The 57,671-nt window shown below is 43.9% G+C and carries 57 protein-coding genes, 1 tRNA gene and 1 riboswitch (1 of these 59 running past the window's edge); of the genes, 46 read left to right on the forward strand and 12 right to left on the reverse strand.

Annotated elements, in window-relative coordinates:
• The first annotated feature begins 229 nt into the window (after positions 1-229).
• The 9 genes from dnaA (at position 230) to Q0P34_RS00975 (ending at position 14,129) form a co-directional block, all read left to right on the forward strand.
• The gene (gene dnaA / locus Q0P34_RS00935) at positions 230-1,567 is read left to right on the forward strand and encodes a chromosomal replication initiator protein DnaA (protein WP_294951580.1); all 1,338 of its coding nucleotides are present in this window, start codon (positions 230-232) and stop codon (positions 1,565-1,567) included.
• Positions 1,568-1,870: 303 nt separating this feature from the next.
• Entirely contained in the window at positions 1,871-2,983 is a 1,113-nt protein-coding gene (gene dnaN / locus Q0P34_RS00940) for a DNA polymerase III subunit beta (protein WP_294951582.1), read from the forward strand.
• Complete coding sequence (locus Q0P34_RS00945; protein WP_178666822.1) at positions 2,973-3,221, forward strand: RNA-binding S4 domain-containing protein; 249 nt, start codon at positions 2,973-2,975, stop codon at positions 3,219-3,221. The genes dnaN and Q0P34_RS00945 overlap by 11 nt, the downstream gene beginning before the upstream one ends.
• Complete coding sequence (gene recF / locus Q0P34_RS00950) at positions 3,211-4,302, forward strand: DNA replication/repair protein RecF (protein ID WP_294951585.1); 1,092 nt, start codon at positions 3,211-3,213, stop codon at positions 4,300-4,302. The genes Q0P34_RS00945 and recF overlap by 11 nt, the downstream gene beginning before the upstream one ends.
• A gap of 2 nt (positions 4,303-4,304) precedes the next feature.
• Entirely contained in the window at positions 4,305-4,538 is a 234-nt protein-coding gene (remB, locus tag Q0P34_RS00955) for an extracellular matrix regulator RemB (protein ID WP_294951587.1), read from the forward strand.
• Positions 4,539-4,553: 15 nt separating this feature from the next.
• A complete protein-coding gene (gene gyrB / locus Q0P34_RS00960; protein WP_294951589.1) occupies positions 4,554-6,548 on the forward strand; it encodes a DNA topoisomerase (ATP-hydrolyzing) subunit B in 1,995 nt (664 codons plus the stop codon).
• Between the two features lie 26 nt (positions 6,549-6,574).
• Positions 6,575-9,097: a DNA gyrase subunit A gene (gyrA, locus tag Q0P34_RS00965; RefSeq protein WP_294951592.1), complete on the forward strand. Its 2,523-nt coding sequence runs from the start codon at positions 6,575-6,577 to the stop codon at positions 9,095-9,097.
• Positions 9,098-9,132: 35 nt separating this feature from the next.
• Positions 9,133-10,830 (forward strand): LCP family protein, encoded by a 1,698-nt coding sequence (locus tag Q0P34_RS00970; protein WP_294951594.1) that lies wholly within the window; start codon positions 9,133-9,135, stop codon positions 10,828-10,830.
• A 233-nt stretch (positions 10,831-11,063) separates the two neighbouring features.
• Positions 11,064-14,129: a phosphatidylinositol-specific phospholipase C domain-containing protein gene (locus Q0P34_RS00975; protein WP_294951597.1), complete on the forward strand. Its 3,066-nt coding sequence runs from the start codon at positions 11,064-11,066 to the stop codon at positions 14,127-14,129.
• A 149-nt stretch (positions 14,130-14,278) separates the two neighbouring features.
• Here Q0P34_RS00975 and Q0P34_RS00980 read toward each other — a convergent pair whose 3' ends face one another.
• The gene (locus Q0P34_RS00980; protein ID WP_294951599.1) at positions 14,279-14,911 is read right to left on the reverse strand and encodes a histidine phosphatase family protein; all 633 of its coding nucleotides are present in this window, start codon (positions 14,909-14,911) and stop codon (positions 14,279-14,281) included.
• Between the two features lie 179 nt (positions 14,912-15,090).
• Here Q0P34_RS00980 and Q0P34_RS00985 point away from each other — a divergent pair, with 179 nt between their 5' ends.
• Complete coding sequence (locus Q0P34_RS00985; RefSeq protein ID WP_294951601.1) at positions 15,091-15,714, forward strand: helix-turn-helix transcriptional regulator; 624 nt, start codon at positions 15,091-15,093, stop codon at positions 15,712-15,714.
• A gap of 55 nt (positions 15,715-15,769) precedes the next feature.
• On the opposite strand, the gene Q0P34_RS00990 is transcribed toward Q0P34_RS00985, so the two are convergent.
• Complete coding sequence (locus Q0P34_RS00990; RefSeq protein ID WP_294951603.1) at positions 15,770-16,474, reverse strand: 5'-methylthioadenosine/adenosylhomocysteine nucleosidase; 705 nt, start codon at positions 16,472-16,474, stop codon at positions 15,770-15,772.
• Complete coding sequence (locus tag Q0P34_RS00995) at positions 16,468-17,322, reverse strand: VanZ family protein (RefSeq protein ID WP_294951605.1); 855 nt, start codon at positions 17,320-17,322, stop codon at positions 16,468-16,470. Before Q0P34_RS00995 ends, Q0P34_RS00990 begins: the two co-directional genes overlap by 7 nt.
• A 220-nt stretch (positions 17,323-17,542) precedes the next feature.
• Between Q0P34_RS00995 and rpmH the strand changes: the two genes are divergently transcribed.
• The 16 genes from rpmH to Q0P34_RS01075 all read left to right on the forward strand — a co-directional run bounded on the left by rpmH (position 17,543) and on the right by Q0P34_RS01075 (position 32,476).
• Positions 17,543-17,677: a 50S ribosomal protein L34 gene (gene rpmH / locus Q0P34_RS01000; protein WP_078768629.1), complete on the forward strand. Its 135-nt coding sequence runs from the start codon at positions 17,543-17,545 to the stop codon at positions 17,675-17,677.
• A 34-nt stretch (positions 17,678-17,711) separates the two neighbouring features.
• Positions 17,712-18,047, forward strand: a complete 336-nt coding sequence (gene rnpA / locus Q0P34_RS01005; protein WP_294951607.1) for a ribonuclease P protein component — start codon at positions 17,712-17,714, stop codon at positions 18,045-18,047.
• Positions 18,048-18,057: 10 nt separating this feature from the next.
• A complete protein-coding gene (gene yidD, locus Q0P34_RS01010) occupies positions 18,058-18,306 on the forward strand; it encodes a membrane protein insertion efficiency factor YidD (protein WP_366783469.1) in 249 nt (82 codons plus the stop codon).
• Positions 18,303-19,298 (forward strand): YidC/Oxa1 family membrane protein insertase, encoded by a 996-nt coding sequence (locus Q0P34_RS01015; protein WP_294951611.1) that lies wholly within the window; start codon positions 18,303-18,305, stop codon positions 19,296-19,298. The genes yidD and Q0P34_RS01015 overlap by 4 nt, the downstream gene beginning before the upstream one ends.
• A gap of 15 nt (positions 19,299-19,313) precedes the next feature.
• Positions 19,314-20,240, forward strand: a complete 927-nt coding sequence (gene jag / locus Q0P34_RS01020; RefSeq protein WP_294951613.1) for an RNA-binding cell elongation regulator Jag/EloR — start codon at positions 19,314-19,316, stop codon at positions 20,238-20,240.
• An 84-nt stretch (positions 20,241-20,324) separates the two neighbouring features.
• Positions 20,325-21,686 carry a tRNA uridine-5-carboxymethylaminomethyl(34) synthesis GTPase MnmE gene (mnmE, locus tag Q0P34_RS01025; RefSeq protein WP_294951615.1) on the forward strand — a complete coding sequence of 454 codons (1,362 nt, stop codon included), beginning with the start codon at positions 20,325-20,327 and terminating at the stop codon, positions 21,684-21,686.
• Positions 21,687-21,698: 12 nt separating this feature from the next.
• Positions 21,699-23,573 (forward strand): tRNA uridine-5-carboxymethylaminomethyl(34) synthesis enzyme MnmG, encoded by a 1,875-nt coding sequence (gene mnmG / locus Q0P34_RS01030; protein WP_294951617.1) that lies wholly within the window; start codon positions 21,699-21,701, stop codon positions 23,571-23,573.
• The gene (gene rsmG / locus Q0P34_RS01035) at positions 23,563-24,267 is read left to right on the forward strand and encodes a 16S rRNA (guanine(527)-N(7))-methyltransferase RsmG (RefSeq protein ID WP_294951618.1); all 705 of its coding nucleotides are present in this window, start codon (positions 23,563-23,565) and stop codon (positions 24,265-24,267) included. The genes mnmG and rsmG overlap by 11 nt, the downstream gene beginning before the upstream one ends.
• Before the next feature lie 100 nt (positions 24,268-24,367).
• Positions 24,368-25,186, forward strand: a complete 819-nt coding sequence (locus Q0P34_RS01040; protein ID WP_294951620.1) for a ParB/RepB/Spo0J family partition protein — start codon at positions 24,368-24,370, stop codon at positions 25,184-25,186.
• Positions 25,187-25,390: 204 nt separating this feature from the next.
• A complete protein-coding gene (locus Q0P34_RS01045) occupies positions 25,391-26,152 on the forward strand; it encodes an AAA family ATPase (RefSeq protein ID WP_294951622.1) in 762 nt (253 codons plus the stop codon).
• A 6-nt stretch (positions 26,153-26,158) separates the two neighbouring features.
• A complete protein-coding gene (locus tag Q0P34_RS01050) occupies positions 26,159-27,457 on the forward strand; it encodes a hypothetical protein (protein WP_294951624.1) in 1,299 nt (432 codons plus the stop codon).
• Positions 27,458-27,466: 9 nt separating this feature from the next.
• Positions 27,467-28,309, forward strand: a complete 843-nt coding sequence (locus tag Q0P34_RS01055) for a ParB/RepB/Spo0J family partition protein (RefSeq protein ID WP_294951626.1) — start codon at positions 27,467-27,469, stop codon at positions 28,307-28,309.
• A gap of 39 nt (positions 28,310-28,348) precedes the next feature.
• Positions 28,349-29,635: a serine--tRNA ligase gene (gene serS / locus Q0P34_RS01060; RefSeq protein ID WP_294951628.1), complete on the forward strand. Its 1,287-nt coding sequence runs from the start codon at positions 28,349-28,351 to the stop codon at positions 29,633-29,635.
• A 65-nt stretch (positions 29,636-29,700) separates the two neighbouring features.
• Positions 29,701-29,776, forward strand: a tRNA-Gly gene (locus tag Q0P34_RS01065).
• A 394-nt stretch (positions 29,777-30,170) separates the two neighbouring features.
• Positions 30,171-30,728: a LemA family protein gene (locus Q0P34_RS01070; protein ID WP_294951630.1), complete on the forward strand. Its 558-nt coding sequence runs from the start codon at positions 30,171-30,173 to the stop codon at positions 30,726-30,728.
• On the forward strand, positions 30,728-32,476 hold the full coding sequence (locus Q0P34_RS01075; RefSeq protein WP_294951632.1) for a DUF2207 domain-containing protein: 1,749 nt from the start codon (positions 30,728-30,730) through the stop codon (positions 32,474-32,476). Before Q0P34_RS01070 ends, Q0P34_RS01075 begins: the two co-directional genes overlap by 1 nt.
• 20 nt (positions 32,477-32,496) lie before the next feature.
• Here Q0P34_RS01075 and Q0P34_RS01080 read toward each other — a convergent pair whose 3' ends face one another.
• Positions 32,497-33,312 carry a Cof-type HAD-IIB family hydrolase gene (locus tag Q0P34_RS01080; protein WP_294951634.1) on the reverse strand — a complete coding sequence of 272 codons (816 nt, stop codon included), beginning with the start codon at positions 33,310-33,312 and terminating at the stop codon, positions 32,497-32,499.
• 465 nt (positions 33,313-33,777) lie between these two features.
• Here Q0P34_RS01080 and Q0P34_RS01085 point away from each other — a divergent pair, with 465 nt between their 5' ends.
• From Q0P34_RS01085 to Q0P34_RS01115, 7 genes are all read left to right on the forward strand, one after another.
• Complete coding sequence (locus Q0P34_RS01085) at positions 33,778-34,356, forward strand: xanthine phosphoribosyltransferase (RefSeq protein ID WP_294951932.1); 579 nt, start codon at positions 33,778-33,780, stop codon at positions 34,354-34,356.
• Positions 34,357-34,414: 58 nt separating this feature from the next.
• On the forward strand, positions 34,415-35,674 hold the full coding sequence (locus Q0P34_RS01090) for a BMP family ABC transporter substrate-binding protein (protein ID WP_294951636.1): 1,260 nt from the start codon (positions 34,415-34,417) through the stop codon (positions 35,672-35,674).
• Between the two features lie 105 nt (positions 35,675-35,779).
• Positions 35,780-37,315 carry an ABC transporter ATP-binding protein gene (locus tag Q0P34_RS01095; RefSeq protein ID WP_294951638.1) on the forward strand — a complete coding sequence of 512 codons (1,536 nt, stop codon included), beginning with the start codon at positions 35,780-35,782 and terminating at the stop codon, positions 37,313-37,315.
• Positions 37,315-38,424, forward strand: a complete 1,110-nt coding sequence (locus Q0P34_RS01100; protein WP_294951640.1) for an ABC transporter permease — start codon at positions 37,315-37,317, stop codon at positions 38,422-38,424. The genes Q0P34_RS01095 and Q0P34_RS01100 overlap by 1 nt, the downstream gene beginning before the upstream one ends.
• A gap of 1 nt (position 38,425) precedes the next feature.
• On the forward strand, positions 38,426-39,406 hold the full coding sequence (locus tag Q0P34_RS01105) for an ABC transporter permease (protein ID WP_294951642.1): 981 nt from the start codon (positions 38,426-38,428) through the stop codon (positions 39,404-39,406).
• A gap of 4 nt (positions 39,407-39,410) precedes the next feature.
• A complete protein-coding gene (gene hpt, locus Q0P34_RS01110; RefSeq protein WP_294951644.1) occupies positions 39,411-39,959 on the forward strand; it encodes a hypoxanthine phosphoribosyltransferase in 549 nt (182 codons plus the stop codon).
• Between the two features lie 171 nt (positions 39,960-40,130).
• A complete protein-coding gene (locus Q0P34_RS01115; RefSeq protein ID WP_294951646.1) occupies positions 40,131-41,054 on the forward strand; it encodes a CAP domain-containing protein in 924 nt (307 codons plus the stop codon).
• 58 nt (positions 41,055-41,112) lie between these two features.
• On the opposite strand, the gene trxA is transcribed toward Q0P34_RS01115, so the two are convergent.
• The 5 genes from trxA to Q0P34_RS01140 form a co-directional block, all read right to left on the reverse strand.
• Entirely contained in the window at positions 41,113-41,418 is a 306-nt protein-coding gene (gene trxA, locus Q0P34_RS01120) for a thioredoxin (RefSeq protein WP_366783438.1), read from the reverse strand.
• Between the two features lie 10 nt (positions 41,419-41,428).
• Positions 41,429-41,668, reverse strand: coding sequence for a hypothetical protein (locus tag Q0P34_RS01125; protein ID WP_294951649.1), 240 nt, complete (start codon positions 41,666-41,668; stop codon positions 41,429-41,431).
• A 95-nt stretch (positions 41,669-41,763) separates the two neighbouring features.
• Positions 41,764-42,717, reverse strand: coding sequence for an L-lactate dehydrogenase (locus Q0P34_RS01130; RefSeq protein WP_294951651.1), 954 nt, complete (start codon positions 42,715-42,717; stop codon positions 41,764-41,766).
• Between the two features lie 14 nt (positions 42,718-42,731).
• Complete coding sequence (gene sleB, locus Q0P34_RS01135) at positions 42,732-43,427, reverse strand: spore cortex-lytic enzyme (protein ID WP_294951654.1); 696 nt, start codon at positions 43,425-43,427, stop codon at positions 42,732-42,734.
• A gap of 22 nt (positions 43,428-43,449) precedes the next feature.
• Positions 43,450-43,725, reverse strand: coding sequence for a hypothetical protein (locus Q0P34_RS01140; RefSeq protein WP_294951656.1), 276 nt, complete (start codon positions 43,723-43,725; stop codon positions 43,450-43,452).
• Between the two features lie 405 nt (positions 43,726-44,130).
• Between Q0P34_RS01140 and Q0P34_RS01145 the strand changes: the two genes are divergently transcribed.
• The 4 genes from Q0P34_RS01145 (at position 44,131) to Q0P34_RS01160 (ending at position 48,141) form a co-directional block, all read left to right on the forward strand.
• The gene (locus Q0P34_RS01145) at positions 44,131-44,949 is read left to right on the forward strand and encodes a DNA glycosylase (protein ID WP_294951659.1); all 819 of its coding nucleotides are present in this window, start codon (positions 44,131-44,133) and stop codon (positions 44,947-44,949) included.
• An 8-nt stretch (positions 44,950-44,957) separates the two neighbouring features.
• On the forward strand, positions 44,958-45,680 hold the full coding sequence (locus tag Q0P34_RS01150; RefSeq protein WP_294951661.1) for a 16S rRNA (uracil(1498)-N(3))-methyltransferase: 723 nt from the start codon (positions 44,958-44,960) through the stop codon (positions 45,678-45,680).
• 46 nt (positions 45,681-45,726) lie between these two features.
• A riboswitch (FMN riboswitch) is annotated at positions 45,727-45,847 on the forward strand.
• A gap of 120 nt (positions 45,848-45,967) precedes the next feature.
• Positions 45,968-46,573, forward strand: coding sequence for an ECF transporter S component (locus Q0P34_RS01155; RefSeq protein ID WP_294951663.1), 606 nt, complete (start codon positions 45,968-45,970; stop codon positions 46,571-46,573).
• A 113-nt stretch (positions 46,574-46,686) separates the two neighbouring features.
• Entirely contained in the window at positions 46,687-48,141 is a 1,455-nt protein-coding gene (locus Q0P34_RS01160; protein ID WP_294951665.1) for a DUF1846 domain-containing protein, read from the forward strand.
• Between the two features lie 98 nt (positions 48,142-48,239).
• Here Q0P34_RS01160 and Q0P34_RS01165 read toward each other — a convergent pair whose 3' ends face one another.
• Positions 48,240-49,130: a phosphatidylinositol-specific phospholipase C domain-containing protein gene (locus Q0P34_RS01165; protein WP_294951667.1), complete on the reverse strand. Its 891-nt coding sequence runs from the start codon at positions 49,128-49,130 to the stop codon at positions 48,240-48,242.
• A 100-nt stretch (positions 49,131-49,230) separates the two neighbouring features.
• On the opposite strand from Q0P34_RS01165, the gene Q0P34_RS01170 reads away from it, so the two are divergent.
• From Q0P34_RS01170 to rpsR, 9 genes are all read left to right on the forward strand, one after another.
• Positions 49,231-49,671, forward strand: a complete 441-nt coding sequence (locus Q0P34_RS01170; protein WP_294951669.1) for a hypothetical protein — start codon at positions 49,231-49,233, stop codon at positions 49,669-49,671.
• The gene (locus tag Q0P34_RS01175) at positions 49,668-50,618 is read left to right on the forward strand and encodes a CehA/McbA family metallohydrolase (protein ID WP_294951670.1); all 951 of its coding nucleotides are present in this window, start codon (positions 49,668-49,670) and stop codon (positions 50,616-50,618) included. Before Q0P34_RS01170 ends, Q0P34_RS01175 begins: the two co-directional genes overlap by 4 nt.
• Before the next feature lie 190 nt (positions 50,619-50,808).
• Positions 50,809-51,828, forward strand: coding sequence for an ABC transporter substrate-binding protein (locus Q0P34_RS01180; RefSeq protein WP_294951672.1), 1,020 nt, complete (start codon positions 50,809-50,811; stop codon positions 51,826-51,828).
• 117 nt (positions 51,829-51,945) lie between these two features.
• Positions 51,946-52,842 (forward strand): ABC transporter permease, encoded by an 897-nt coding sequence (locus Q0P34_RS01185; RefSeq protein WP_294951674.1) that lies wholly within the window; start codon positions 51,946-51,948, stop codon positions 52,840-52,842.
• A 1-nt stretch (position 52,843) separates the two neighbouring features.
• Positions 52,844-53,650, forward strand: coding sequence for an ABC transporter ATP-binding protein (locus Q0P34_RS01190; RefSeq protein ID WP_294951676.1), 807 nt, complete (start codon positions 52,844-52,846; stop codon positions 53,648-53,650).
• Between the two features lie 71 nt (positions 53,651-53,721).
• Positions 53,722-53,898, forward strand: coding sequence for a DUF4250 domain-containing protein (locus tag Q0P34_RS01195; protein ID WP_294951678.1), 177 nt, complete (start codon positions 53,722-53,724; stop codon positions 53,896-53,898).
• A gap of 119 nt (positions 53,899-54,017) precedes the next feature.
• Positions 54,018-54,308 carry a 30S ribosomal protein S6 gene (gene rpsF / locus Q0P34_RS01200; RefSeq protein WP_178668031.1) on the forward strand — a complete coding sequence of 97 codons (291 nt, stop codon included), beginning with the start codon at positions 54,018-54,020 and terminating at the stop codon, positions 54,306-54,308.
• Between the two features lie 14 nt (positions 54,309-54,322).
• Positions 54,323-54,760, forward strand: coding sequence for a single-stranded DNA-binding protein (locus Q0P34_RS01205; protein ID WP_294951681.1), 438 nt, complete (start codon positions 54,323-54,325; stop codon positions 54,758-54,760).
• Positions 54,761-54,783: 23 nt separating this feature from the next.
• Positions 54,784-55,020 (forward strand): 30S ribosomal protein S18, encoded by a 237-nt coding sequence (gene rpsR, locus Q0P34_RS01210; protein ID WP_178668027.1) that lies wholly within the window; start codon positions 54,784-54,786, stop codon positions 55,018-55,020.
• Positions 55,021-55,076: 56 nt separating this feature from the next.
• Here rpsR and Q0P34_RS01215 read toward each other — a convergent pair whose 3' ends face one another.
• Positions 55,077-55,469 carry an RrF2 family transcriptional regulator gene (locus Q0P34_RS01215; protein ID WP_294951684.1) on the reverse strand — a complete coding sequence of 131 codons (393 nt, stop codon included), beginning with the start codon at positions 55,467-55,469 and terminating at the stop codon, positions 55,077-55,079.
• A 15-nt stretch (positions 55,470-55,484) separates the two neighbouring features.
• Positions 55,485-57,671, reverse strand: partial view of a homocysteine S-methyltransferase family protein gene (locus tag Q0P34_RS01220; protein ID WP_294951686.1) — the 3' portion only. 105 nt of this gene lie beyond the right edge of the window; the window shows 2,187 of its 2,292 coding nt (coding positions 106-2,292); its start codon lies off the right edge, out of view; its stop codon occupies positions 55,485-55,487.

Genomic DNA, 57,671 nt, shown 5'->3' on the forward strand with positions numbered 1-57,671 from the left:
CACGTAAGGAGTCGTCGGCAGCGTCAGATGTGTATAAGAGACAGTTATTATTTATTTTTATAATAATATTGACTTATAGGTTATCTTCTACTATAATAGATTATGTATAGTGCCGTAATTTTGTTTTAACGCACCCAAACAGGATTATTTTAACAACGGCTGTATACCATCATTAATAAAAATAAAAACATTATACAATACATTTATAACACTAATAGGAGCAAAATTTATGGAATCATATCAGGAATTATGGCAAAGTGTTCTCCTATATTGCAAGGAACAAACCAACGAAACAGCATACACGCTTTGGTTTGAGCCTATCGAAATGACATCGTTTAACGGAAGCGAAGCAACCCTAAAATTTAATACGGAATTCAAAAAGAATACCGTTGTCGGCAGATACGGCAGATTAATTAACCAAGCCTTCATTGAGGTTTGCGGATTTGAGGTTGATTTGAACTTTGTTTGTCCCGAGGATGAAATGAGTCAAAAGCAAAAAACGGAAAACAATCTTGCCGATTTTAAGAATGAAACATTTACCTTTGATAACTTTATTGTCGGCCCGAGCAACAGATTTGCATACGCTGCGGCAAAGGCAATCGCTGCCGACCCTGCCGGTCAGATAAGCAACGGAGAAGTATTTTATAATTACAACCCTTTATTTATTTACGGTGCAAGCGGTCTGGGCAAAACTCACCTCTTAAACGCAATCTGCTACGAGGTTGAACGAAATTATCCGGAAATGAAAATAAAATATGTTAAGGCTGAAAACTTTGCAAACGAATTTATTGAAAGCCTTAGCAAAAAAACAGTTGACGAATTTCACAACAATTACAGAAATAACATTGATTTGTTTTTGGTGGATGACATTCAGTTCATTGCAGGTAAAACACAAACCGAGGAGGAATTTTTCCACACCTTTAACAGCCTTGTTGATAACGGAAAGCAGATTGTGCTGACCTCCGACCGTCCTCCAAAGGAAATTAAATCTCTCACCGAGCGCTTATGCTCTCGCTTTGAAAGCGGTCTTTTGGCTGATGTGCAGTCTCCCGAGTTTGAAACAAGATGTGCAATCATAAAAAGAAAGGCACAGCTTCTTGATTTCAAAATTGAGGATGACAATGTTGTTGAATACATTGCACAAAACATCAAAACAAACATCCGTCAGCTTGAGGGCATTACAAAAAGGCTGAAGGCAATATGCAAATACAGCGAACAAAAGCCTACCATTGCCCTTGCACAAAGTGCTATCAAGGCGGTACAAAATGATGTAAGACCAATCGGTGACATCATCAAAACCATTGTTGACGAGGTAAGCCGTACAACAGGAATATCCGTTGAGGACATTTACAGCAAAAAGCAAACCTCCGATGTCAGCATTGCACGAAAGATGTGCTTTTACATAATTCGTGAGGTTACCGATATGAGCTTTAAGGCTATCGGTGAAAAGTTCGGCAAGGACCATTCTACCGTTATGTATAACGTAGAAAAGTTTGAAGAAAAGATGAAAAAGGATTCATCTCTTTCTTATCAGGTCAGTGACATAATCAATAACGTTAAGGAATAAATATTCCACAAAATTTTCCTTTTCCACAGATAAAGTTTTAACATCCTATGTGGAAAGACAAAATTTTACACATATTCAACATTTTTTGAACAATGGCAATGTTAAATATTTTTGGATGAAAAATGTGTATTTTCAAGACCTTTGAGAGTTTTACACATTTTGCACCGCCTCTAATACTATTACTATAAGAATGATATATTGTGATAGAAATTTTTTGCATCGAAGCAAAATCGTGTGCCGACAGGCAAAAATTTTTAACAATACTCAAAACGTAAATTTTATAGCTGTAAAAGGAGCATAAATATGAAATTTATATGCAACACAAGGGAATTATCAACTGCCTGCAACAATGTTATCAGAGCGGTCAGCACAAAGGTTACCATTCCTACAATTGAAGGTATTCTCATTGAATGCGGCAGCAATACACTCAGCCTTACCGGCTACGACTTTGAATTCGGTATCAACACAATTATGAATGTTGATGTTATTGAGCCGGGTGCAATAGTTATTAATGCCAAGGTGCTTTGTGATATTATCAGAAAGCTTAATAATGATGAGGTTACCATTGAAACCAACGGAACATCTGTTTCTATTATCAGCGGAGCGGCACAGTACAATATTACAGGTATTGATGCCGATGATTATCCCGAGCTTCCGTCGGTTAATAACGGTAAAAGGATAGAACTTGAGCAAAGCATTATTTATTCTATGATCAATCAAACCGTATTTGCCGTTGCAGATACAGAATCGTCAAAGCCTGTTTATACAGGATTAAAATTTGTTATTGAAAACGGAATGCTTACTATGGTTGGTGTTGACGGCTACCGTCTTGCTATCAGAAAGGAAAGCATTGGCTACGACGGCGAGGATATTGAATTTGTTGTTCCAAAGAAAACAATTAAGGAAATAATTAAGCTGTTTAATTTGGAGGACGACAAAAAAATCAGTATGCTTATCAGCAAGCGACACATTGTATTTGAAATAGATAATTACAGCATAATCAGCAGATTGCTTGACGGTGAATTTATTGATTATCAGGCGGCTATTCCAAAGGTATCGTCAACAACAATTCTTATCAATACAAATGATGCTATTGATTGCATTGAAAGAACATTGCCTGTTATTGAAAATAATCAAAAAAACCCTATCAGATGCCTGTTTGACGGTGACCAAATGAGAGTCAGCACCGTATCAAGCCTCGGTAGAGTTGTTGACTATACACACGCAAACACCTCCGGTGACAGAGTGGAAATAGGCTTTAATTCAAAATTTATGCTTGACGCTCTTCACGCAAGCGATACAGATGAGGTTAAAATTGAGCTTGGCGGTCCTGTAAGCCCTGCAGTAATTAAGCCTATTAATTCAGACAGCTTTATTTTTCTTGTATTGCCAATGAGGTTAAAAAATGAAAATTAAGGTTAAGGCAGCTCCTCATGAAAAGCAGGAGGTAAAAATCAATACGGATTTTATTCAGCTGCAGTCCTTTTTGAAATTTAAGGGTATAGCAGAAACGGGCGGTCAGGCAAAGGAATTTATACAGGACGGTATCATCAGAGTAAACGGTGAGGTTTGTACTGCTCGCGGAAAAAAAATAAGAAACGGTGATGTGGTTACTGCATTTGCCGTAGATTATACAATCGTAAATGAAGATTAAATCAATTCAAATAGAAAATTACAGAAATATATCGGCTCTTTCAACGGATTTTGACGATGTCAATATCATATGGGGAGAAAATGCACAGGGCAAAACAAATCTGCTTGAAGCAATATATTTGTTCAGCGGAGCAAAAAGCTTTAGGGGTGCGAGGGATAAGGAATTAATATCCTTTAACAAAAGCAATGCAAGGTTGAAAATTGATTTTGAAGCACAGGGCAGAGAGCAGTTTGCTCAAATTGATATAGGCAACAAAAGGACAGTTTGGCTAAACGGCATAAAAAAACGCAGTGCAACGGAGCTTGGCGGTGTGATAAAAACAATTATTTTCAGCCCCGACCATCTTAATATGATTAAAGAAGGTCCGGCAGAAAGGCGAAAATTTGTTGACGGTGCACTGTGCCAAATAAAATCAAGCTATCGCAATCTGCTAAAGGATTACAATAGAAGCCTTGAACAACGAAATGCCTTGCTTAAAAAAGCAGACGAGGCAACGGATATTGAGCCTATGCTTGAGGTTTGGAATATCAATTTGGCAAGCACAGGTGCAAAGATTATATTTCAGCGAATGAACTATCTTAAAGCACTTAAGCCTTATCTTGAGGAAATATTCAGCGGAATAAGCAACGGGCGTGAAAGCATAGAGATTGCATATATCGGCAGCGATACATATGATTTTAATATTGACGATATAGAGCATAAGCTGTATGAAAGGCTTAAATCTCACACAAGGGTTGATGTGCTTAATCACACAACAACAAAGGGTCCGCACCGTGATGATATAGAAATTCTTATCAACGGCAAATCGGTAAAGACCTACGGCAGTCAGGGGCAACAAAGAAGCAGTGTCATTGCGCTGAAGCTTGCAGAGGCAAGCCTGCTAAAAGAAATGACGGGCGAAAATCCTATTGCGTTGCTTGATGATGTTATGAGTGAGCTTGACGAAAAACGGCAGGATTACATCCTAAATCACATTAAGGATTTGCAGGTTTTTATCACCTGCTGTGACAAGGAAACAGTGCTGAGACTCAAAAATGGCAAAAACCTGCATATGCAAAACGGTGCTTTGCCGGAGGAATAATTATGTACCTGCATATAGGCGAGGATGTTCTTGTTAAGGACAGCGAGATTATCGGTATTTTTGATATGGATACATCAACGGTTAACAAGGCAACAAGAGATTATCTTAAAAAAGCTCAAGCCGACAGGCGAGTAATTTATGTAAACTATGACCTGCCTAAATGCTTTGTTGTAACAGACAAAAGTGTTTATGTAAGTCCGATAAACACCGGCACACTTAACAAGCGTGCCAAGTAAAAAAGAGGTTATTAAATGGCTGAGGAAATAAAAACAACTAATCTTGAAGAAGAGGATATGAATACGGTTGTAACCGAGGAATACAATGCCGATGACATTCAGGTATTGGAGGGTCTTGAGGCTGTAAGAAAGCGTCCGGGAATGTATATCGGTTCAACAGGACCGAGAGGCTTGCACCACCTTGTTTATGAGATTGTGGACAATTCCATTGACGAGGCACTTGCAGGCTTTTGTACCCATATTGAAACCGAGATTTTGCCGGACAACATTATTACCGTTCGTGATAACGGTCGTGGTATTCCGACAGGTATTAACGAAAAAATGGGCTTGCCTGCCGTAACGGTTGTACTTACCGTATTGCACGCAGGCGGTAAATTCGGCGGCTCCGGATACAAGGTATCGGGCGGCTTGCACGGTGTTGGCTCATCTGTTGTAAACGCACTTTCTGAATGGCTTGAGGTTGAGGTAACCCAAAACGGCCACATCTATTCGCAACGCTTTGAAAGGGGTGTGCCGGTAAACGACCTGCACATTATCGGTGACAGTGACGGTCACGGTACATTCATCAGGTTTAAGGCAGATTCCGAGATTTTTCAGGAGACAACAAAGTACGATTTTGAGGTGCTTCAAAGACGTCTTCGTGAGCAGGCGTTCCTTAACGCAGGTCTTTCTATCAGCCTTACCGATAAAAGAGAGCTCATCGACAAGCCACAGGACGACAAATACGGTGACGATGAGCACACCGAGGTTTACTGCTACGAGGGCGGTATTCGTTCATTTGTAGAGTGGATTAACGAAAGCAGAGGACTTAATCCTATTCAGGACGAGGTTATCCACATTTCCACCACCAAAGAGGACAGAAGTGCGGAAATTGCACTTTGCTATACCGACAGCTACGCAGAAACAAAGCTTTCATTTGCAAATAACATTAACACTGTTGACGGCGGTACACACGAAACAGGCTTCAAAACCGCACTTACAAGAGTGTTTAATGACTACGGCAAGAAATACGGAATACTTAAGGACAGCGACAAAAAATTCTCCGGTGAGGACGTTCGTGAGGGTATCACCGTTGTTATTTCCGTAAAGCTTACTGAGGCACAGTTTGAGGGACAGACAAAGGGCAAGCTCGGTAACACGGACATTACCGGACTTGTATCAAGCCTGACCTATGACAAGCTGATGACATATTTTGAGGAGCATCCGCAGGTTGCAAAAACCCTGCTCAACAAATCGCTTGAGGCTTCCCGTGCAAGAGAGGCCGCAAGAAAGGCAAGAGAAAACGCAAGGCGTAAATCTCCTCTTGAAAGCAATTCACTTCCGGGTAAGCTTTCGGACTGTACATCAAAGGACCCTGAAAAATGCGAAATCTACATTGTCGAGGGTGACTCTGCGGGAGGCTCTGCAAAGCTTGGCCGTGACCCACAGTATATGGCAATTCTTCCGCTTTGGGGCAAGATGCTTAATGTGGAAAAGGCAAGGCTTGACAAGGTGTACGGCAACGAAAAGCTTGTACCGGTTATCACAGCGCTCGGCACAGGTATCGGCGAGGATTTTGACATAACAAAGCTTCGCTACCACAAAATTGTACTGATGGCAGATGCCGATGTCGACGGTGCACATATCACAACTCTTTTGCTGACCTTCTTCTTTAGATATATGCCACAGCTCATTGAAGATGGGCACATCTATTTGGCACAGCCACCTCTCTTTAAGGTAACAAAGAACAAGAAGAGCGAATACGCATATACGGACGAGCAACGTGACGCGCTTATTGAACAAATGGGCGGAGACTGCGATGTTCAGCGATACAAGGGTCTTGGTGAGATGGACCCTGAACAGCTGTGGGAAACCACTATGGACCCCGAGTTCAGAACAATGAAGAGAATTACAATTGACGACGCTCAAATTGCAAGCGAAAACTTCTCTATCCTTATGGGTGAAGAGGTTGAGCCAAGACGACAATTCATTGAGCAAAACGCAAAATTCGTAAAGAATTTGGATATATAAAGAAGTTAGGATAAGGAGATATTAAAATGGCTAAAAATGAAGTAGTGCGTGACAATATTGATTATTCTAACCAAAAGATAATTGATGTTGAAATCAGCAAGGAAATACGCAGTGCCTTTTTGGATTACTCCATGAGTGTTATCGTGGCACGTGCCCTGCCTGATGTAAGGGACGGCTTAAAGCCTGTTCACAGAAGAATACTTTATGCAATGTACAACACAGGGCTTTATCCTGACAAGGCTTACCGTAAGTGTGCCACCACCGTCGGTGAAGTGCTCGGTCACTACCATCCGCACGGTGACGCATCCGTTTATGACGCCATGGTAAGAATGGCGCAGGATTTTTCGCTGCGTCATCCGTTAGTTGACGGCCACGGCAACTTCGGTAGTATTGACGGCGACCCTGCCGCTGCCTACCGTTACACCGAGGCAAGAATGAGCAAAATCTCGATGAAGATGCTTGAGGACATCAAAAAGGACACTGTTAATTGGCTGCCGAACTTTGATGACACCGAGGTTGAGCCTGAGGTTTTGCCGACAAAATTCCCGTGCCTGCTTATCAACGGCTCATCGGGTATTGCCGTTGGTATGGCAACAAACGTTCCGCCGCATAATATGGGCGAGGTTGCAGAGGGTGTTTGCTGTCTTATTGACAACCCGGATGCAGAGCTTGACGAAATTATGCAGCACATCAAGGGCCCCGACTTCCCTACCTACGGTATTATTATGGGTGCAAAGGGCATCAAGGAAGCATATGCAACGGGCAGAGGTAAAATAGTTATCCGTGCAAGAGCCGAGATAAAGGAAACAAAGAACGACAGATTTAAGATTGTTGTTACCGAGCTCCCTTACGGTGTAAACAAAAGAAGGCTTATTGAAAAGATTGCCGATTTGTGCAAGGAAAAGAGAATTGAAGGCATTGCCGATATTCAGGACTATACCGACAGACACGGTATGCACATTGAAATTACCGTTAAAAGAGATGCAAATGCCCAGGTAGTACTAAACAATCTTTACAAAATGACAGATATGCAAACAACCTTTGGTGTGATTTTGCTTGCACTTGACAACGGCGTGCCTAAAATCCTTACACTAAAGCAGATTTTGCAAAAATACATTGCGTTCCAAGAGGAAATAATCACAAGAAGAACAAGATTTTACCTCAAAAAAGCAGAGGAGCGCGCTCATATTTTGGAGGGACTTGCAAAGGCGCTTGACATTGTTGACGATGTTATTGCAACAATTCGTGCCTGCCGTGGCGGACAGGCCGAGGCAAAGCAGGCTATTATGGACAAGTTTGGCTTTGACGAGCCACAGGCAAGCGCTATTGTGGCATACCGTCTCGGTCAGTTGGCAGGTCTTGAAATTGAAAAGATTATGAACGAGTTGGACGAGCTCCACGAAAAAATCAAGGACTACAACGACATTCTTCAAAACGAGTACAGGGTGCTTGACATCATCAAAACGGAAATCCGCGAGGTTGCCGACAAGTACGGCGACGAAAGAAGAACGGAAATTTCCGCATTTACGGGTGATGTTGACGATGAGGACCTCATTCCTGTTGAGGACTGCATACTCACCCTTACCGAAAGAGGCTACATCAAGCGCCAGACCGTTGACACCTACAAGGCTCAAAACCGCGGAGGCAAGGGCATTATGGGTATGTCAAGGCGCGAGGAGGATGTTGCAAAGAATATGTTTACCTGCTCTACCCACGATGCAATTCTTATCTTTACAAATATGGGCAGAGTGTTTAAGCTAAAGGGCTACCAAATCCCCGAGGCCTCAAGAACAAGCAAGGGTATGAACGTTATCAACCTGCTTCCTATCGAGCAGGAGGAACGCGTAACCGCTATGGTTAAGGTGCCAAAGGACAGCGAGCGCGAATATCTGTGTATGGTAACACGCAACGGTGTTATCAAGCGTACTGCACTTAACCAATACGACCATATCAGAAAAACCGGTATTATTGCCATCAATCTTGACGAGGGCGACGAGCTGTGCTGGGTTGAAATTACTGACGGCGAGCGCAATCTTATCGTTGCCACTCACGACGGTATGGCAATCTGCTTTAAGGAGGAGGATGCCCGACTTATAGGCAGAACAGCAAGAGGCGTTAGGGCAATTCAGCTTGCCGAGGGCGACTACGTTGTAGGCTTTGCGGTTGCTGTGCCCGATATGACTCTGCTTACCGTATCTGAAACCGGCTACGGCAGAAGGTCTGAATTTGAAGGTTACAGAGTTCAGGGAAGAGCCGGCAAGGGACTTATTAACTACCACACCGAAAAATACGGCAAGGTAGCAATGATTGCTCCCGTTTTGGATGAAAATGATGTTATTATGATAACCTCGGACGGTGTTGTTATCCGCACCCATGCAGACCAAATTTCGCTTATCAAGCGAGGCGGAAAGGGTGTTAAGGTTATGACCGTTAAGGAGGGCGAAAAGGTTGCAACCATCGGCATCGTAGAGCGCGCAGCTGACGAGGAGGAAATTACTGCTCCCGAGCCTGCCGACGATGTTCAGGAGGAAGAAGCAACCGAGGAATAACAGCAATATCTTTGTGATATAAGAGGAGCAAGTTTATGGAAAAAGGATACAATATTGACGACATTCTTTCCGAAGTAAAGAAGCGACGGGAGGAAGCCGAGGCGCAAATTAAATCCGACAGCGACGAAAAGGAGATAGTTGGTTCATTGGTAAACGATGAGCCGACTGTTGAGCCTACGACGGAGCCTATAGAGGAGCCTGTTGAAGAGCCTGTTGAGTCTGCTGACAATACCGTTGATGAGGACGAGTTTGTTGATGCATCAACCATTGAGGAATATACCGAGGAGCCGGAGCAGGCAGACGAGCCGACACCGGAGCAGGCAGACGAGCCTGCACCCGAGGAGGACACCGCAAACGAAGAGGAGCTTGTTGATGCACAGGCACTTGTTGAGCAGGAGGAGCCTGCAGAGGAGCCGCTTGTGATTTCAATGGATTCAGACAGCGAAAGAGCCGACAGGAAGGAAAAGCGGAAAGAAAAAAAGAAAAAGAAAAAGAAAAAGAAGAACACCGCAATAAGAGTTATATGTATTTTGCTCATTATTATTTTGAGTGCGTGTCTTGTTGTTTTTCTCTATGTCAACAATGCTCTTAATCAGGTTACGGACGATGACAATCCTCAAAGCACCACCGAGTCGGAAATGGCTATGGACAGGCTGATTGAGAATTTTCAGCCTATTGAGGAGACTGATGCAGCACAGATTTCTTCGCTTCAGGATATGATTAAGCAGTGGTACAGAAACGGTACTCCTGCATCTTCATCAAGGGTGCTTAACATTTTGCTCGTTGGTGAGGATACGCGAGGAAAAGATGTTCTTGAAAGCGGAACAAGAGCAGACTCGGCAATTATTGCATCACTTAACGCAGACACAAAGCAGATTAAGCTCACATCAATTTTGCGTGATGCCTATGCTTATTGGGAAACCACTCCCGGTGACGAGAGCACAGGTAAGTTTGACAAAATCAATGCGGCTATGTCTACCGGTGACATCCACACATATATCAACGCGGTTGAAAATCTGTACAAAATTAAGATTGACAACTATGTTATTGTAAACTTTACAAGCTTTGAAAAGATTATTGACACCCTCGGCGGTGTTGAGCTGGAGCTTACAAGAGCAGAGATTAACGAAATCAACAACCACCCAAAGAGATACGGCAAAGTTTACATTGAAAAAACCTTTGACGGTAACAAGGGTACGCTGAAGCTGACCGGAAAGCAGGCCCTTGCTTATTGCAGAATACGCAAGATTGACTCTGATAATATGAGAGCAAACCGTCAAAAAATTTGCCTTAGCAAGGTGTTCAGCGATATGAAGGACGCATCAAGTGTTCAGCTCCTTAAAATCCTTAATGATATGGTACCTTATGTACGCACCGATATGTCAAAGAACAACATTGTTAAAACAGCAAAGTATGCTCTCAAGGAGGGCTGGATTAACTTTGACATAAAAAGCTCAAATGTACCCGAATACAGAAATGATGAAAGCGGAGCAGGCGGTATCTTTTACGGTGCTTGGTGTTGGAAGGCAGATTATCCTATGGACGCATATATGCTGCAAATGGATATTTACGGCAAAAGCAGTATAACCCTTGCAAGAACGAGAGTTGACTACATTAATTGCCGTGAGCGCGGATTTTATTCGGAGCTTGGCTATCCAACCACCGAAACGATACTCAACGAGCATTACGGCGAGGTAACCACACGTCCTGCCGAGGAAACTACAATAGAATAAGAAAAACCGATTAGGCTCCCCTTGTTGCAAGGGGAGCTGTCGCATTTTATATGCGACTGAGGGGATAAGATTACAAACAGAATTTTGTTGTTTATCCCCTCCGAGTGCTACGCACCCACCTCCCCTTACCATAAGGGGAGGCTTGGGGAGGCTTTTTGTTTATACATATTGACTGTATTTTTGATTTGTATTATAATATTATTGGATAAATATACGGAATTGGAGGAAACATTATGAAAAAAAGATTATCCGCCTTGCTCGCGGTTATTATGAGCATCTGTCTTTTAATAGGTCCGCTTGAGGCGCTTGCATACCCAACAGATTCTGCTGTTATGGGCACAAGCATAACAGGTGCAAACTGGATGTCCTCGATTGACGACAGCACCTACCTTTCCGATCTTTCCATTCCCGGCACTCACGACAGCGGTGCAAGAATAACAGATTCTATTGCTACAACGTGGGCAAAATGCCAAAATCTTACCATAACGGCTCAGCTCAATGCCGGTGTAAGATACCTTGATATGCGTTTGGCGTACGATACGGCGTGCAAAGGCGACATCAGGGTAGTTCACGGCAGTATAGATTGCTGGAACGGCAACGGAGGAAAGCTTACCCTTTACGAGGTTATTAATGAATGCTATGCCTTTTTGGCTGCCAACCCAACCGAAACCGTTATTATGAGCGTTAAGCAGGATGCCGGCGACAACGCGTCTGCGCTTGCAAATGCAATATGGGCATTGATTAACGAAAACAGGTCAAAATGGTATGTCGGCTCGGCTACCCCGAGGATGCAAAATGTGCGTTCACAGATTGTGCTTGCAAGCAGACTCGGTGAGATGGGTGCAGGCCTTAACTTAAATTGGGGCGACCAGGGCAGCGACGGTACAAGTGTAGAGATAAATTCAAGCCTTGAGGTACAGGACAGGTACAATATGGGCACATCTCCAAAGTGGAGCAACGCAGTTAAGCCTATGCTTGACAAGGAAAAGCCAAGCGGAAAGTGGTTCCTCAACTTCCTTTCAACAACAGGCGCGGGCACAAGCGGTGTTGTTGCATGCTCAAACAATATGAGTGATGCGTTTTATCTTTACGAGATGAAAAACAACAAGTGCTACGGTATTGTTATATTTGATATGATAGTAGACACCCTTGCAAAAAGGGTGTACCAATGCAACGACCGAGTGACGAAAACGCAGGTTAACGAATCCGCAGGCCAGTATTATTACAGGGTTAATATTAACACAACTGTTCGAAACCAAAGCTTTATCAATGCTTCGTTGAGGCTTTATTACCGAACCAACAGGGGAAAGGGCAGTGAAGGCTCCGTGCTTTTGTTTGACGGAGGCACAGGTCCGGCAAACGGTATGCGTTGTGTAAACTATCTTGGCAACTATGACTTTTCGGGTATAGTGAACGGCTTCCCCACCCAGCTGGTATTCTCGTACCAATATCCGTCGGGGCAGCGGTACGCGGCAACGTTTAAGCTGCAGGTGTCCACAAGCACCAAAAAGGAGATGAAGCAGCTCGGCACGTGGAGCTTTGACAAGAGTACCGATACGGACAGCACGAACGTATACAATGTTGCAGCCTCCGATTATCCTACCCCGTCCGACATAAAATTTAACAACGGCAGTACGGTTGCCTTAACCGTCCCCAAAAAAGGTCAGGCAGATGTTACAAAAACAATCAGCGCAGGGGTATACGACCAATACGGCACCCTGTGGGACAGCAACGTTACCGACTTTTCGTTAAGCGGAAATTATCAGGGTATTACCCTTTCGGGAAACACCATAACGGTAAATTACACCGCCGGTAACCTTGTGCCGAACAACGGCACCACACTTGACCAATACGTTAAAGCTAAATATGTTAAGGATGATGTAACGGTAGAGGTTAATTACGGATTGTTGCTAAAAGTGACGATACCTAAAATCCAGTACGAATTCCTTGATTACGACGACACCGTGCTTGAGGTTAACCGGGCATATGCAGGAAGGATGCCTGCATATTATAACGGCTTCCCCGAGCGTGCGCCCGACAGCGAAAATCATTATTTCTTCGATTCGTGGACAAATGCAACGGGCCTGTCGATAGACAACTATGTTTACAAGGCAAAATACACAGCCATTGCCCACACCTTTAAGGACACGGTGGTTGCAGGCACTCCTAACGAGCAAGGCTACACAAAGCATTACTGCAATTGCGGATATTACGAGACTTACGACAAAACAGGCTACGGCTCCGATATGAGCGCACTTACGGCTGCACTTAACAAGGCGATTGCCTACAACAGCGACGATTATTCGGGCGAAAGCCTTGATGCCTTAAAGGAGGCATGCAGAAAGTATGCCAACATTCAGCAGGGCGAGCTTCCGCAAACCTCCATTGACAAGGCCGTTACCGAAATACTTACAAAAATGAATCAGCTTGTGCCGTACTTCACCTTTGATGTGGAGGCAAACAACGGCACATATACGGTAAGCCACAACGACACAACCGGCAAGGACGGACACCTGCTCCAAGGCACAACCGTAACGCTTACCGCCACTCCAAATTCCGGCTACTACTTTGACGGCTGGTTCGACAAAAATTCAAGGCGTGTTATTTCAAGCCAGAAAACTTGCACGGTTGTAATTACGGCAAACACAGACCTTGAAGCAAGGTTTATTATCCTTGATTCTGCAACACTCACATTCTATAACGATTCAGAGCAGGAGCAGGCAAGAATTAATTTGAGTGCTGCCGAATGGTCAAAAATTACGGATTTGACTCCGTACATTCCGCCTGTTCCGGCAAAGCTTGGCTACACAAACGGCAGGTGGGCACTTGACCAAAATGCCGCATTGTCAGAGCTTCGCTTTGGTTTTGCAGGACGCGTTAACATTTATCCGCAGTACGACGCGATAGACAGCGTATATCCCGACGCACCTACACCTACCGACACCGCACCGGCTATTGAGCTTAACTACATATATAACGAGGCAAGCACAACAGGCTCGTTCATACTCGGCGTCGGTTTGCCGAGCGGATGCACGGTTAAGGGCGCAGGCGTTGCGTTTAAGCACGGCGCAGCGAGCACGTTTAACCCGGTTGAATATCCGCTTGAGCTTAACAATAAGTCGATGGTATCAACGTTTAACACCGTAACTCAATCGGGCTTGTATGTTGTGCATATGAGCAACCTTACGGGTGCAATGAACTACGCGGCGATAGGATATTTGAGTTATCTTGACGCAGACGGAAATTTGATAACGATTACAACGGATCAGGTAAACATTGTAAATACGCAGCAGGTATAACAGGTATAAAGAAAAGAGGTTTAGATTGATTTCTAAACCTCTTTTTCTTATCCCCTCAGTCACCTGCGGTGACAGCTCCCCTTTATTGCATAAAAGGGGCGCCAATTATATTTTCTTTTGGCGTGTTTCAGCCTACTTTATCGACAGTCTTAGCATTCCATATCCTGCATTGACTGTGGGGCTGTGTCGATTACCTCAAGCTTATTGCCCTGCATCCACACGGACGGAGTTATACGTAGCTTGAAGCCGTAGCCTGCATCCATTTGCCAATGAGCCATTGGCGCCTCCGGCAAGCCGTAGCAGGACAGGATTGTCATAAGCACTCCTGCGTGCGCCACAATGGCAACGGTCTCGGTGCCGGTGCCGATACAGCCTTGCACAATTTGCTCAAACGCCTTGCACACACGTTGCACAAATTCTGCATTGCTTTCGCCGTAGGGAGGACGTGAGTTCATATCGCCGTGAAGCCAATTTTTGAAATCCTCATTGTCCTTCAGGTCCTCGGCTGTGCACTCCTCGAATTCACCGAAATTGTATTCGATAAGGTTATCTATTACAATTTTGTTATTTTTGGGAAACATAATGTCAGCCGACTCCATCGCCCTTTTTAACGGGGAAACAAAGACGGTATCCACCTGTGGATACGGGTGCTCTCTTTTGATTGATTTTAGTTGTTCTATACCAAATGTGGACAAAGGATAATCGGTATGCCCTATATACTGTGCGTTAAGATTTCCTTTGGTCAGTCCGTGCCTAAACAAATACACTGTGTATGATTTCATATGCAATCAACCTCCTAAAAGACTAAATTTTACAGAATTATTACAAAATTACAACAAAAACAATTTGTATATTTACAAACCGTATAATTAATGATAATATTATCTTGAATTACAAATAGTATAGTATACAAAAAGAGAAACGACGAAAAATTTTATCATTAGGTTTCAAAGGGGATTTTATGAAAAACGAGACAGAAAAGCTGTCCAAATTTTCACAAATGCTCTCTAAAATGAGAAAGGAAAGAGGCATAAGCCAAAAGAAAGCCGCAACAGATTTGGGCATTTCGCAGGCATTGCTTTCTCATTACGAAAAGGGCATCAGAGAATGTGGGCTTGATTTTGTGATTAAGTGCAGTAAATACTACGGAGTGACCACAGACTATCTGCTTGGCGTAAGCGAAAGCAGGAACGGTTTGAACGACGGAGTGCTATCTGCTCTTGATGACAACGAGGGCGGAATATCCGTAAAAACGATGTCGCTTGCAACAAAGTATTTGCTTGATGTTGCAACCTCCGGCTCAAACGGTATTCAAAACAAGTACATATACGATTACTTTATGCTTTGTGTTTACCGCGGTGCACTCACTCTTGCCAAGGCAGGAGATTTGCCAAAGGAGCTTTTCAGAATAGATTATTCCGTAGCAAGAGATTTGGCATCTGCCGCTATCGCTATGCAGGACGCAAAATTTGTTCTTATCGAGGATAGGTCTCGCACAGGACTTGACGATAATCAGTTTGCTCCGCTAAAGACTCTTATAAACGCGGCAGAGGATTATATTTTGTCAAACTTTGTAATTGAATAATTATTTGTAATTGAATAATTAACTGAAAGACAGTACCGAGCGGTGCTGTTCTTTTTTATAGTTCAAGCTGGGTTTTAAGTGTTTTTATAAATTCAAGAATAATGGATGTGCTGATTTTTGCCGCAACCATCTTAAAGGTTGGATAGTCGATTTGTGCACTGCTGTCGCCGCCGTCGCTGATGGAGCGAAGCACGGCAAACGGAACCTTGTTTGCCATACAGGTGTGGCCGATGGCACCGCCCTCCATTTCGCCGCAGATTGCACCGAATTCATCCTTTAACATCTGCTTAAGCTCGTTGCTTGCAATGAAGGTGTCGCCCGAGGCAACTGTGCCGCGATGTATTTTTTCGCCGCAGGTGATGGCACACTGCGAAAGTGCCTCTGATATTTTGCTGTCGGTAGGCACCTTGATTACATTGAGCCCGTTGATGAACCCTCTCGGCTCGCCAAGGGCTGTTATGTCGATGTCGTACTCGCAAACATCAGACGCTATAACGACATTTTTTATTACAACCTCCTGCCTGAGCGAGCAGCCGACGCCTACATTTATTATTGCCTCCGGCTTAAAGCGGTCAATCATAATTTGCGTGCAGACAGCCGCGTTTACCTTGCCGGGTGAGCACTGTGCAACAACAACCATAACATTTTCTATATTACCGCAGGTAAAGGTTATTCCCGCAATTTCGGTTTCCACCGCATCGGCAACCCTTGCCTTGATGCCTGCTATTTCTACATCCATTGCTCCGATGATTCCTAACATAATTCGTTCTCCTTAATTTTTTCTATTATCAGCTTGTAAATTAACGCTCCCAGCACAACGCCGAAGGTGTTTAGCAAAACATCATCAATATCGGCATCTCCGCAGTGAAAAAGGTACTGATACACCTCCATAAGCACACTTGTTAAAACGGGAATTACAATTCCAAAAAGATACCTTCTTTTTTTGCATAGCTCCGTAATCATCCAGCTCATCGCCGTAAAGAAGAAAACGTTGCCCGCATCCCTCATCAAAAGCGGAGCCTGACGGGTGGTTAAAAATGCCTTGAGCTCACCCTCAAACGGAACAAGGTTTAACGGCTTGCAGCAGGACGCGTCGTATTTGCGCAGGAAGATGTATATGTAAAAAAAGTCCACAGCAAAAAGAAAGCAAAAGCCGGTGAAGAATGCCTTGAGCGACTCGGCGTAGTTATTGTTCATAATGTGCCTGCGTTGATTTATGTTTGCAATTACGGTAATCACGAGCAGTACGGTAAAAAAGGTTTCAAGCCCGTAGACAATGTGGTAAATGGTTGTTCCCTTTTCTATATCCCACATAAGATGAAATGTCGCCGAGTCGAGCAAAAGCAGTACGCCGTATACCACCATAATCGTTGCGGTGCGGTCGGCAATCTCAAGCAGTGAGCGATTGTACAGATAATGCACAACAACGCTAGCGGCAGGAATGACAAATGCAAGCAAAAGCTTGAGCCATCTGCACTCAAAATCTATAAAGAATACGCCGTGGTTTGCCATATCGACAAAGCAGCAGGAGGTGAAAAAAAGAGCAAGAGTAAGCAACATATCGCAAAACTTTTTTGCACGCAGATTAGCCTTTTTAGTTGTATGCACCTTGGTCACCCCCAACATATAGTGCCATTATATAATATATTTAGAATAAATACAAGTTTTTGTTGACAAATTGACATCATTTATAATATAATATCAAAGCTAATAGTATGTGTGGTAGTTTTGCCACATATTAAAAACGGCAATTTGCCTGTGCTATACCGCACAGAGATTATAAAAGATTAAGACAAGTTTAGTCTTTACGAAAGGTAGTGAAAAAAGTATGAAGAGAACATTTCAACCAAAGAAGAGACATGCACAGAAGGTACACGGCTTTAGAAAGAGAATGTCAACAAAGAACGGCAGAAAGGTACTTGCTCGCAGACGTGCAAAGGGCAGAAAGTCACTTTCTTACTAATCAAAGCATTTTTGCAAGGTAAAGGAACGGTTTTGTGAAAGGTCAAACCTTAAAGGAAAACAAGGATTTTCGCAGATTGTATTACAGAGGCAAAAGCGAGGCTTCGCCTGTGCTTGTTACCTATGCTATGAAAAATCGCAGAGGCGGTTGCTTTTACGGTATCACCACAAGCAAAAAAATCGGCGGTGCGGTTGAGCGCAACCGTGCAAGACGGGTTATACGTGCGGCGTACAGAAGCCTTGAGCCGAAAATTAACGGCAGCTGGGATTTTGTTTTTGTTGCAAGAACAAGGACAACCATTGTCAAATCGCAGGCAGTGGAAAAGGCTATGCTTGAGCATATGCAGGCGTTGGGTGCAATAGATGAATAAGTTATCCTCAATCATCAAAAAGGCAATGATATTTTTGATAAAAACATATCAGCTTACCCTGTCGCCCCGTTTTTCGAACGGAGCATGCAGATACACGCCGACCTGCTCGCAATATGCAATCGAGGCACTTCAGGTGCACGGTGTTGTTAAGGGCAGTCTGCTTGCAATACGCAGAATTATGCGGTGCAATCCGTTTTTTAAGGGTGGGTACGATCCCGTTCCGCTAAAGAAAACAAAACAAAAGGAAAAAAATAAGTGATAACAAACATTACTATGGCTGCTGTATCAAACGGCATGGGTTTATTCAAGCCTCTGTATTGGCTGTTTGGCAGATGCATGGAGGGCTTGCTTTACGTATTTAACGACAAATACTTTATCGCTCTCGTTGTGTTTACCGTTCTTACCCGTTTGGTATTGTTCCCACTAAACCTCAAGCAGCAAAAAACCATGGCAAAGACCTCCCGTCTTCAGCCGAAAATTCAGAAAATTCAAAAAAAATATGCTAACTCAAACGACCCGAGAGATCGTCAGAAGCAGCAGGAGGAAATGCAGGAGCTGTACAACCGTGAGGGGCATAACCCTATGAATATGGGTTGCGGCCCGATGATTTTCCAGATGGTATTCCTTATGGGTATTATCGGTATCATCTACTATCCTATTCAATACATTATAGGTGTAGACATCAGCTCGCATACCGAGGAAATATACGAGGCACTTAACAAGGTGCACGAGCTTAAGGGACAGTACTTCCAAATCGAGATTCTTCAAAACTTTGATTTGTACAGAGAAACTCTCGGTGCAAAATTCCCCGAATTGTTCACCGAGGCAAAGCTCAATGCCATTGCGGATTACAAGTCAAATATGTATCTGTTCGGTTTGGATATGACTCAAATCCCAAGCTTTAAGGATTGGAAAAATCCTGTAATTATTATTCCGCTTCTTTGCTTGGCAACCTCATTTGCGTCGACATTGCTGTCACAGAAAATCCAAAAGAAGCAGAACCCTGCAGCAGCAGCACAGGGCCAGCAAATGATGATTATGATGCTGATGATGCCTTTCTTCTCATTTTACATTTCATTTAAGGTATCGGCAGCAGTAGGCTTTTATTGGATTATCTCTAACGTTGTTGCAACCGTTCAACAGCTCGTTATGGCAAAATTCTTCCCGCCAAAGCGCAACGTGGCACGCCAAATGATAGAGGCTACCATTGAACGTAGGTCAAGAGAGGAAAGCATCAAAAACTCAAAATAAATCGGAGATTCATATATGATTATTGAAAGAATCGGTACCGGCAAAACACTTGAAGAGGCTATGGCTGCCGCAAAGGCTCTGCTTAACGCACCTATTGATGCGGATGTTAAAACAGAGGTCATTCAAAACGGCTCAAAGGGCTTCCTCGGCTTTGGCAGAAAGGACTATGAAATCAAAGCTTCATACGACGACGGCACAAAGCCCGAGCCTGCAAAGCAAAGCAAGCCAGCCAAAAAGCCGGCACAAAACAAGCAGACTGCACCAAAAAAGCAACCTGCACCAAAAAAGCAGGAGGCTCCTGCAAAGGCTGCTGCCCCACAGGCAGAGCAACCAAAAAAGGAATATCCCGAAAGTGTAGACCTTGAATATGCAAAGAGCTATTTTAAGACTATTCTTGACGGAATGAAGATTGTTGACCCAAAGATTGAGGCAACCTATTCAGAGGGTGTTGTAACAATCGACCTTGATTGTGAGGATTACGGCATTGTAATCGGTCACAGAGGCGAAACACTCGACAGTATTCAGTATTTGCTTTCTCTTATCATTAAGAAGAGCTCTATGGATTACGTCAGAGTAGTTATCAACGTTGGTAATTACAGAGAAAAAAGACAGGAAACATTAAGAAATCTTGCACAAAAGAACGCACAGAGAGTTCTTCGCACAGGCAGAAGATATACCTTTGAGCCTATGAACCCGTATGAAAGAAGAATTATTCATACAGCCGTGCAGGAAATTGAGGGCGTTGAGTCGCGTTCGATTGGCTTCAATCAGGACAGACGAGTTGTCCTTGAGCCGACAGGCGGAGCAAAGAGAGGCGGCGGCAATTACCGTCGCGGCGGCAGTAAGCAATCTGCTGTTACCAAGGCTCCCGAAAACCGTGAACCAAAGGCAGACAGAGCAGATTTGCCAAAGTTCGGCAAGATAGAGGTTAATAAGGATTAACTAAATACTAAGCAGGTGAAAGATGCAGCAGTACCGTGTAACAGGTATGTTGCATCTTTTTGCATAAAAACAAGGAGGGCGGATATGTCAACTATTGCAGCAATAGCAACCGGCAACGCGGCAGGCGGAATCGGTGTAATAAGAATAAGCGGAGACAGCGCCGTTGCGGTTGCCGACAGGGTTTTTAAGGCAATGGACGGCACATCGCTGTGTGATGTGGGCGGATACCGTGCAAAATACGGCAATGTTGTTGTCGGCGGTGCTCCGAGTGATAACGCGGTTGCACTTGTGTTCAGGTCACCTAAATCCTACACCGGCGAGGATGTTGTGGAAATAAGCGTGCACGGCGGGCTTCTTGTTGTGCAAAAAACTCTTGAGGCCGTGCTTGACGCAGGGGCAGTACCTGCCGAGCCGGGCGAGTTTACCAAGCGAGCATTCCTTAACGGCAAAATGGATTTGACGCAGGCGGAATCGGTGGCAAGCCTTATTTCCGCACAGGGCGAGGCAGGAATGAAAGCCTCCTTCAATGCCCTGCAGGGTGCGTTGAGCATAAAAATTAATAATGTTTTGCAAAGCCTTATGGATATGTCTGCTCTTATGTCTGCGTGGGTTGATTATCCCGATGAGGAAATCCCCGAGCTTGAAGAGGGCGACCTGCTTGCAACGTTAAAAAAATGCAGGGCAGAGCTTGATGCCTTGCTTGATAATTACGACAACGGTCAGGCAATCATAGACGGCGTGGACACCGCAATTGTCGGTATGCCCAACGTAGGCAAAAGCAGCCTTATGAATATGCTTGTCGGCAAGGACAAAAGCATTGTTACTCATATCGAGGGCACAACAAGGGATATTGTGGAGGAAAGTGTGCGCCTGGGCAACCTCGTTCTTCATCTTCGTGACACGGCAGGTCTGCGTGACAGCGATGATGTTGTTGAAAGCATAGGAATTGACAAGGCGTACAGGGCGCTTGACGATGCACAGCTTGTGCTTGCGGTGTTTGACAATTCAAAGCCCTTGCAAAAGCAGGACAGAGAAATTTTGCAAAGGGTAAAAAACAAGCCTGCGATTGCGGTCATCAACAAGGTAGACCTTGAAAAAGCCATAGATTACAGCGAGGTGGAATCTGTATTTGCAAAAACGGTTTACATCTGCGCAAGGGACGGCGAGGGCATTGCAGAGCTAACGTCCGCAGTTGAGGAGCTGATAGGTGTAAAGGATTTTGACACCGGGGCACCTATGCTTGCGAATTTGAGGCAAAGGCAAAACTGCCAAAACGCAAGCCAAAGCATTGACGAGGCAATCAGCTCGGTGGAAATGGGGATAACCTACGACGCGGTTAACGTTATGATAGATTCTGCCGTTGACGAGCTTCTTTCGTTGACGGGCAAAAAAGCAACAACAGAGGTTGTAAACAATATATTCAGTAAGTTTTGTGTTGGAAAATAATTGTGAGGAATTATGGAATATTTTGGCGGAAAATATGATGTAATAGTTATAGGTGCGGGGCACGCAGGCATAGAGGCGGCTCTTGCAGCTGCACGACTTGGTGTGAGTACTGCGGTGTTCACCATAAATCTTGATTGGGTTGGCAATATGCCGTGCAATCCGTCAATCGGCGGTACAAGCAAGGGGCACCTTGTAAGAGAAATTGACGCCCTCGGCGGAGAAATGGGCAAGGCGGCGGACAAGTATTCGCTGCAAAGCAGGATGCTTAATCTCGGTAAGGGGCCTGCCGTTCATTCGCTTCGTGCACAAATTGACAGGCGTGAGTATTCTGCCGGTATGAAGCACACCCTTGAATTAACTCAAAACCTTGATATTCGTCAGGGCGAAATAGTTGACCTCTATAAAAGCGGTGACGAGTGGTTTGTTAAAACAAGGCTGGAGGCTTTGTTTTGTGCAAAGGCAGTTGTTCTTGCAACAGGTACTTTTTTGGGTGGCAGAGTATACATCGGTGATGTCACCTACGAAAGCGGGCCGGACGGTATGTTCCCTGCCAATGCCTTGAGCGAGGCGTTGTACAAATTAAACATTCCGCTTCGCAGGTTCAAGACGGGTACACCGAGCCGTGTTAACAGACGAAGCATAGATTTTACAGAGCTTGAGGTTCAGCACGGTGACGAGCGAACAGTTCCTTTTTCGTTTGACACAAAGGAAAATCCGCAAAACAAGGTGGTTTGCCATATCACCTACACCAACGAGCGAACAAAGCAGATTATTCTTGACAATTTGCACCGTTCGCCTATGTACAGCGGAAAAATAGAAGGCAAGGGGCCAAGGTACTGTCCAAGCTTTGAGGATAAAATTGTACGCTTCGGTGACAAGGAAAGACACCAGCTTTTTATTGAGCCGTGCGGTGAAAACACCGAGGAGATGTATCTTCAGGGGCTCAGCTCTTCCCTGCCCGAGGATGTTCAGCTTGATTTTATCCATACCATCAAGGGCCTTGAAAATGCACAGGTTATGCGCCCTGCGTATGCAATAGAATATGACTGCGTTGACCCAACCGCGCTAAAGGCAACGCTTGAATTCAACGAACTTGACGGACTTTACGGTGCAGGTCAGTTCAACGGCTCAAGCGGTTACGAGGAGGCGGCGGCACAGGGGCTTGTTGCAGGCATCAACGCCGCATTGAAGATAAAGGGCGAGGAGCCTCTTATACTTGACCGAGGCGGTTCGTACATCGGCACCCTTATTGATGACCTTGTAACAAAGGGTTGCTCCGACCCATACAGAATGATGACGAGCCGAAGCGAATACAGACTTGTTCTGCGCCAGGACAATGCCGACATTCGCCTAACCCCTATCGGTCACAAAATCGGCTTGATAAGTGACGAGCGCTTTGCAAGGTTTAACAAGAAGCAGGAGCTTATAAAAAAGGAGCTTGATAGAGTCAGGTCGCTTTCCGTTCCTATCAGTGACGAGCTTCAGCAGATTTTGATTGACAAGGGCACTGCTCCTATGAAAACGGGATGCAAGATGATTGAGCTTCTTCGCCGTCCGCAAATCACCTATGATGATTTGAAGGTTGTTGATAAAAACAGACCTGACCTTCCGTATGAAATTTTTGAGCAGGTGGAAATCAGCATAAAATATGAGGGCTACATCAAAAAGCAGGAGGCGCAGATTAAGGAAATGCGAAGGATTGAAGCAAAGCAAATCCCTGCCGACATTGATTATTCAAGCCTTAAAGGTCTTCGCCTTGAGGCTGTTGAAAAGCTTGCAAAAATCAGACCGCAGAACTTGGGACAGGCAAGCCGTATCAGCGGTGTTAACCCTGCCGACATTACTGCACTGAATATTATTTTGGAGAGTATGAGCAATGATAGATAAAGAAAGATTACATTCCCTTGCTCTGCAAAGCGGAATAGAGCTTGACCAAACCGCACTTGACAGATTTGACACCTACGCCGAGCTTCTTGTGGAGTGGAACGGCAAAATGAATTTGACTGCTATTACCGAGCCGGAAGAAATTGAGGTTAAGCATTTTTTGGATTGCCTTATGCTCCCAAAGTATTTTGATTTGGGCAATACAAAAACGGTAATTGACGTCGGAGCAGGAGCAGGCTTTCCAAGTGTGCCGTTACTCATCTATAATCCCGATTTATGTCTAACAATGATTGATGCAATTAACAAAAGATTAACATTCTTGGATACAGCCATTCACGCAATCGGACTTGAAGCAAACCTCGTTCACGCAAGAGCAGAGGACTCAGGACAAGACAAAAATTACCGCGAAATGTTTGATTTGGCAACGGCAAGGGCGGTTGCGCCTATGAACGTGCTTGCAGAATACTGCCTCCCCTTTGTAAAGGTGGGCAGATATTTTGTGGCATTAAAGGGCAGTAATGACGATACCGAGCAGGCAAAAGACGCTATCGCAACCCTTGGCGGCGAGGTTGTCAGCAATGTTTCGTATAAACTTAACGGAACAGAGCCGAGGTCAATAGTGGTTGTAAAAAAGATTTCGCAAACTCCGACACAGTTCCCCCGCAAAGCCAAAAAAATTTCCGCAAAGCCTTTGTAATAAAGGGATTTATGTCGAATAGCAAGGATTTCTCCCGACGAGAAATCCTTTTCTTTTTGCTATGTTTATGATAATATAAATGTAACGAAAGGACAGGCGTATGAACAACATATCATATATTGCAACGGAAAAGCTGTTGCCAAATCCAAACCAACCAAGACATCAGTTTCAGTCTGAGGAAATGCTTGCGCTTGCAAATTCAATAAAGGAAAACGGTATTCTTCAGCCACTCCTTATTCGCAGAATGAACAACTCCGATTACTGCGAGATTATTGCAGGCGAACGAAGGCTGCGTGCCGCAATACTTGCAGGCATTGACACGGTCCCCTGCATAGAAATGGATATTGACCGAGAGAAAAGTGCAGTTTATTCGATATTAGAGAATGTGCAGCGAGAGGATTTGTCTTTTTTCGAGGAGGCTGCGGCTATCGGTCAGCTTATGTCTGTGTTTGGAATGACACAGCAGGATATATCCAAGGCGCTCGGCAAAAGCCAATCGGCGTTGTCTAACAAGGTAAGATTGCTTAAACTGCCGGTAGATGTAAGGTACTTTATAGAAAAGGAGGGCCTGACCGAAAGACACGCACGCGCACTCCTTAATATAGAAAACGAAAAGGACATATGGACGGTGCTTAATGTAATTAAGGACAGGCACCTGAATGTTGCTCAAACAGAAAGCTACATTGCCACCTTTTATGCAAAGCCTAAAAAGCAAAAACGCACACAGCATCCTATATATAAGGATTTCAGAATATTTGTAAACACGGTTAACAAGGCGATAAAGACAATGCAGGAATCGGGCATTGATGCCGTGTCGGACAAAACAGAAACCGAAGATTACATTGAGTATCGCATAAAGATACCAAAGGCAACTGTTGGCGAACCAAAATTGAAGGTGCTCCAACAAAAACAGGCTTAAAATGGGTAAAACCATTTTAACATATTCTCCTCTTTTCATCACAGCGAAGCAGACGGGTTAACGCCCGTCTGCTTTGCTTTTGTTTCACGTGAAACAATGAGCTCCACATATTGATGTTCCACGTGAAACATACACCATATATTCACCTTGATATAGTACGGTAATAGTTGTATAATATAAACAGTACAATAATGAGGTGAATTTATGGGCAAAACAGTTGCAATATTTAATCAAAAGGGTGGCGTTGGCAAAACAACCACCTGCGTTAATATGGCGGCTGCTCTTGGGCAAAAGGGCAAGAAAACCCTGCTTATTGATATTGACCCACAGGGCAACAGCACATCAGGCGTAGGCATAGACAAAAGCCAGGTGCAGTTCAGCACATATGATGTTCTGATTGGCGAGCAAACAGCTCGTTCAATTATGATAGAAACAGAGTTCAAAAACCTTTTTATCCTCCCTGCCAATATGAACCTTGCAGGCGCAGAGGTTGAAATTGCCGAGCTTGAAAACAGAAACAGTTGCCTAAAGCGTGCCATTGCAACGCTTGTAATGGAATTTGATTATATTATTATTGATTGCCCGCCGTCACTCGGTATGCTTTCGATTAATGCTTTGGTAGCCGCCGATACTCTTATTGTTCCTTTGCAATGCGAGTATTACGCACTTGAGGGCTTGAGTCAGCTTGTGTCAACCGTTAGAACAATCAAGCAACACTATAACGAGCACCTTGAATTAGAGGGCGTACTGTTTACTATGTATGACAGTAGGTTAAAGCTAAACCAAATGGTAATTGACGAGGTTACACAGTATTTTCCGGGCAAGCCGTACAAAACAATGATACCGCGCTCGGTAAAAATAGCAGAGGCGCCAAGCTTTGGCAAGCCTGTAATTTACTACGAAAAATACTCAAAGCCGTCATTTGCATACAAAAAATTCGTAGAGGAATTTTTGAAGAATCAGTAATTATTTATGGAATTAAACAAATCGCAGAAAACAACTGCCGTATTGCTCAAAATATTTGCCACACTAATGCTACTGCTAAATTTGGCAAATCTGCTTATCGGTACAAAATCTTATTTCGGCATCGGCACAACATTTATCTATATGCTCCCGTCGTTGACGGCGTCGCTTGCCGTGCTTGTGCTGTTGATAACACCGTGCAACTCAAAAAGGCTGCTATCTATGCCGTTTATGGTACTCGGCTTTGCGGATTTGATAAAGCTTTGCTATCTGCTTATGATCAGAGCCGATTTGAACGCAGGTGTGTACATAGCATTTGTGCTGAAAACGGCAATGCTTTTTGTTGCAGGCTTTGTATCGCAGGGGTGTCTGAAAGCCAAGGGCAAAAATTGGTGGCTTATGCTTTTGCCGTCGGCACTTGCACTTATCCAAACGGTGTGCTTTAAGATGCAGTACCGTCTGCCGAGCTATATGGGTAGAGGTGAGTCAACTCATTTTGACAGAGTTATGGATACGGGCGAATGGTGTGTTGCACTGGCTATTGCATTGCTTGTAATGTCTCAAATGGGTTTTGCCTTGCTTGATGTTCAACATAAACACTCTGCACCGACACAAGCACGGTTGGTTGTATCGTCGCTGATGTTCGGCATATCGTTTTTGGCACAGATATATGTCTGTGTGGAAATGATTACGGAAAATTGGTTTTACGACGGTCGCCCTGTTGGAATGCTTGATTTTTTCGATTACTTTGTCGGTATGACGTGGTTGATGATAGCCGTAGCAATCACTGAGCTTGTACTGTTTATCCGGTATGTAACAAAGGCAAAAAGGCATGAGCTGTATTTGTCTGATATGACCGATTTTTCTATCTACGCAGGTGTTCATCATATTATTATCGGTCTTGCTGTGATAGAATGTCTCGGCGCTTGCGGAGAGGGATTGTTTGAAATGCTTTTGGGCTTGGCGACCTACGGCATTTCGGCTCCGATAGTTTTTGTACTGTGCATAGCGGTATTTCTTGTTGGCAATATTTCTCCGTCAAAAAAGCAGTACCTTACGGCTGTGGCAATAATATTTGCCGTACTGTTTACGGGTATGGGTGTTGTTATGGCGTTCAGTGATTTTACATATTACGCAATGGACGGCGGTCTTTTGACACAAAGAATAGCAAACGCTTTTTGTGAAACAGGCGGATTGTTTGTATATTCAAAAATTTTGAACATAATCATTATAATCAAGTACGCTTCGATGGGTGTTGGCTGTGCATTGCTTACAGGATGTGCAAGGCCGAACGAGGCGAAGCAATAGGAGGAAAATATGGCGAAAATGTCAGGACTCGGCAAGGGGCTCGGTGCTCTTATGCTGGAAAATAACACAGACAGTATGGTGTCTACAAGCACCTTAAGCATTAACGAAATTGTTCCAAACAAGGAGCAACCGCGTAAAACATTTGACGAAACTGCACTTGCGGAGCTTGCGGATTCTATCCGTCAGCACGGCGTGCTTCAGCCCTTGCTGGTACGCCCTCTTGCAAACGGCGGATACCAGCTTGTTGCAGGTGAACGCAGGTGGAGGGCAAGCCGTATGGCAGAGCTCAAGGAGGTTCCCGTAATAATCAAGGAGCTTTCCGACACCGAGGCTATGGAAATAGCCATCATTGAAAACCTGCAAAGAGAGGACCTTAACCCTATTGAAGAGGCGGAGGGCTTGCAGGCACTTATTGACAAATGCGGATACACTCAGGAGGAGGTTGCCGTTTCTGTCGGAAAGTCAAGACCTGCGATTACAAATTCTTTGCGACTTCTTAAACTGCCCCAAGAGGTAAGAGATATGGCAAAGGACGGCGTTATTTCCGCCGGTCACGCAAGGGCATTGCTTGCATTTGACAATCAGCCTATGATGATTGAATGTGCAAAGCAGATTGTACCTAAAAAGCTGACGGTAAGAGATGTGGAAAAAATGGCAAAGCGCCCTGCAAGGGCAAGCGAGCCTAAGCGCACCCAAAGACGCGACAGCTTTTACGACGAGGTTGAGCTTTCGCTCAGCGAGGCACTCGGCACAAAGGTAAAGGTATACAACGGCAGAAGCAAGGGCACACTTGAAATAGAATTTTATACCCTTGATGACCTAAAAAATATTGCAAATGCGATTGCAAAGTAATATAATACATATTTGAAAATAATTTGTAGGAGAACGACTATGTTAGATATTAAATTTGTCCGTGAAAATCCGGAGCTTGTTAAGGAAAACATCAAAAAGAAATTTCAGGAGCATAAGCTTAACCTTGTGGACGAGGTTATTGCTCTTGATGAGGAGCGCCGTACCGTTATTTCAAGAGCGGACGAGCTCAGAGCAAACAGAAACAAGATTTCAAAGGAAATCGGTGCTTTGATGGCACAGGGCAAAAAGGAAGAGGGTATGGCTCTTAAAGAGCAGGTTACCGCACAGGCAAAGGAGCTTGAGGAGCTTGCTGCAAGAGAAACCGAGCTTAACAACGAGGTTACTCAAAGAATGATGATGATTCCAAACATTATTGACGAGTCTGTGCCTATCGGTAAGGACGACAGCGAAAATGTTGAGGTTAAAAGATACGGCGAGCCTGTTGTTCCTGATTACGAAATCCCTTATCATACCGATATTATGGAAACCTTTGACGGTATTGATATGGAGGCTGCCGGCAGAGTTGCAGGTAACGGCTTTTACTACCTTATGGGTGACATTGCAAGGCTTCATTCGGCAGTTATCAGCTACGCGCGTGACTTTATGATTGACCGTGGCTTCACATACTGCATTCCACCGTATATGATTCGCTCAAACGTTGTTACAGGTGTTATGAGCTTTGAGGAAATGGATGCAATGATGTACAAGATTGAGGGCGAGGATCTGTACCTTATAGGAACATCGGAGCACTCTATGATAGGCAAGTTTATCGACACAATTACACCGGAGGAAAAGCTTCCTCTCACACTCACATCATATTCCCCTTGCTTCCGTAAGGAAAAGGGTGCTCACGGCATTGAGGAGCGCGGTGTGTACAGAATTCATCAGTTTGAAAAGCAGGAAATGGTTGTTGTTTGCAAGCCTGAGGAGTCTATGTACTGGTTTGACCAGCTGTGGCAGAACACAGTTGATTTGTTCCGTTCGCTTGACATTCCCGTTCGTACACTTGAGTGCTGCTCGGGCGACCTTGCAGACCTTAAGGTAAAGTCTGTTGATGTTGAGGCTTGGTCACCGAGACAGCAGAAATACTTTGAGGTTGGCTCATGCTCAAATCTTACAGACGCGCAGGCAAGACGCCTAAAGATAAGAGTTAAGGGCGAAAACGGCAATTATCTTGCTCACACCCTTAACAACACAGTTGTTGCACCGCCGAGAATGTTGATTGCATTTTTGGAAAACAACCTTAACGCAGACGGCTCTGTTTCTATCCCTGAGGCATTGCGTATGTATATGGGCGGCAAGGACAAAATTGTTCCCACAAGATAATTATAAGAAAAATTAAAAAAGCCTTGACAAATGACCTGATTGCAGATATAATATGTTTTGCAATCGCGGATTTAGCTCATCCGGTAGAGCGTCACCTTGCCAAGGTGAAGGTAGCGAGTTCGAGTCTCGTAATCCGCTCCAGAAATAAAGGACCTGTCATCTGACAGGTCCTTTATATTGTCGATAAAGTGGGCTGAACCACGCCAAAAGAGGATATAAATGGCTCCCCTTATTGTAAGGGGAGCTGTTGAGCGAAGCGAAACTGAGGGGATAAAAAGCAGATTGAACATCGAGTTCAATCTGCTTTTGGCGTTTTTCGCCTTTTGCTCGGTCGAGGTACCCTCGTACATCTTCCCTCGCAAAATGCGAAATTCAGCTCCATTTCTCAACAATCTACCAGCTTGCCGAAATTTATAATTTGACTTTTTCGACACGCTGAAAAAACCTGTCGTTTGACAGGTTTTTTGTTTTTCTTGAAAAATATATACTGTTGTGATATATTGAAATTGAACTAATATTTTAAGGGGGAGTTCATATGAAATATGCAATTATTGCCTTGGTGGTGCTTGTGGTGCTTATTGCAGTTTACATTGCATCAACCTACAACTCATTTGTAAAGGGTAAGAATTCGGTTGAGGAGGCATTCTCCACTATGGATGTTTACCTTAAGAAAAGATGGGATTTGATTCCGAATATTGTATCGTCTGTTAAGGCATATGCAAAGCACGAGGCTCAAACACTTGAAAATGTTATCGCCGCACGAAACGGCGGTTATGCAAGCATGAATCCGCAGGAGAAGATTAAGGCAAATTCGGAATTGAACGAGGCAATCAAAAGCATCAACATTGTTGCCGAGCAGTATCCGCAGCTTAAGGCAAACGAAAACTTTATTGAGCTTAATTCACAGCTTAAAAAGACCGAGGAGGATATTGCAAACGCCCGCAAGTTTTACAATGCGGTTGTAAAATCCTTTAACAACAAGGTGGAGATGTTTCCGTCGAGCATTGTTGCGTCAATGTTCCACTTTGAAAAGAAGGAAATGTTTGTTGTTGACGACGAGAGCGAAAGAAAGGCTGTAAAGGTAGAGTTTTAATGAAAACACACTTTAAGCATGCAATAATTTGTATGATTATGGCTGTAATTGTCCTTATGCCTGTTACCTCCTTTGCCGAGGAGCAGGAGGTGTTCGACGACAGCTATTACTACAATTACGGCTATGAAAATTATGATTACGAAATATCTGCCTACGATATAGGTATTGTTGTTAATGAAGATAACTCGCTTGATGTTACCGAAAAAATTACTGCCTGCTTTAATGTTCCTAAGCACGGCATATTCAGATATATTCCGTATGTAAACACAGTTAAGCAGAGCGACGGCAGTATACAGAAAATCAAGTCAAGGGTAAGCGGTGTTGATGTCAGCGATAATTATGAAACATACACCGAAAACAACAATTATGTTATCAAAATCGGTGACGCAGACACAACGATTACGGGCGAAAAGCAGTACACAATATCCTACACCTTTGATATGGGCAAGGACGCAAATGACGGCTTTGACGCTTTGTATTATAACATTATCGGCACCGGCTGGGATACAAGAATAAGCAACGTAAGCTTTACGATAACAATGCCGAATACCGATTTTAACACTGACAAGCTTTCGTTTTACATAGGAGAATACGGTAGCAACGACAGTAACGGCGTTGCCTACACGGTTAACGAAAACGTTATTAGCGGTACCGTTGACAGAGCGATTAATCCAAACGAGGCGTTAACCGTCACCCTGTTTCTTGACGAGGGATATTTCACCTTTAACTATGCCCTGCATTATACGGCATTAGCCCTGCTTGTGCTGATTCCGCTTATTGCTTTGGCTATTGTGTTTATTCTTTGGAAAAAATACGGCAAGGACAAAAAGATAGTTGATGTTGTCGAGTTTTATCCGCCTGAAAATATGAACAGTGCCGAGGTTGCACTCTGGAGCAAGGGCAATGCAAGTCAAAATGACGTTATCGGATTGTTGATTGAGCTTGCCAACGAGGGCTACATCAATATTGAGGAAATAGAAAAACGGGGCATAAAAAAATCCTTTGAATGTAGAATTTCAAAGGCAAAGGATACATATACAGGTGACGACAGGCTTAAAGGTATGTTCTTTGACGGCTTGTTCAAAAACGGCACAAGAAATACGGTTATGCTGTCCGACCTGGAGGAAAGCTTTTACAAGACAGTCAATTCTATTCGGCAAACGCTTAATATGGAAACGTCAAAGGTGTTTAACAACAAATCTCTGCTAATGAGGCTTGTCGGCTGGATAGCGGTTGTTGTCGGTGTTGCGGTTGATTTCCTTATTTTTAGGTCTGTGTTTGTGGGCAATGAAAGATTTGTTTTCTTCGGTATCGGCTTAATCATTTCACTGATTGCGTTTTGCTTTGCGTTCTTCATCAGGCAAAGAACAGATGAGGGACACGATATAAAGCAAAAGATAAACGGCTTTAAGATTTTTCTTGAATCGGCAGAAAAGGAAAGGCTTGAGGCGTTGGTTGAGGAAAACCCAACATATTTTTATGACATTTTGCCGTATGCCTATGTTTTAGGTGTGTCGGACAATTGGATAAAGAATTTTGAGGGCATTGCCGTTGAAAAGCCGAGCTGGTATTACGGCAACGACTTTAACACAATGACAATGCTGTATTTTATGAACCGCACAATGACGGATATATCAAGGGCAATGGTGTCTGTTCCGTCCGATAATGCCTCGGGCGGAGGCTTTGGCGGTGGAGGCGGCGGCTTCTCCGGCGGTGGCTTTGGCGGCGGAGGCGGCGGAAGCTGGTAGCCTCAAAAATTTCATAGCAGCTATTTTATTATCATTTCTATGCCGTGGGCGATTCCGTCCTCGGCATTTGATTTTGTAATATACTTTGCGTGAGCCTTGCACTCCTGTGTTGCGTTGCCCATTGCAAATCCGTACTTGCAAAAATCAAGCATTTCGCAATCATTACCTGCGTCGCCGAATGCCATACATTCATCCGCGGTAATTCCAAGCACCCTGCACATTCCCTCAAGTGCGGTACCCTTGTTTACATTTTTTCGTGTAAACTCCATGCTTGTCGGCAGAGATGACGCAAGATATATTTCGTCAAAGCCCGACAGGTAATTCCAACAGTTTTCGTAATCCTGTCTGTCATCAAAATAAACGGTGAGCTTTTCAATATCCTTTTTGTTAAGGGCTTGCTTTAGGCTTTCAACCCCTGTCATCTGCCCCATAAGAGTGTCAACAAATTTTTGAGGCAAGGCATCCTTTGGAAAAAATTCACCCTTGTCGGTTTGGTAGTAGCTGACGCCGTCAACATAAACCTCAAGAAATGCAGGCATTTTGTCAAGGGTACAGAGCACCTCCCTGCAAAAGCTCCAAGGCATAAAGGATTTGTATATTGTTTTTTTGCTTCGTCTGTCGTACACTCCTGCACCGTTTGAATAAATGATGTAATCTATCTCGGGCACCTGCTCGCACACATCGCCGATAATTGCCAGGGTTCTGCCGGTTGCAATGCTGATTTTGGCACCTCGGTCGTGAGCGAGCCTTAATGCTTCCTTTGTTTTTTGTGTAACGGTCATATGGTCGGCAGACATAAGAGTTCCGTCCAAATCAAGAGCAATAAGCTTCACCATTTTCTGTTAAATCTCCTTTGTACAATTCATTATATCATACACCAAATATTGCAGATTATCAACCATTGCCTTAGCCTAACAGTATCCGAACCTAATAGCCTAAAGTAAGGTAATTATGGTATCTGTCGCCATTTTTTGCCTTGATATACGGCAGTATAACTTCGTCAAAGAAATGACGACAGCTACACAAACTAACTCACTTTAGGTGCGTAGCAGTTTATATTAAACAAATTTTTAATTAGACAAGGCATATTTTTAATTGCATACTTGCGTATTCAATTAAAAATTAACGCAGTATAATCGTAAATTTGTTAATATAAACCTAATTTTGTTCGAATACTGTTAGGCTATTTGCAAAAAAGTTAAAAAAGTTAAAAAAGTGTATCAAACATAAAAAAATGTTGAATTTTGCAAAGATATAATATATTATATAAGCGTGACAAAACTATGTTAGGTGGTACAGCTATGGATTTGCTAAAGAAGAAAATTCTTGAAGAAGGACAGGTTTATGCCGGAAACATCCTTAAAGTAGACTGCTTTCTTAACCACCAGATCGACTGCGGCTTTTTGGCTGAGGTAGGTAAGGAATTTCATAGACTGTATAAAGATGAGGGCATCAATAAGGTTCTGACAATCGAGGCATCAGGTATTGCTATCGGTACTATGGTTGCGCAGGAATTTGGGTGTCCTTTAGTTTTTGCAAAGAAAAACAAAACAAAAAACATTGCAGGCGATGTTTATACCGCACAGGTTGAGTCCTTTACTCACGGCACCACCTATAACATTATGGTCAGCAAAAAATTTCTTAACCCCGGTGACAAGGTGCTTATTGTTGACGACTTTCTTGCCATAGGCAACGCGCTTAAGGGGCTGATAAGTCTTGTTAAGGAAAGCGGTGCAGAGCTTGTGGGCTGCGGCACGGTTATCGAAAAGGGCTATCAGCACGGCGGCGACGAGCTTCGTGCCGAGGGCATAAGGGTAGAAAGCCTTGCTATTATTGAATCTATGGACGCCGACAAGGGCGAGGTAGTTTTCAGAAATTAGGTTATTAGACGGAAACGTCTGTAATATAAATCATTTTTATAAAACGGAGGAAACACAAATGAAAATCACAAAAAGAGTTTTGGCTGTTATCCTTGCCGCTTTGTTTGCAGTAGCTGCATTTGCAGGCTGCTCAGCAGCAACTGACGGCGAGGGCGAGAGCAATGCAAACGCAAAGACTGTTAAGTTTGGTTTGATTACTCTTCACGATGAAAACTCAACCTACGACAAGAACTTTATTTCTGCTGCTGTTGAGGCTGCAGAGGCTTGCGGTGTTGAGCTTGTTCAGAAGAACAACATTGAAGAAGGTCAGGCTGCTTACGAGGCTGCTGCAGAGCTTGTTGACGAGGGCTGCAATCTTATCCTTGCAGACAGCTTCGGTCACGAGGATTATCTCATCCAGGCTGCAAAGGACTTCCCTGAGGTACAGTTCCTTCACGCAACAGGTACAAAGGCTCACACAGAAGGTCTTTCAAACTTCCACAATGCATTTGCCGCAATCTACGAGGGCAGATTCCTTGCAGGTGTTGCTGCAGGTGAAAAGCTCAACGAGATGATCGAGGCAAAGAAGATTACTGCTGACAAGGCAAAGATGGGCTATGTAGGTGCTTACACTTACGCAGAGGTTATCTCTGGCTACACATCATTCTACTTGGGTGCAAAGAGCGTTTGCCCAACAGTAACAATGGAGGTTTCATTCACAGGCTCTTGGTATGATGAAACTGCAGAAAAGGAAGCTGCTCAAAAGCTTATCAACAACGGCTGCGTACTTATTTCACAGCACGCTGACTCAATGGGTGCTCCTACTGCATGCGAAAAGGCAGGCGTACCAAACGTTTCATACAACGGTTCAACAGAATCTGCTTGTCCTGAAACATTCATCGTTTCATCAAGAATCAACTGGGCTCCTTACTATGAGCATTGCATCAAGGCTCTTCAAGAGGGCAAGGAAATTGAAACTGATTTCGTTGGTACAGTAGCTGACAATTCAGTTTGCCTTACAGATTTCGGTGCAAAGGCTCCTGCTGCAAAGACTGCAGAATCAGTTGAGGCTGCAAAGAAGGGCTTGGCTGACGGTTCAATCCACGTATTTGATACATCAACATTTACTGTTACAGTAACAGCTGACAAGAACGTAAATGCAAAGGTTGACGCTGACGGTCACCTCACAAGCTATATGGCAGATGTAAATTCAGATGCTAACTATGAGGCAGATACAGAGGTTGTATCAGACGGCTATTTCCACGAGTCAGAGTACCGTTCAGCTCCATACTTCGATCTTCAGATTGACGGTATCGAATTGCTTGACGTTGCATTCTAATAATCCTTAATTCATAACACTACCCGTGGCGGAGGCGACTCCGTCACGGTATAGTTATTTTATGATGAGCATATTTTTAATTCTTTTATGATAAACGAGGTCGCCATGGAAAACAAATTAGCTTTAGAATTAAAGGGCGTTACCAAGAGCTTTGGCAAGGTTGTTGCCAACAATAATGTTTCTCTTGATGTTCGCCACGGAGAAATTTTGGCTATCCTGGGTGAAAACGGTTCCGGCAAAACCACACTTATGAATATGGTGTCCGGTATCTATTTCCCTGACGAGGGGCAAATCTTTGTTGAGGGAGAAGAGGTTGTTATCAAATCTCCAAAGGATGCTTTTAAGTATAAGATAGGTATGATACATCAGCACTTTAAGCTTGTTGATGTTTTTACTGCTACCGAAAACATAATTCTCGGTGTAGAGGATGAAAAAAGATATAACATTAAAGAGGCGAAAAAGCGCGTTAAGGCCATTACGGACAAATACGGCTTTAGCATTGATTTAGACAAAAAAATATACAATATGTCTGTGTCCGAAAAGCAGACGGTAGAAATTATTAAGGTATTGTACAGAGGTGCGGATATTCTTATTCTTGACGAGCCAACCGCTGTGCTTACCCCACAGGAAACGGAAAAATTATTTGATGTTCTTCGCAATATGCGCAAGGACGGTAAATCAATTATCATAATAACCCACAAGCTTCACGAGGTTTTGGAAATATCCGACAGGGTTGCAATTCTTCGCAAGGGTGAGCATATAAAAACGGTTGAAACAAAGCAAGCAACCGAGCAATCGCTCACCGAGGCCATGATGGGTGAAAAGGTAGACTTAAATATCATAAGAGAAGAACCTAAAAACGTTAAGGAAAGACTTGATGTAGAAAACCTGACCGTTATCAAAAGAGACGGCACAAAGGCACTTGACAATGTTTGCTTTAAGGCATACGGAGGAGAAATCCTCGGCATTGCCGGTATCAGCGGCTGCGGTCAAAAGGAGCTGCTTGAATCCATTGCAGGGCTTCAGCAGACCACCAAAAAATCAAGCATTCTTTATAAGCCGGACGACCTTGGACCGCAACAGCTTGTAGGCAAGTCACCGCGAGAAATCCGCAAGCTCGGCATTGCCCTTTCGTTTGTACCTGAGGACAGACTCGGTATGGGACTTGTCGGCAATATGGATATTGTAGACAATATGATGCTGCGTTCCTACAAGGGAGGCAAAACCGCATTCCTCAGCAGAAAAGAGCCAAAGATGCTGGCAGACGATATTATTGAAAAGCTTGAGGTGTCCACCCCGAGCGCGTCAACCCCGGTTAGACGACTGTCAGGCGGTAACGTGCAAAAGGTGCTTGTCGGCAGAGAGATTGCCTTGGGTCCAAAGGTGCTTATGGTGGCGTATCCCGTAAGAGGACTTGATATTAATTCATCGTACACCATTTACGGCTTGCTTTCGGAGCAAAAGGAAAAGGGCACGGCAGTTATTTTTGTAGGTGAGGATTTGGACGTTCTCATCGAGCTGTGCGACAGAATTATGGTTATTAATTCAGGCTGTATTACAGGTATTGTGGACGGCAAGACCGCTACAAAGGAAGAAATCGGCCTGCTTATGACAAAGAGTGTTGAAAGGGAGGAAGAATAATGGCAAAGAAAAATTCCGTTAAAGAACCTCTGTTTCACGTTGTAAAAAGAGATTCTGTTTCAAAAACAAAATCTTGGGCAATCCGTATCATTGCCATTGTGCTTGCCCTTGTTTTTTCGGGCATACTCACAATGCTTCTTACGGGCGAAAACCCAATCAGTGTATACATCACAATGTTTGAGGGTGCGTTTGGCAGCAGCCGAAAGGTGTGGAAGCTTTTTCAAAATCTTGCAATGCTGCTTTGCGTATCGCTTGCATTAACTCCTGCGTTTAAGATGCGATTTTGGAACATCGGCGGCGAGGGCCAGGTGCTTATCGGCGGACTTGCAACAACAGCCTGTATGGTATTGCTCGGCGGCAAAATTCCAAATGCGTTGCTCATTTTGGTGATGATAATTGCATCTGTGCTTGCAGGTGCGCTGTGGGCATTAATTCCCGCAGTGTTCAAGGCAAGGTTCAACACAAACGAAACCCTGTTTACACTTATGATGAACTATGTTGCAATTCAGCTTGTATCGTATTTTTGTATGCTTTGGGAAAATCCTAAGGGCGCAGGCAAAATAGGCATTATCAACCGTGACACAGAGGCAGGTTGGCTCCCTGTTATCGCAGATAAGAGCTACCTGCTTAACATTCTTGTTGTGCTTGCAATTACGGTAGGAATGTACATTTACCTTAAATATTCAAAGCACGGATACGAAATCTCCGTAGTAGGTGAGTCCGAAAACACGGCAAGATACATTGGAATTAACGTAAAGAAGGTTATTTTAAGAACAATGTTTCTGTCGGGTGCAATCTGCGGTATTGCAGGCTTGCTGCTTGTAGGAGGCACAGACCATACAATCTCTACCACCACCGCGGACGGCAGAGGCTTTACCGCCATTATGGTATCGTGGCTTGCCAAGTTTAATCCTATATATATGATACTCACGTCATTCCTTTTGGTGTTCCTTGAAGCAGGCGCAGACCAAATCTCTATGATTTTCGGCCTCAACCAAAGCTTTTCGGAAATCATTACGGGTATAATTTTGTTCTTCATTATCGGCAGTGAGTTCTTCATTAATTACAAGCTTCAGTTCCGTAATTCATCAAAAAAGGAGGCAAAGTAATATGTTTTCTTTTCTTCACAGAGCCATAATGCAAGGCATTCCGCTTTTGTTTGGCTCAACCGGTGAAATTATTACAGAAAAATCAGGCAACCTGAATCTTGGTATTCCGGGTATTATGTATATCGGCGGTATGAGCGGTGTAATAGGCGCGTTCTTTTATGAAAACAGCCTTACGGATAAAGGTGACGCAAATGCTTTTCTTGCAATTTTTATTCCGCTTATTTCCTGCGTGCTCGGCTCGCTTCTCGCCGGAATGATTTATTCGTTCCTGACAGTTACACTAAAGGCAAACCAAAATGTTACAGGTCTTGCACTTACAACCTTTGGTACAGGCTTCGGCAACTTTTTCGGTGGCTCGCTTATCAAGCTTACAGGCGCAGATGTTCCTTCTGTTGCATTGTCAACAACATCTGCATATTTCAGCAAAACAATGCCTTGGGCAGAAACAACAGGCTGGTTCGGCAAGCTGTTTTTGAGCTACGGCTTCTTGGCTTATCTGTCAATCATTATTGCGCTTGTATGTGCGTTTGTTCTTAACAAAACAAGAGCAGGCCTGCATTTGCGTGCAGTAGGTGAAAACCCTGCAACAGCAGACGCCGCAGGCATTAATGTAGAAAAAACAAAGTACATTGCTACGGGCATAGGCTCAATCATTGCAGGCTTGGGCGGATTGTATTACGTTATGGACTACGCAAACGGCGTATGGTCAAACGACGGCTTCGGTGATAGAGGCTGGCTTGCAATCGCACTTGTTATCTTTGCAATTTGGAAGCCGAACCTCAGCATATTCGGTTCAATCGTATTCGGTGGGCTTTACATTGTTTATCTTTACGTTCCGAGTGCATTGCGCACACAGGAGCTGTTCAAGATGATTCCTTATGTTGTTACAATTATTGTGCTTATCGCAGTAAGTGTAAGAAAGAAAAAGGAGGACCAGGGTCCTGCTGCTTTGGGTCTGTCCTACTTTAGAGAGGAACGGTAACAGTATGGCAAATTTGGACAATAATATAGAAAAGGTGCTTGTTACACAGGAGGAGCTTGACGCTATCAACCGCCGCCTCGGCAAGCAGATTACCAAGGATTTTGAAGGTAAAAATTTGCTTGTTGTGGGTATTCTTAAGGGCTCGCTGTATTTTATGGCAGACCTTACAAGATGTATTGATTTGCCGCTTAAGGTGGATTTTCTTGCAGTATCAAGCTACGGCGGAGGCACTCGCTCATCGGGTGCAGTAAAGATTATTAAGGATATTGATATTGACCTTCAGGGCTATGATGTTTTGCTTGTTGAGGATATTCTTGACTCCGGCAGAACTCTTGAGTATGTTAAAAATATGCTCAGCGCAAGAGGTGCAAACAGTATCTCAATAGTCACCCTTCTTGACAAGCCCGATCGCAGAGTTGTGGATATTCATCCGGATTATGTCGGCTGTGATGTGCCCGACGAATTTGTTGTCGGCTACGGTCTTGACTATGATCAGGATTACAGGAATATCCCGTACATAGGCTCGCTCAAAAGAAGCATATATGAAAAATAATTTATGGCTCCTCTTGATTAAAGGGGAGCCAAGCTGTTTATCGGAGTGTTCGAATTGCTCCCTTGTATAAACGGACAACCTGTTTTTTGTGCATTGTGCAGATTTGTGCCTTTAATTATAGACATTAATCATTTTGTATGATAGTATAATATTAAGAAACGAGGTGTTACTATGAAAAGGATAATTTCATTGTTATTGTCGATTGTAATGCTGACAGGAGTTTTGAGCGTTGCGGGAATGTCTGCAAGCGCAGGCAGCACCGTTTCTGTGCAGTATTGTCAAACTCAAGCACGTAAAATGCTTGGTATGATTAATAATTTCAGGGCATCAAACACATGGTGCTGGGATGAGGGCAACACTAAAAAGGTAAGCTATCCAAAGAGAAATACGCTTGTTTACGATTACGACCTTGAAAAAACAGCTATGCTTCGCGCGGCAGAGATTTCTGTTAAATTCGACCATACTCGTCCAAACGGCACATCACCGTTTACCGCATATTCCTATTACAAACCCGGTGCCGTCGGTGAAAACATTGCGGTGACAGAAGGCATGGGAAATGATCCTCTACCCGTATTTGAGCTTTGGCGCGAGGATAACGAAAAGTACGAGGGTCAGGGCCACAGAAGAAATATGCTTGGCAGCAGCTTTACCGCTGTGGGTATTGCCTGTGCTTATATTAACGGTAAATATTACTGGGTGCAGGAATTCAGAGATGTGGTAGTTGACTCAGCTCAAACCCCTGCGGTTAACGGCGTGGTAAATGTTGTTGCCGACGGTACAGGCAAAATTGAAACAAGCAAAGCCAAGGCTCCTACTGTTAAGACTCCTAAAATCACTTATATTAAATCTACCGCAAAGGGCAAGCTGAAGTTTAAGTGGAATTCTCAGGCAAATGTCAGCAAGTACCAAATTCAGTACAGCTACAGCAAGAGCTTCAAAAAAGCAAAAACCAAAACCCTTTCGTACAAAACAGGTGCCGTCACCATAAAAAAGCTTAAATCAAAGAAAAAGGTTTATGTTCGTGTTAGGGCAAAAAATAAGGCCACCGGAAAATATACCAAATGGTCAAAGGTGAAATACGTTAAAATTAAATAACACAATAATATAAAAATTCGCTGTTGCCTTTGTGTGCGACAGCGAATTTTCTTTTCGTTTATTTTACAAGGTTGATTACAGAGTCCTTGTCGATATAGCCGATAGATTGGTTAACAAGCTCGCCGTTTTCAAAAACAAGCAGGCAGGGAATGGACATAATTCCGTACTCAAGCGCAAGCTCTCTTGCCTCGTCACAGTTGACCTTGCAAAACTTTACGTCATCTATCTCCTCGCTTACCTCTTCAATTACAGGCCCGAGCATCATACAAGGTCCGCACCATTCTGCCCAAAAGTCAACCAAAACCTTTCCGTCAAAGCTGAGCACCTCTTTGTCAAAGTCTTCCGTTGTAACATTAAAAACCATAATTATTCTCCTATCTGTTTTGATTTATTATTGATGACAGCATGGAAAAAAGCTCCTTGTCCTCTTCTGCAACCCTAAAATTAGTGCGGATTTTTTCTCCGCTTACAGTTGTTACGGAAATTTCAAGCACGGCACCGGTGTCTATTCTTGCACCCGCGTCGTTAAAGAACATAGCAAGCTTGGGATGCCTTGAATTGAATCCCTCTACCTTTTCCTTTAGCTGTAAAAGTGCCATTGGGTTAAATGCCATAATCTCATCTCCTATTACATATACTGTAATGCAAAAGTCGAATTATGTCAATATAGATAGAAAAATAATTGATAGGATTTATTTCGCTTGCTTAATCAAAAATCGATGTCCTTGATTATTGAGTGTAGGGTGTCTGCCGAATGTTTAATTGCCTCCTGCTCCTCGTCGTTTAACGGAATATCAATGTTCCTTTCAACTCCGTTTTCACCCACAATCGCAGGCATACTCAGTGCAACATCATTTATCCCGTACAGTCCGTTTTGTATGCACGAAACGGGGAGGATGGATTTTTGGTCAAGCACGACAGCCTCGCAAATACGCTTGACGCTCATCGCAATGCCATAGTAGGTGGCGTTTTTCTTTTTGATAATTTCGTAGGCAATGTTTTTTACATCGTCTGCAATTTCGTCCATTTTTTTGGGATGACAGATGTCACCGCAGTTTTTTTTGCAAAAACACCTAAGCGGAATTCCGGAAACATTTGCGCTGCTGAACGCGGCAATTTCGCTGTCGCCATGCTCGCCGAGAATAAACGCGTGAACGCTCCTTGCGTCAACGCCAAGATGCTCACCGAGAAGGTGCTTGAGCCTTGCCGTGTCAAGAACAGTGCCCGAGCCGAACACCCTGTTTGACGGCAGACCTGAAAGCTTCAGTGCAGTGTAGGTCAGAATATCAACAGGGTTTGATACTATCAAAAGTATACCGTTGAAGCTTCGAGTTGATATTTGCCCGATTATAGATTTGAATATCTCCACGTTTTTATGCACAAGGTCAAGGCGGGTTTCACCCTCCTTTTGTCCTGTTCCTGCGGTGATTATTACAATAGATGCATCGGAAATGTCGTCATATGTGCCTGCATAGATTTGCATAGGCTTTGAAAACGGCAGTCCGTGGCTGATGTCGAGCGCCTCACCCTCTGCCCTGTCGTGATTTGCGTCAATCAGCACAAGCTCGTTGAACAGACCGCTTTGCATAAGTGCAAAGGCACACGCCGAGCCGACAAATCCACAGCCGATAATTACAGCCTTGCGTATATTACTGTTTATCATATTGCACCCTCACCTCAAATGCAAAATCTGTGGTTGCCTATGGTTTTGATTACCGGACGCGAGTGCATAAACGAATCGCTTGTTTTTGCAGGATTAAAGTAATAAATTGCTCCGCCTGTCGGGTCCCATCCGTTAAGGGCGTCTTGTGCCGCGCGCTTGCTTGACTGTGCAACGGGCTGATACCAGTTGCTGTCGTTTACGCAGGAAAATGCACCCTTTTGGTAAACCACTCCGGATAGCGAATCGGGAAATGACGGGTGCGCCACCCTGTTTAGAATAACTGCACCTACGGCAACCTGACCCTCGTAGCTTTCGCCTCTTGCTTCTGCCGAGATAACCTTTGCGAGCAGCTCAACATCTGCGTTCGTATAGCCGTTATTACCGCTGTCACTCAAGCCGAGGTAAAGCAGAGTTGTTTTTCCGCAAATGCCGTCTGCCGTAATTCCGCAGTTTTTTTGGAATGCCGTAACTGCCTTACGGGTTTGTGAGCCGTAAACTCCGTCGATGGCACCGTTGTAGTAGCCGAGCGACTGAAGCTTTTGCTGAATCTTTTTTACCTCGCTGCCGCTTGAGCCTAATTTTGACAGGGCATAAATGCTCTCTTCCTTAATAAAGCTGTCGTATACAATTGAGCCGGCGCCTGCAACACCTAGCATAATTGCAACGGCAAGGGTGAATGAAATGACGGTTTTTGTAATTTTGTTTTTCATAAGCCTCTCCTTATATCTTATCCTATATAATATTAAAGTCCTTTAGCAAAAAAGCCACACACGCCGAGCACAAAACCGACAACCCTGCATACAGGGCGATTAATAGTATTCGCTTTGTGCTTCTTTTTTGCTTTGGCGGTCGCAGAGCAGTTGATGTTGATATTTTTTCAGCCTCGTTTTTTATTGCTTTGTCGTCATAGCCCTGCGAATCGGGACGAACAAAAAAGATAATTTTTTCAAAATACGGTGATTCCGGATTGGTGATTTCAAGTATTTGCTTGTTTACTCCCTTTAACATTTTCAGCTTCCTTTCAGGGTGCGTTTTTTCGGTGCACCAAATTATACAAATAGTGTTTGAAAATTACATAAAAAATATTCAAAATTCGGCAACATCATTTTCTACATTTTTTACAGAAATTTTTTCTTGACAGCCCCTTTGCATAACAAATCGTATTAAAAAGTCGAAAATCAAAAATGTGGAAAACTATGTGGAAAAGGTGTAAAACTTGCACTCAAAAGGCTATAATTCGCCGTTTTTGAGTGTTGAAAACTCAAATTATGCATAACTTTCAACATTTTACACATAGTTTTCAACAAAAAATTATTTTTGAATTTTTTGTATAAATTGCTATTTTTGACTTTAAGTCTTGACAAAAAAATGATATAATTCAATTATTACAAATAGTGATTTTGAGGAAAAGATATGAACATCCACACAGAAAAAAACGATATAATTGTTGACGGGGTAACCTGCCTTGATTTAGACCTGACTCTTGATTGCGGTCAGGCGTTCAGGTGGGAGCGTCAGGAGGACGGCTCGTACTGCGGAGTGGCAGGCGGACATTTTTTGCATATAGAAAAAAGGGACGACACCTTAATTTTTCATAATACCACCAAGGATGTTTTTAATTCCTTTTGGGTAGGCTACTTTGATTTGGAAAAGGATTATGACGAAATCTGTGACAGGCTCAGGCAGGACAGTCTTCTCAAATCCACGGTTGATGAATATTACGGAATTCGTATTCTTAACCAAGACAGCTGGGAGGCGCTATGCTCCTTTGTTATCAGTCAGCAGAACAACATTAAAAGAATTAAGCTGATTATATCGCGTCTGTGCAGGGCATACGGTGATGAGGTCGCAGAGGGATATTATTCGTTTCCGTCCGCGCAAAGGCTTGCCGAGCTGTCGGTTGAGGATTTTGAGGCGCTCGGAACGGGTTACCGTGCGAAATATCTTGAGGCACTTGCAAAGGGAGTGGCAGGCGGAGAGATAGACCTTGAATACATAAAATCGCTACCGCTTGCAGATGCAAAAAAGGAGCTGTTAAAAATTTACGGTGTGGGCGAAAAGGTTGCAAACTGTGCGTTGCTTTTCGGTATGCAGTTTTATTCCTGCCTGCCCCTTGATGTTTGGATGAAGCGTGTAATGGAGCTGTACCCTAACGGCCTGCCCAAAAGCTTTGAGGGTATTGAGGGTATAGCGCAGCAATATCTGTTCCATTGGGCAAGGAATAATTTGTGAGGTGAACAATGCAAAAGTTATTTGTTGATAGTGTAGACAGTGGAAGAATTGTGCTTGACGGCGAGTCTGCAAGGCATATTGCAAAATCATTGCGTATGCGTGTGGGCGATATGATTTGCGTTACCGACGGCGGTGAAGATGATTACGGCTGTCAGATAGAGAAAATCACAAGGGACGAGGTTGTCCTAAAGGTTTGCTATAAGCAGGCGTGCGAAAGCGAGCCTACATGCAGGGTGACAATATACCAGGGTGTGCCAAAAAGCAGTAAGCTTGAGGATATTATTCAAAAGTGTGTTGAGCTTGGCGTAACCGAAATTGTACCAACCTTAACAAAGCGCTGTGTTTCAAGGCCTGATGACAAATCGGCAGGAAAAAAGAATGTGCGCTACCAAAAGATTGCGCTTGAGGCGGCACAGCAAAGCGGCAGAGGAATAGTACCGCAAATTCAAAATATGAAAACCTTAAAGCAGGCAGTAGCCGATGACGACAGCGAGGTTAAGATAGTGTTTTACGAGGGCGGCGGCGAAAGGCTGACAGATATCGTAAAGCCAAATGCTAAAAGCGTTGCCGTGTTTATAGGACCCGAGGGCGGATTTGAGGAATCGGAGGTAGAGCTGATAGAGTCAGCAGGCGGAGTTCGGGCAACTCTCGGCAAGCGTATCCTTCGCACCCAAACGGCTCCCGTTGCCGCGCTGACGGCAATAATGCTCCTTACAAACAATTTGGAATAATATTTGGTATTGACAAATTGTGCAAGGCATATTATTATATGAATACAAAATATTTCGGGGCGAGGTGCAATTCCTCACCGGTGGTACAGTCCACGACCTGTCGCAAGGCAGCTGATTTGGTGCAATTCCAAAACCGACGGTTACAGTCCGGATGAAAGAAATATGAAGCTAATATTTAATTGCCTGTGCTATGATGCAGTTCAGGTAAAGCAGAGCTTGTCTTTCGCCCCAACATATCTTTATGTTGGGGTTTTTCTTATGCCGTCCCGGGCAGGAAAGGATCAACTATGTCAAAAAACAGCATCACAAAATCAAACAAGCCAAACAAAACTCACCTTATTGTAGGCAGCGGTGTGCTTGCCGCCGTGGCAACAGCGCTTCAGTATTTGGAAATTCCGTCACCCGTAAGCTTTATTGCGCTTGACTTTTCCGATTTGCCTGCGCTTCTCGGTGCATTTGCGTACGGCCCTGTTGCCGGTGTGCTTATTGAGCTTGTTAAAAACATTATCCACCTTGCAGTAAGCAAAAGCGGATACGTAGGCGAGCTGTCAAACTTTATTCTCGGTGCGGTGTTCACCCTTACGGCAGGCCTTATTTACCAAAAGGGCAAAACAAAAAAGAGTGCAATCATCGGCGGTGTAATCGGTGCGGCAATTATGGCACTTGTCAGCTATCCGTCAAACCTCTTTGTTGTTTATCCGTTTTATTACAACTTTATGCCAAAGGAGGCTGTGCTTGCAGTGTATCAGGAGCTCTTTAATGTTAAGAGCATAGAAATGGCAATCCTTATCTACAATGTTCCGTTTACATTTATCAAGGGATTGATAAGCGTTGTAATCTGTGCGCTGATTTACAAGCCGCTTCGTCCGTTCCTAAAGGGCAAAAACAAATAATTAAAAAAACCAAAAATACCTATTGAAAAGTTCCTCTCCATACTTTATAATAGGTAAGTACAGACAGATGTTTTGTGCATCTGTCTTTTTTTGTGGCAAGAGGGGGCAATGTAATGTACAAAATCGGTTTTGATAACGATAAATACTTATCTATGCAATCAAGCAGAATTAAGGAGCGTATTGCAGAATTCGGCGGAAAGCTTTATCTTGAGTTCGGCGGAAAGCTTTTTGACGACTACCACGCAAGCAGAGTGCTGCCGGGATTTTTGCCCGACAGCAAGCTTCAAATGCTTCTTCAGCTTAAGGACGAGGCAGAGATTGTTGTTGTTATCAGCGCTGACGATATTGAAAAAAATAAAATCAGGGGAGACCTTGGCATAACCTATGATGTTGATGTGTTTCGTCTTATTGACGCTTTTAGGAGCAAGGGGCTTTTTGTCGGCTCCGTTTGTCTTACAAAGTACACCGCCACCCCAAAGGTTTTGGCGTTTGAGGAAAGGCTTGCAGCAGCAAGCATCAAGGCATATCATCATTATTTGATTGACGGCTATCCAAATAATATTTCAAAGATTGTGTCAGACGACGGCTACGGTAAAAATGATTACATAGAAACTCAGCGAGAGCTTGTGGTTATTACGGCTCCCGGTCCGGGCAGCGGAAAGATGGCAACCTGCCTGTCACAGCTTTATCACGAAAACAAGCGAGGGGTAAAGGCAGGCTATGCAAAGTTTGAAACCTTCCCTATTTGGAATATTCCTCTTAATCATCCTGTTAACATTGCGTACGAGGCGGCGACTGCCGACCTTAACGATGTTAATATGATAGACCCGTGGCACCTTGAGGCATACGGCGAATCAACCGTAAACTACAACCGTGATGTAGAGATTTTTCCTGTGCTCAAGGCAACCTTTGATAAGATTTACGGCAAATGCCCGTACAAGTCACCTACCGATATGGGTGTTAATATGGCGGGCAACTGCATTGTTGATAACGATGCGGTGTGCGAGGCGTCTAATAACGAAATTATCCGCAGGTATTTTACCGCAAAATGCAACAAAAAGCGCGGTGCGAAAAATGACAGCGAGATTTACAAGCTTGAGCTTTTGCTTAACAATGCATTGCTTAATACATATGACAGAAAATGTGTTGAGGCAGCCGAAGAGCTTGCAAAGAAAACAGATGCCCCTGCCGCAGCAATAGAGCTTGACGACGGCAGAATTATCACAGGCAAAACATCAGTTACAATGGGATGTGTGAGTGCAACAATGCTCAATGCACTAAAGGCACTTGCAAATATGGACGATATTACTCTTATTGACCCCGAGGTTATTAAGCCGATAGAAAACCTGAAAACAACTCACCTCGGCGCAAAAAATCCACAGCTTCATATTAACGAAATCCTTATTGCTCTTGCAATTTCAGCCGTAACGGACGAAAACGCAAAAAAGGCTCTTGCACAGCTTGATAAGCTGAATAACTGCGAAATGCACTGCTCTGTTATGCTTTCGGCTGTTGATGAAAAAATGCTCAAGGAGCTCGGCATCCGCCTCACCTGCAACGATAGGTAACAGAATTTAATAAACAAAAAGCGGATTGAACTCATCAATCCGCTTTTGTTGTTTTTGATTTATCCCTCAGTCGTCATTTATGACGACTGAGGGATAAACTAAAAATTGTGCTCTATTATTTTTTGAGTTAGCTGCGGTGTCGGAAAATCGAGGTAGATTGTGCCGTAGTACCTGCCCTTGTCAAGCGGGTATTGCATAACAAGCGGGTTAAGAACAGACGCATTATATCTTGGCCCCTTTATTCCTCCTGCCGTTGATGTGTAGTTGATAACGTATCTGCCGTCAAATTCCGTCATGGAATCCAAAAACGGCTTTAGGCAGTCGTCCCATCTTTGCTGTGGCTTGTACTTAAACCTGTCCTGAATTACAAAAACCGCATTGTCCCTGCTGTTTGTTTTAAGCGTTAACGGCTGTGGCTCTGCCGTTGTTTGCTCAACCCAGCGTGAAAAATCAAGCCCTGTGCTGTCGTCGGTAAAATCGGGATTACCCTCGTCCATTTTGCATCTGCGTATCAAAACGATTTTGCCCCTTGCCTCATCAAGACACGGCACCTGATTTTTTGTGTACCACCTGTCCTCGTTGCCCTTAATGTAGGTGTAAAACAGGTTGTCAAAGCATTTTTCGTTTTCCTTGTTGCTGTCGTTTTTGAACTGAAAAATAATTGCTTCGCTTGGATTTCTGCTCAAAAAATTATAGCAATGCACCAAAACATCCTCAAGGTCCATTTGATTGCCAAGGCGGTTGGGCGTGTTGAACGCCTTTGCAAATCCGTGCACACATTTGAGCCTGTCACCACGGCTTTCCACCCTGATGTCGAGTGCGCGTATGCCGATGTTAAGCTGCTCGTATATGTTGCTGTTTTGCGTTTTGCTGATGTGGGGAAACTGAACGTATTGTGTAACGCAATCGTGGCTGCCCGGCACGGTAATCAAATAAAGGCTTTTTGAACCGTCAACGGCACCCATCCATCTCCTCAAATCTGTCTTCATAATTATCACCAATAACATTATAAATTATTTGTTACTTTTTATCAATAGCATAACTTAATATATAATGGTATAATTTAGTATATATTTTTATACGGTGATTATGATGAACATTTTTTCATACACAGGCAGGATAACCCCTGCCGACGACAAAACAAATATAACTCACTCCTTTACCGTGCCTGACGGTGTGGAGAGGCTTGTTGTCAGGTACAGCTATTCTCCGAAGGAGGTGGAGGACGAGGACAGCGCAATGCGTCTTGTTGCCGATGGGCTTAGAAGATGCAACACGGCTGTTGTAAACGTTTCGTCCTTTCTGCCTGTTAAAAACCTCATTACCCTTTCGTTTGACGAAAACGGTAGCTATCGCGGTGCCTGTCACCGTCAACCTAACGAGCAAACTATTATTATTGCAGAAACCGGCTCCACAAGCGGAATAAACAATTCTCCTATTCAGGCAGGGGAATGGGCAGTCGTGCTTAATGTTCATTTTGCAGGCTGTGATATAGACTATACTGTTGATATAGAAGGTGAAATAAAATGAGCTATCTCCCGTGCGAATTGCATTGCCACACAGTAAACAGTGACGGAAGCTTTACAACAAAGGAGCTTTTGCAAAGGGCGGCTGACGACCACCTTGCGCTTATCGCTCTTACAGACCACAATACTGTCAGTGGCTGTGCAGAGCTTGATGACAGCATTACCCCTGCTATCAGGGGCATAGAGTGGACTACATATTTTGGGCATATGCTTGTGCTTGGAGCTAAATCCTTTGTGGATTGGCGCGATGCAAATCCCGATAATATAGATGATAAAATCAATCAAATAAAGGAAGCGGGCGGAATAGTCGGAGTGGCTCATCCGTTCCAGCTTGGCTCACCGATGTGTACGGGAGGCAGATGGGAATTTAATGTTCGCAATTGGCGAAATGTAGATTACATCGAGGTTTGGCACAATGCCTTTTCGTTTGACAATTACGAAAACGACAGGGCACTTGCCTTTTGGACAGAGCTTCTTGACAAGGGCTATCACATTGCCTGTACCTATGGCAGAGATTGGCACAGGGACGAGGCAAGGGGACATTACGGCTGTACATACCTTGACATTGACGGCGAGATAAATGAACAAAATGCCATCAGAGCAATACGTATGGGCAAAACCGTTGCATCAACGGGTGCAAAGTTTTTCTTTAGGGTGCATCAAAAGGGTAACACCTACTCTATAGGTGAAACAATGAAAAAAGGTAATGCCGTGTTTAGCTTCTTTATTGACCTTCATTCAAGGGAAAAGAATTCGGGCAACGAAGAGGTTGAGCATAACATAATCAAGCTTATCACCAACGGCGGCGAATGTGTTATGCAAACTGCCGTGTCCGAGCGACATGTGCACATTAACCTAAAGCCTAATCATTGGTACCGTGCAGAGCTGTGGGGTAAGGTTAACGGAGTAAAAAAGATTTTGGCGGTTACATCGCCGATATATACAGTATAAGCGAAACCGAGGGGATAAAACACCGCATTGTCATCACCGATGTTTATACCTAATATCATCAATTTTGATGATGTTCAAAAAATCGGTAAAAATGTTTCATTGATGAATATGTGCGTCCTTGTTGACTTTAACACTTTTATGTGCTAAACTGAACACACTCTAAAAAATATAGTAAGTGAGGTTATCTTCAATGAAAAAGCTAACAAAAAAGATTACCGCTGTGGCTCTTGCCGCAGTTATGGTAGGCGGTGTGCTTGCAGGCTGTTCTGCAGCAAAGGATAACGGCGACGATCAAACAGCCGAGGTAAAGACATACAAGATCGGTATTTGTCAGCTCGTTACACATGATGCTCTTGATGCAGCAACAAAGGGCTTCCAGGACAAGCTTACAGAGCTTGGCGAGGCTAACGGCGTTAAGTTTGAGTTTGATTATCAAAACGCATCAGGTGATTCTACAAACTGCTCAACCATCGCAAACAAGTTTGTATCATCACAGTACGATTTGATTATGGCAAACGCAACTCCTGCTCTTCAGGCTTGTGTAACAGCAACAGCTGCTTCAAAGACTCCTGTTGTCGGCACATCTGTAACAGATTATGCAGCAGCTCTTGACATTCAAATGGGCCCGACAGACGCAACAGGTATTAATGTAACAGGTACAAGCGACCTTGCTCCTCTTGATAAGCAGGCACAGCAGATTATGGATTTGTTCCCTGAAACAAAGAAGGTTGGCGTTATCTATTGTTCAGCAGAGGCTAACTCAAAGCCACAGGCAGACGGTGTTAAGGAAGCACTTGCCGCAAAGGGTGTTGAGTGTGAATATTATGCATTCTCTGATTCAAACGATATTTCTGCAGTAGCAAAGAAGGCTGCAGCAGAGGTTGATGTTATTTACGTCCCAACCGACAACACAGCAGCATCAAACGGTGCAGTTATCGACGATGCCTGCAAGAACGCAAACACTCCTGTTATCGCAGGTGAAGAGGGTATCTTCACTAACACAAACGCAGTTGCAACACTTTCAATTTCTTACTATGCACTTGGCCAAACAACTGCAGAAATGGCATACGATATTCTTGTAAACGGCAAGGACCCTGCAACAATGAACATTCAGCAAACTTCCGGCCTTACCTACAAGTATAACGAGGCTCAGGCAAAGGCTTTCAATGCTATTATTCCTGACGGCTACGAGGCTGCAACAGCAGAATAATTTGACACTTGACTAATTCAAAGCGTTAAAGTATAATTAAATAACAAAAGCTAAGGAGCAATGAGCAAGATGCTTGTTGCTCTTTAAGTTGTATTTACAGGAAAAGAGGAATTATTTATGGGATCCTTTATAAATGCTATACCGGGTGCTATCGGTCAAGGACTTATATGGGGCATAATGGCTATCGGTGTTTACATAACCTTCCGTGTGCTCGATTTTGCCGATCTTACCGTTGACGGAACCTTGGCAACAGGCGGTGCAACCTTGGTTACAGCCATGATGAACGGTGTTAATGTGTATGTTGCGTTGGTTATTGCCTTTGCGGCAGGATGTCTTGCCGGCTTGGTAACAGGTCTGCTCAACACTGCTTTCGGCATACCTCCCATTTTGGCAGGTATCTTAACACAGCTGGCGCTGTATTCAATCAACCTGCGTATTTTGGGCAAGGCAAATCAGCCTGTGTCGTCATACAAGTATCATTTGATTTGCACAATGTCAGAGCTCAACAAGGCATTGCTTGTTGCAACAGCCTTTGTACTTGTTATTATTGCAATCCTTTACTGGTTCTTCGGTACGGAAGTCGGCCACGCAATCCGTGCAACAGGTACAAATATGAATATGGCACGTGCAAACGGTATCAACATCAACTCTTCAAAAATCCTTGCTCTTGTTATTTCAAACGGCTTGGTTGCGCTTGCAGGCGGACTTTTGGCACAGTATCAAGGCTATTCCGATATTAATATGGGCAGAGGTGCTATCGTTATCGGTCTTGCGGCTGTTATCATCGGCGAGGTGCTTTTGGGCAAGATATTCAAAAACTTTGCACTCAAGCTTTTGGCAGTTGCAATCGGCGGTATTATTTACTATGTTGTAATGCAGTTTGTAATCAGCCTCGGTCTTAACACAGATGACCTAAAGCTTTTGACAGCGGCAGTTGTTGCTGTGTTCTTGGGTATTCCGTACATCAAGAGCAGATATGCAGAAACTCACGTTAAGGTAAAGGAGGTTAAGTAATATGCTTGAAATTAAGAATGTTCACAAAACCTTCAATCCGGGTACTATTAATGAAAAGAAGGCACTTAACGGCATAGACCTTGTGCTAAACGAGGGTGATTTTGTAACCGTTATCGGCGGTAACGGCGCAGGCAAATCCACAATGCTTAATATGGTTGCAGGCGTTTATCCTGTTGATTGCGGTTCAATTACCATTGACGGCGTTGATGTTACAAAGCTTCCGGAGCATAAAAGAGCAAAATATATCGGCAGAGTGTTCCAGGACCCTATGAACGGCACTGCTGCAAGCATGCAGATTATTGAAAACCTTGCACTCGCTTCAAGACGAGGCTCGCACAGAGGTCTCGGTCCGGGTGTAAAGCACAAGGAAAAGGAAGCGTACAAGAAGATGCTTGCAAGCCTTGACCTTGGTCTTGAGGACAGACTTACATCAAAGGTAGGTCTTCTTTCGGGCGGTCAGCGTCAGGCAGTAACATTGCTTATGGCAACTCTTCGCAAGCCAAAGCTTTTGCTTCTTGATGAGCACACGGCAGCGCTTGACCCTAAAACCGCAAAGAAGGTGCTTGACCTCACAGAGCAAATCGTTGCAGAAAATAACCTTACAACAATTATGATTACACATAATATGAAGGATGCTATCAATATCGGCAACCGACTTGTTATGATGAACGACGGCAAAATTATTTATGATGTTCAGGGCGAGGAAAAGAAGGCTCTTACTACCGCGAATTTGCTTGCAAAGTTCAAGCTTACATCGGGCGAGGAGCTTGAGGACGACAAGATTCTCCTCTCCGAAGCCGAGCAATAAAACAAACCTTGTCTCCCCTCAGTCGCATTTTATATGCGACTGAGGGGAAAATATATTTCAAAGGAGACATTATGGCATTACCGCAGGACCCGTTTATTATGTTTAGTGTAGTTAATACAAAGCTTCGTGATTGCTATTCTTCACTCGATGCACTTTGCGACGATATGGGTGAAAGCAAGGAGCATATTTTGCAAACGCTTTCGGCAATCGGCTTTGAGTACGACGAGGCACAAAACTGCTTCAAATAAAAAAGTCTTGACATCTTGCTCTTATGCTGATATAATAACAAGGCTTGCAAAGTGTCTTGTTGCAAGTAATATCCTTGCGTATGGAAAATACGCCAAAGTCCAAAAGGAGGTGCTGAAGAATGGCATTAAAAGACTACGAAATCGTAATGGTTTTCTCTCTTTCAAAGGGAGAGGAGGCAGTAAACGCTCTTAAGACAAAGTTCACTGACCTCATCTCAAAGAATGGCACTCTCGGCGAAGTAGAGGATTGGGGCAAGAAGAAGCTTGCTTACCCTATCAACTACGAGGCTGATGGTTACTATGTTCTTATCAACTTCTCATCAGAAGAGTCTTTCCCTGCAGAGCTTGACCGTGTAATTAACATTACAGACGGCGTTTTGCGTTCACTTATCGTCGCTAAAGGCGAATAATTAGGAGGCATACTATGATTAATATGGTAGCCCTAATGGGTAGACTTACATTTGAGCCTGAGCTCAAAACAACACCGGCAGGTGTATCTGTTATTCGTTTTCAGGTTGCGTGCGACAGGAATTTCCAACGCTCCGGCCAGGAAAGACAGGCAGATTTTATCGACTGTGTTGCTTGGAGACAGACAGCAGAGTTCATCTCTCGCTATTTTCACAAGGGCTCAATGATTGCTGTTGAGGGTACTCTTCAAACAAGCAATTATACCGACAAAAACGGTAACCAAAGAAAACAGGTTGAGGTTCTTGCTAACAACGTTTCGTTCTGCGGTTCAAAGAATGAATCGGGCACAGGTGCTGTTGCAGGCGGATTTAATGAGCCTGCTCCAAGCTATGCAAGTGCAGACAACAGTGATTTTGAAGAAATTGTTGACGAGGACGATGACCTTCCGTTCTAACATTAATTAAGGAGGAAATCAAAATGGCATATAACGCTAAAGGCCCAAGAAAGAGCCGTAGAAAGGTTTGTCAATTTTGTGTAGATAAGGCTGAAAGCATTGATTACAAGGATACACAAAAGCTCAAGAAGTTTGTTTCAGAGCGTTCAAAGATCCTTCCGCGTCGTGTAACAGGTACTTGCGCAAAGCACCAGAGAATGCTTACAACAGCTATCAAGAGAGCAAGACATCTCGCTCTTTTGCCATACACATCAGACTGATAAAACAAAACGCAGTTCAAATGAACTGCGTTTTTATCTTTTATATATGTGTATTATTAAAGCAGGTCGGCAAGGGTTTTGGAATTGAGGAAGGTCATAATAACCTCGTTAAGCTCGTTCCACATCGGGCGCGTCAGGCAGGATTGCTCCTTTTTACATTCGCCGCAGTTTACGCAGGCAACGGGCGCAAGCGTCTTTTCCGTCAGCACAAGTATTTCGCCGACAGAGTATTCATCAATTTTTCTGTTGAGCCTGTACCCACCGCTTTTGCCTCTTGCGCTGTCCACCAAGCCGCCCTTTGACAGCTTGGCAATAATTGCTTCAAGATATTTCATACTAATTTCCTGGCGTTCGGATATATCCTTCAGCGAGATATAGCTTCCGTCATCGTGGGTTGCCAAATCAAGCATAATGCTTAAAGCATATCTGCCCTTTGTTGAAATCATCATAGGCTGTGTTCTTCCTTAATCAAAAAATTCCTGCGCAATTCTAACGCTTTCCATTGCGTCCTTTGCGTACCAATCGGCATTTATCATTTTTGCGTAATCCCTTGTCAGCACAGCACCGCCGACAAATACCTTTGCATCGGTATTGTCGTGCAGGAGCTTGATGGTTTTTTCCATATTAGGTACGGTTGTTGTCATCAATGCCGACAGGCCGACAAGCTTAACATCATTCTTTATTGCCTCTTCAAGCACCCTTTCGCACTTGACATCCTTGCCGAGATCGATAACGTCAAAGCCGTAGTTTTGCAAAAGCACCTTAACAATGTTTTTGCCGATGTCGTGGATGTCGCCCTCAACGGTGGCAATGATAATTTTTTCACCCTTAACCTGTGGAGTTCCGCTGCTGATAATGTGTGCCTTTATTTTGTCAAAGGCAGCCTTTGCGCTGTCCGCACTCATCAAAAGCTGTGGCAGGAACAGTGTGTTCTTTTCGAACCCGTCACCCACAACATCAAGTGCAGGTATGATGTAGGTGTTAATTATTTCCAAGGGCTCGGCTGATTTAAGGAGGCTTTCGGCACACCTTGCGCTCTCGTCCTTCATACCCTTGATAATGGCTTGCTTCAGGTCAACCTCGTTTGTTGAGGTGACAATCTCTATCGGAGCGGCAGACCTGATGTACTGCTCACAGTTTTCGTCAAGACCTGCAAGCGCCTTGTAGCTGTAAAAGGCGTTCATCATAGGCTTTGAGTTTGGATTGATGATACCTGCCGATAGCCCTGCATTCATTGCAAGAGTGTAAAACGCCGTGTTAACAGCCTCTCGGTTAGGCAGGCCAAAGCTGATGTTGGACACGCCCAAAACCGTGTTAACTCCTAAGGTGTTGCGGATATAGCTAACTGCCTTTAGTGTTTCAACTGCATTTTTGCCGTCGGTAGATATTGTCATAGTCAGCGCGTCAACAACAAGATTTTTCTTATCTATGCCATAGCTTTGGGCTGTGGCGATTATTTTTTTTGCAATATCAATTCTGCCCTCGGCCGTTTCGGGTATTCCGTTTTCGTCAAGGCAAAGGCAAACAACAACACCGCCGTACTTTTTGGCTAGCGGAAATATTTCATCCATACTCTTTTTCTTGCCGTTTACGGAATTTATCATAGCCTTGCCGTTGTATATGCGCAGTCCTGCCTCCATTGCCTTGGCATCGGAGCTGTCAAGCTGTAACGGAGTAGGCAAAACGGATTGAAGCTCATATACGGATTTGCAAAGCATTTCGGTTTCGTCAATCTCCGGCAGTCCCATATTGACATCAAGGATGTGTGCGCCGGCTTCCCTCTGGTTTATGCCCTCACGCAAAATGTAATCCATATCCTTGTTGCGCAAGGCTTCCTTTAACAGCTTTTTGCCTGTCGGGTTAATTCGCTCGCCGATAACAACGCCGTCGCCTATGTTAACGCATTGAGAATATGATGTAACAACCGTGTCGTTCTTTTTTTCGGGAGCAACATCGTCAATGCTCCTTGTTGCCTCTATCATTGCCTTGATGTGCTGTGGGGTTGTGCCGCAGCAACCGCCGAGATACGATACACCCATATTTGCAATCTGTACCATATAGTTTGCAAATTCCTCGGGTTCAACGTTGTACACGGTTTTGCCGTTAATGCTTTCGGGCAGACCGGCGTTAGGCATAACAATAATAGGGGTTGATGTGCATTTTTCAAGCTCCTCGACAAGCGGAAGCATTTGCTTTGGGCCGAGACCGCAGTTAAAGCCGATTGCGTCTGCACCGAGTCCTTCGGCTATGGCGCAGGCAGTTTTAACATCTGCACCGGTAAGGAGCCTGCCGTTTTCGTCAAATATCATAGATACGATAAGCGGCAAATCGCAGTTTTCCTTAACGGCAAGCATAGCCGCCTTTAGCTCGTATGCATCACCAAAGGTTTCGCAGATAACGAGGTCTGCACCGTCCTTGCCTGCGTTTACAATATCGGCAAAAACGCTGACACATTCCTCAAAATCAAGGTCGCCCATAGGCTTAAGCAGCTTGCCGGTAGGACCGATGTCGAGCGCAACTCTTTTGCCTGTGCGCCTTGCATTTTTAACGCCGGCTCTTATCAGCTCGTCTGCGTTGTCGTATTTAAGTCGGTTTGCGCCAAAGGTGTTTGCAGTAATTATATCTGCGCCTGCCTCGGCGTAAGCCTTGTG

It is taken from the genome of uncultured Eubacterium sp. (assembly GCF_945980375.1).
Taxonomy (GTDB): Bacteria; Bacillota; Clostridia; order Oscillospirales; family Acutalibacteraceae; genus Eubacterium_R.

Excerpts from the sequence above, each read along its gene's own strand:
- dnaN (WP_294951582.1), top strand. The coding sequence starts at position 1,871 with ATGAAATTTATATGCAACACAAGGGAATTATCAACTGCCTGCAACAAT.
- Q0P34_RS01185 (WP_294951674.1), top strand. The coding sequence starts at position 51,946 with ATGGGATCCTTTATAAATGCTATACCGGGTGCTATCGGTCAAGGACTT.
- gyrB (WP_294951589.1), top strand. The coding sequence starts at position 4,554 with ATGGCTGAGGAAATAAAAACAACTAATCTTGAAGAAGAGGATATGAAT.
- Q0P34_RS00975 (WP_294951597.1), top strand. The coding sequence starts at position 11,064 with ATGAAAAAAAGATTATCCGCCTTGCTCGCGGTTATTATGAGCATCTGT.
- Q0P34_RS01115 (WP_294951646.1), top strand. The coding sequence starts at position 40,131 with ATGAAAAGGATAATTTCATTGTTATTGTCGATTGTAATGCTGACAGGA.
- rpsR (WP_178668027.1), top strand. The coding sequence starts at position 54,784 with ATGGCATATAACGCTAAAGGCCCAAGAAAGAGCCGTAGAAAGGTTTGT.
- Q0P34_RS01090 (WP_294951636.1), top strand. The coding sequence starts at position 34,415 with ATGAAAATCACAAAAAGAGTTTTGGCTGTTATCCTTGCCGCTTTGTTT.
- hpt (WP_294951644.1), top strand. The coding sequence starts at position 39,411 with ATGGCAAATTTGGACAATAATATAGAAAAGGTGCTTGTTACACAGGAG.
- Q0P34_RS00980 (WP_294951599.1), bottom strand. The coding sequence starts at position 14,911 with ATGAAATCATACACAGTGTATTTGTTTAGGCACGGACTGACCAAAGGA.
- Q0P34_RS01140 (WP_294951656.1), bottom strand. The coding sequence starts at position 43,725 with ATGTTAAAGGGAGTAAACAAGCAAATACTTGAAATCACCAATCCGGAA.
- Q0P34_RS01145 (WP_294951659.1), top strand. The coding sequence starts at position 44,131 with ATGAACATCCACACAGAAAAAAACGATATAATTGTTGACGGGGTAACC.
- Q0P34_RS01180 (WP_294951672.1), top strand. The coding sequence starts at position 50,809 with ATGAAAAAGCTAACAAAAAAGATTACCGCTGTGGCTCTTGCCGCAGTT.
- dnaA (WP_294951580.1), top strand. The coding sequence starts at position 230 with ATGGAATCATATCAGGAATTATGGCAAAGTGTTCTCCTATATTGCAAG.
- serS (WP_294951628.1), top strand. The coding sequence starts at position 28,349 with ATGTTAGATATTAAATTTGTCCGTGAAAATCCGGAGCTTGTTAAGGAA.
- Q0P34_RS01045 (WP_294951622.1), top strand. The coding sequence starts at position 25,391 with ATGGGCAAAACAGTTGCAATATTTAATCAAAAGGGTGGCGTTGGCAAA.
- recF (WP_294951585.1), top strand. The coding sequence starts at position 3,211 with ATGAAGATTAAATCAATTCAAATAGAAAATTACAGAAATATATCGGCT.
- Q0P34_RS01050 (WP_294951624.1), top strand. The coding sequence starts at position 26,159 with ATGGAATTAAACAAATCGCAGAAAACAACTGCCGTATTGCTCAAAATA.
- Q0P34_RS01150 (WP_294951661.1), top strand. The coding sequence starts at position 44,958 with ATGCAAAAGTTATTTGTTGATAGTGTAGACAGTGGAAGAATTGTGCTT.
- Q0P34_RS01085 (WP_294951932.1), top strand. The coding sequence starts at position 33,778 with ATGGATTTGCTAAAGAAGAAAATTCTTGAAGAAGGACAGGTTTATGCC.
- Q0P34_RS01205 (WP_294951681.1), top strand. The coding sequence starts at position 54,323 with ATGATTAATATGGTAGCCCTAATGGGTAGACTTACATTTGAGCCTGAG.
- trxA (WP_366783438.1), bottom strand. The coding sequence starts at position 41,418 with ATGGTTTTTAATGTTACAACGGAAGACTTTGACAAAGAGGTGCTCAGC.
- Q0P34_RS01105 (WP_294951642.1), top strand. The coding sequence starts at position 38,426 with ATGTTTTCTTTTCTTCACAGAGCCATAATGCAAGGCATTCCGCTTTTG.
- jag (WP_294951613.1), top strand. The coding sequence starts at position 19,314 with ATGATTATTGAAAGAATCGGTACCGGCAAAACACTTGAAGAGGCTATG.
- Q0P34_RS01125 (WP_294951649.1), bottom strand. The coding sequence starts at position 41,668 with ATGGCATTTAACCCAATGGCACTTTTACAGCTAAAGGAAAAGGTAGAG.
- rpsF (WP_178668031.1), top strand. The coding sequence starts at position 54,018 with ATGGCATTAAAAGACTACGAAATCGTAATGGTTTTCTCTCTTTCAAAG.
- Q0P34_RS01170 (WP_294951669.1), top strand. The coding sequence starts at position 49,231 with ATGATGAACATTTTTTCATACACAGGCAGGATAACCCCTGCCGACGAC.
- Q0P34_RS01075 (WP_294951632.1), top strand. The coding sequence starts at position 30,728 with ATGAAAACACACTTTAAGCATGCAATAATTTGTATGATTATGGCTGTA.
- Q0P34_RS01155 (WP_294951663.1), top strand. The coding sequence starts at position 45,968 with ATGTCAAAAAACAGCATCACAAAATCAAACAAGCCAAACAAAACTCAC.
- Q0P34_RS00970 (WP_294951594.1), top strand. The coding sequence starts at position 9,133 with ATGGAAAAAGGATACAATATTGACGACATTCTTTCCGAAGTAAAGAAG.
- gyrA (WP_294951592.1), top strand. The coding sequence starts at position 6,575 with ATGGCTAAAAATGAAGTAGTGCGTGACAATATTGATTATTCTAACCAA.
- Q0P34_RS01190 (WP_294951676.1), top strand. The coding sequence starts at position 52,844 with ATGCTTGAAATTAAGAATGTTCACAAAACCTTCAATCCGGGTACTATT.
- Q0P34_RS01130 (WP_294951651.1), bottom strand. The coding sequence starts at position 42,717 with ATGATAAACAGTAATATACGCAAGGCTGTAATTATCGGCTGTGGATTT.
- Q0P34_RS01195 (WP_294951678.1), top strand. The coding sequence starts at position 53,722 with ATGGCATTACCGCAGGACCCGTTTATTATGTTTAGTGTAGTTAATACA.
- Q0P34_RS01175 (WP_294951670.1), top strand. The coding sequence starts at position 49,668 with ATGAGCTATCTCCCGTGCGAATTGCATTGCCACACAGTAAACAGTGAC.
- Q0P34_RS01160 (WP_294951665.1), top strand. The coding sequence starts at position 46,687 with ATGTACAAAATCGGTTTTGATAACGATAAATACTTATCTATGCAATCA.
- Q0P34_RS01100 (WP_294951640.1), top strand. The coding sequence starts at position 37,315 with ATGGCAAAGAAAAATTCCGTTAAAGAACCTCTGTTTCACGTTGTAAAA.
- Q0P34_RS01055 (WP_294951626.1), top strand. The coding sequence starts at position 27,467 with ATGGCGAAAATGTCAGGACTCGGCAAGGGGCTCGGTGCTCTTATGCTG.
- Q0P34_RS00990 (WP_294951603.1), bottom strand. The coding sequence starts at position 16,474 with ATGTTAGGAATCATCGGAGCAATGGATGTAGAAATAGCAGGCATCAAG.
- Q0P34_RS01080 (WP_294951634.1), bottom strand. The coding sequence starts at position 33,312 with ATGGTGAAGCTTATTGCTCTTGATTTGGACGGAACTCTTATGTCTGCC.
- Q0P34_RS01215 (WP_294951684.1), bottom strand. The coding sequence starts at position 55,469 with ATGATGATTTCAACAAAGGGCAGATATGCTTTAAGCATTATGCTTGAT.
- sleB (WP_294951654.1), bottom strand. The coding sequence starts at position 43,427 with ATGAAAAACAAAATTACAAAAACCGTCATTTCATTCACCCTTGCCGTT.
- Q0P34_RS01095 (WP_294951638.1), top strand. The coding sequence starts at position 35,780 with ATGGAAAACAAATTAGCTTTAGAATTAAAGGGCGTTACCAAGAGCTTT.
- mnmE (WP_294951615.1), top strand. The coding sequence starts at position 20,325 with ATGTCAACTATTGCAGCAATAGCAACCGGCAACGCGGCAGGCGGAATC.
- Q0P34_RS01040 (WP_294951620.1), top strand. The coding sequence starts at position 24,368 with ATGAACAACATATCATATATTGCAACGGAAAAGCTGTTGCCAAATCCA.
- Q0P34_RS00985 (WP_294951601.1), top strand. The coding sequence starts at position 15,091 with ATGAAAAACGAGACAGAAAAGCTGTCCAAATTTTCACAAATGCTCTCT.
- Q0P34_RS01070 (WP_294951630.1), top strand. The coding sequence starts at position 30,171 with ATGAAATATGCAATTATTGCCTTGGTGGTGCTTGTGGTGCTTATTGCA.
- remB (WP_294951587.1), top strand. The coding sequence starts at position 4,305 with ATGTACCTGCATATAGGCGAGGATGTTCTTGTTAAGGACAGCGAGATT.
- mnmG (WP_294951617.1), top strand. The coding sequence starts at position 21,699 with ATGGAATATTTTGGCGGAAAATATGATGTAATAGTTATAGGTGCGGGG.
- Q0P34_RS01165 (WP_294951667.1), bottom strand. The coding sequence starts at position 49,130 with ATGAAGACAGATTTGAGGAGATGGATGGGTGCCGTTGACGGTTCAAAA.
- rsmG (WP_294951618.1), top strand. The coding sequence starts at position 23,563 with ATGATAGATAAAGAAAGATTACATTCCCTTGCTCTGCAAAGCGGAATA.
- Q0P34_RS00945 (WP_178666822.1), top strand. The coding sequence starts at position 2,973 with ATGAAAATTAAGGTTAAGGCAGCTCCTCATGAAAAGCAGGAGGTAAAA.
- rpmH (WP_078768629.1), top strand. The coding sequence starts at position 17,543 with ATGAAGAGAACATTTCAACCAAAGAAGAGACATGCACAGAAGGTACAC.